The sequence below is a fragment of the Abyssisolibacter sp. ZYX002 genome (assembly GCF_056892235.1).
Genome location: NZ_JARMXH010000001.1, coordinates 519045 through 576715, shown reverse-complemented (window position 1 = coordinate 576715; position 57671 = coordinate 519045). Strand labels below are relative to the sequence as shown.

The following is a 57671-nucleotide window of genomic DNA, read 5'->3' as shown; positions in this document are numbered from 1 at the left end:
CTTCTATTTCCATAGCATACTTTAATCTATTTACTCCAATGTTTGTATTTTTCTGCTTTTCTCTTTCAAAGTGCCAAGTTTCCCAATTTACACTCATCCAATTGTCATTACTGTTTCTACATTTTAGCCTTGCAAAATAATCCATGTATATATTAGCAGCAGCATAAGCTACATCGCCAAGACCACCAATAATACAAGCTAATGATGATGTCGTAATAAATAAATCTAACTGTCTATTTTTAAACGCTTTTTCTAATGCTACAAGACCATATACTTTACTTTTAAACTGGATATTAAAGTCCTCATCAGTTATCTCTCTAATGGCTACTGCCCCTTTACCTACTACACCAGCAGTATGAATTACGCCATTTATCTTTCCATATTTATTCTCTATTTCATTAATTATTGCTGTTATTTTGGTTATATCAGAAATGTCTGCAGAATAATATATAACATTTCCACCCAAACTCTTTAATTGGTTATATTTTTCTAGTCTTTGGTTGCCTTCCTTATATGTGTCTATCTTCGATCTATTAACCAATATTACTGTAGCACAATATTTTTCTATAAGGTATTTTGACAAATTAAATCCAACATCTCCTAGACCACCTGTAATCATGTATATACCATTGCTTTTTAATTTGCTACTTTGCTTTATATCTGATTTCAAACATACTGATTCATAAACTTCTTTCCATCTGTTTCTACCTCTGTAAGCTATTATTCTTTCTGATATAGACGAATTAACTTCTTTTATTAGATTATTTATTGTAACCTCTTTTGACACTGGCTTTCTAACATAATCTTCTATGTCAATACACCTACAATGAATATTCAAATACTCTTGTGATATAATCTTGGCAGTTGATAACAATATACTATATTCTGGATGTGTCACTTCTTCTCCATTTATATCATGTAAATCACTAGTTATAATATTTATATCAATTGAGTGTTTAAAATTTCTTGCATCAATTGCTTTAACTATACTTATAAGGCTATCTAAGTATAATTTTCTTACATTATCAAAATCTAACTTTAAATCTTCGCTTGAGGTTATATTTGGTGAAATTAGACATGGATAAATTAGTCTGTTAGGTAAACACTTTCTGTCTTCCATAGTTTTAAATAAATAGGCCATTTGATCTTTGTCCAAAGTGTTTGTTTTATAAGTATAATCATCTAATTCTTCATATGTATCACCATGTATAACTATTGTAACATTATGCGTATTTTTTAATTTTTGAATTATAGAATCTGAGATATTATTATTTTCTGTTTTAAAAATAATATAATTAGCATCATTACTTGAAGCTGTTTTCTTTATCAATGGGGATAATTGCCATGACGGTATATAGAACCAATCGTCTATGTTCTTTCTTTTACTTTCATTTTTTGTACTATCACCTATAGAAGTTTTAACCTCCAAATCTGTATCCTCTAACCAGTAACTTTGGCCTTCAAATGGATACGTCGGTAACTCTATTCTATTTCTTTTTTCATTTTTATAAAGACTTAACCAGTTTATAGGCGCTCCATAAGACCACAAACGCCCTAATCGATTTAATAAGAATTCTTGGTCTAAAATATTCGTGTTTTCTGTACGAATTAAGTCACAGATAGTAGCTTTATTATTTATACTGTTTTGATTTGTAATCCATGAATGTACTAATAAAGAAAGATCTCTTCCTGGTCCAATTTCTATAAATATTGGCTGATCTTCCTTAAGTATTTCATTTATACCTTCTGCGAAATTTACGGTTTGTCGCATTTGTCGTACCCAATATTCTGGTTCTACAATTTCACTGTTAGCAATCTTTTGCCCTGTAATATTGGATATTAGTGGAATTTTAGGCTCATTTATTTCAATTTGGCTTAACAGAGTATAAAACTCCTCTAATATAGGTTCCATTAAGTGTGAATGTGCCCCATATGAACTTTTTAGAGGCATACACATAATCTTTTTACTTAGCATCTGCCTTTCAAATTCCTCAATATCTTCTTTTGACCCTGCTACAACACAAGAAAGCCCATTGTCTATTGCCAATGATATTTTGTCATTTAAAAATGTAATAATTTCTTCCTTCTTTAAAGGTACACTTAACATCATTCCTTTTTTTGTACTACTCATAAGCTTTCCTCTTTTAGTGATTAGCCTAATAGCATCTTCTAGAGAAAATACATCCGAAATACATGCTGCTACTATCTCTCCTAAACTGTAACCTATTAATGTATCAGGTAATATTCCTATTTCTTTAAGCAATCTTGTCATTGCATATTCAAAAACAAATAATATAGGCTGCATATATTCAAATTGCTTTATACAAGATTTTGCATATTCTATATTTTCGCTTGGATATAAGATTGATTTTAAATCGTAGTCGTTTTGCCTATAAAAAATATCAAAGCACTTGTCAATCTCACTTCTAAAATATTCATTTTCTTCATATAGTTCTCTCCCCATGTTTACATATTGTGCTCCTTGTCCTGAAAACATAAATACTATATGTCTTTTACTAAGAGTTCCTTTTGTTACATGAATACGGGAACTACCATTTACATCATCTTCTAATAAATCTATTGCATTCTTTATGTCTTTAGCCAAAAAATATTTTCTATATTGGAAAGCTCTTCTACCAATTTTCAATGTATATGCAATATCCGCTAAGCTTTCACTTTTATTTTCTTTCAAATGATTTAATATATTTTCCGTTTTAGCTTTAAGTGCACTTTCAGTTTTTGCAGATATTAAAATCAGCTGTGATGCATCATTTTTATCGCTTAAATCTCTTTTAGGTGGTTCCTCTAATACAATATGTGCATTTGTTCCTCCAACACCAAAAGAACTTACTCCAGCTCTTAGAGGATATGACTGCGAAGTCATATATTTATGTTCCGTATTAACATAAAACATCTCTGTATCAATTGCATAATTTGTTTCTATATGATTAATATTTGGGAATAATTCCTTGTTTTTAAGCATGAGAACCGTTTTAATAAACCCAGCAACTCCTGATGCACTATTTAAATGCCCTATATTAGTTTTAACAGAACCAATTGCTATAGGTTTTTCAAGGTTTACTCCTGCAAAGGCACTCTTCATAGCTTCAAGTTCTATAGAATCTCCGACCTTAGTTGCACTTCCATGACCTTCTATATATACAATACTTTCTGGCTCAATATCTGCAACTTGTTGTGCAAGTTTTATAACTTGAGATTGTCCCTCTATTCCTGGTGCTGTATATCCAATTCTATTGCTTCCATCGTTATTTATTGCAGTACCTTTTATTATTGAATATATTGTATCACCATCAGCTATAGCATCTTCTATTCGTTTAAGAGCTACCACTCCTATTCCATCTCCAAATACTGTTCCATTTGCATCTGAATCAAAAGAACGACAATGACCATCAGAAGAAAGAATCATCCCATCTTGATAAAGGTATCCACTCCTTCTAGGATAGTTTATTGATACTCCACCAGCTAATGCTATATCACACTCTCCTGATAGTATTGATTGAACCGCTAAGTGGATTGATACCAGTGATGTTGAACATGATGTAAATACAGTTAAAGCTGGTCCTGTCAGATCTAGTTTATAAGCTACTCTTGTGCTCATTAAGTCTTTATCATGTAATAACGTCTTTACATAAGCACCTATTGTATTACCTTCCTTATAGGTATTTAAAATTCCTTGATTCCCTGATAACATTGTTTTAGCTTCCCATATAGGGTTTGGTGTACCTCCAACAAACAATCCTATCGTACCTTTATATTGCTGAGTATCGTAGCCTGCATTTTCCAATGTCTCCCACGTACATTGATGAAGTAATCTCATTTGCGGATCCATTACAATCGCTTCTTCTTTTGTGTACCCAAAAAACGAAGCATCAAAATAATCTGGATTTTGAAGACATGTTATAACATTCACATAATTCTTATTCTTATAAAGCTTTTCGTCAACATTTAATTCTCTTAATTCCTCTTGAGTCAATACTTCAATAGATTCTACTCCATTTTGTAAATTGTGGTAGTATTCTTGTATGTTATTTGCACCGGGTAGTTTTACAGACATACCAATAACAGCTACATCTAACCCCGGCCTATATTGGTTAAATTGATTCATTTTACTGCTCCAATCTATATTTATTAGTTGATAACATTAATGGTTAGTGAGTTGCCACACTAACCATTAACATTTCTATGGTAAATCTTAATTTATAACCATTCTATTTATTACCTCTACGTAATTTACGTAACTCGTGAATGCTTTTTCTACCTTTTGCTAATTCTTTAGATCTATCTATAGTATTTTCTATATTTTTTTCTTCATTATTTTCCTTTAGGCTATCTGCTAATGTCCTTATAGTAGGATTTGTAAATAACTTTAGTACAGGTATGTTCATTTTTAGCACTTTTCTTAAATTGTTCGTAATCTGTATCATATCTAAAGAAGAAGCTCCTAAATCAAAAAAGTTATCATCAGCCCCTACTTCCTGGTATCCAAAAAATTCTTGGAACACCTTTGCGATAGTTTGTTGTATTTTTCCTACTGGTATTATATACTCGCTCTCTAAAAGTGGTCTTGATTTTTTAATATTGGAATTTTTTTCTCCCTTTGTACCTGCATGTTCAAGCTCTATCCATTGTTTTAATCTCCTATGAAGATCTCCGGAAGATACCACTAATTGTTCAAAACCTAAAGTATTTGTAATTCGTTCAAATACTTCAACACCTTCCTCAGGCTCCATTAATAATTCATTTAAAGAACCTTGATACTCAAATTGTTTAAGTTGTTCAGCGAAATTCCATCCTTCCCAATTTATAGCTATCCAGTCTTCTTGATGTGCATTGTTAATCTGCTGTATGAAATAATCCATAAATATATTTGCTGAGGAATAAGCGCTAAATCCCAATCCGCCTAATAACGCTGATGTAGATGATGTAACAGTTAAAAAATCTAGACCTTTATCCTTGAAAATTCTATATAATACTATTAGTCCATGTATCTTTGGTACAAACTGTCTTATGCTAATATCTCTAGTAAGATCTTCGATACTTGTATATAATGAATCTCTCATAGCTCCAGCTGCATGTATAACTCCGTTTATTTTCCCATATTCTTCTTCGCTTTGTTTTACTACATCTTTCATAAAGTTATAATCTGATATATCTCCACTATATATACTAACCTGAGACGCATTTTTTTCTATATTCATTAATGTCTTAATTTTAACTACGTTATTATTATTCGAATCTTCACCTGCTATAATATTTTCCCATTCTTCTCTTTTGGGGAATTCTGAACGTCTTATCAATATTAAATTTGCATTATACTTTAAAGCTAAATGCTTTGCTATATTCAATCCAATATTGCCTAAACCGCCAGTTATCAAATAAGCTCCATTGGTTTTAATTCTATGATATGATGTATCTAAAATTTTATTAATGACTCTCTTGTGATAACTTTGAACATATCGGTATCTATGTCTAAATGCAACAACAACATCATTATTATCACTAACTAATTCATTAATTATATTATTAATGATGTTTGTCTCTAAATTTTTCTTTTCAGGTATACTAACATCTATACATTTACATTCTATAAAAGATATTTCTTGTGGTATTACTTTACAAAGTCCAAAGACCACAGCTTTTGCTGCATTAATTTTTTCATAGCCTGATATCTTTTGAACATCATCTGTTAAAATATTGATTTGAAGTGACTCACTTAAATTTAAATATAAAATAGCCTTTGTTAAATAGAGCAAACTAAAATATCCTCTATTAAGGTAATTATCAATGTCATCAATATCTAAATTTTCATACTCTAACTCTCCTGTAATACCAAATAATGATATAATTTGCTTCGGAAAATCTCTATTGTCAAAATTCTTAAGAAGTTTAATATAATCTTGCTCATTTGTTAAATTAATTTTATATTTATCATCGCTTACTTTGCTATAAGTTGCTCCATTATACACCTTGATACATTTTTTATACTTCTGCTCTAGCTCTAATATAAGTTTTTGATTGAATGATAAGTCGTTTGTAAATATTAAACATATTTCATCCTTTTTGTTTTTTGAATTAACAATGGTATTTATAGGTGTTTGCGCAAATAATGGTTCATAAAACCATTGACTCATATCACTATTCTTTGTCATTGATGTTTGTTCCTTAATTTTTTTAGAATAAAAAGGATTACCCTCAATCCAGTATCTCTCTCGTTCAAAAGGATAAGTCGGTAGTGCTACTTTACTTCTTTTTTGTCCTTCATAAAATAATGACCAATTGATCTCATTTCCCATTTCCCACAATTTGCCTAATTCTTTTAATATCTGTGCTTCTATATCTGTTGTGTTATCTTCGTTAATTAGGTAAATTACTCTTTTTAAAGGTTCCCCGTTGTTTATAAAATTTAATGTAATATCACAATCATCTTGCTTTATGTTTAAGTATTCATTGTATTTATTATTTTCAATCCAAAAATCAACAGATTTTAAGTGCTTGAGTTTAATATTTGTTTTCATTCTATTTGAAAAGCAGATTGTTTCTCCCTGCCACCAGTTTGCTTTTCCAATGTACTGCCTTATTATGTCTACTGCTTGTTGCGAAGATACATAATTATTGCTTATTATTTTTAATCTTAGCCTTATTAAATTGAATAATTCTGCATCAATTGTATCCTGTGTTACTAATATTGCTACAAGTTCTCCAATATCATCTCCATACATTTTACTAGGTTTTATACCTAAAGCCATAAGAATTTTAACTACAGCATACTGAAGGCAAAACTTTATATAAATATCATCATTAATAGCTATGTATTCATTAATTTCATAACTATCACTATTATTGTCAAAATTTTTGATGAAATTAGGATTGATTTCTTTATTAAATTTACTAATTATATTTTTGAAAGTAGATCTAAACACTTTAAATCTTTTAAAAAACTTAAACAATTTAGCTAAGTTTTTTTCGTGAGTTGCATTTAAATTATATGCAATTTTCATATTTCTATTTTCTGCATAACTATTATTATCAGCCAACATTTCTAGCTTTTCTATTGAATCAGCAACATCTTTACAAAGGATTGCATTTCTATACTTCATATTATCTCGTCCAGTTTTAAGTGTATATGCAACATCTGCTAAATTGACATCTAAATTATTTTTTAGATATTCTAATAAATTCTTTTCTTGATTTTTTAGCGCACTCTTAGTCATTGCTGATAGTAAAATCAACTCATATGGAGCTACTTTTTTATCTTCTTTAATCATTGGTGGTTCTTCAAGTATTATGTGTACATTTGTTCCACCTAATCCTAAAGAACTAACTCCTGCCCTTAAAGGGTTGCTTTTATTATTCCATATAATAGGCTCTGTAACAATATAAAACGGACTATCTACAATTCCTAGTTTAGGGTTTGCAACATCTACATTTAACGTTGGTGGTATAAGTTTATGTTTTAAAGCTAAAGCTGTTTTAATAAATCCTGCTATTCCCGCAGTGCAGTCAAGATGTCCTATATTAGATTTTACTGAACCAATACCGCAATAATTTTTAGCTGATGTGTTAAAAGCTTGTTTAAGTGCTTCAATTTCAACCAAATCTCCAAGAGGAGTTGCTGTACCATGAGTTTCAATGTACCCTATTGATTCAGAACTCACCTTAGCTTTTTGAAGTGCATCATTAATTACATTTTTTTGCCCCTCGATACTTGGTGCTGTATACCCTGCTTTGTTACTTCCATCATTATTAATTGCTGACGCTTTTACTACTGCTATTATGTTGTCTCTATCATCTATTGCCTCTTCTAATCTCTTTAATACTACTGCTCCTGTTCCTGTACCTCCTACAAATCCACTTCCATTTACATCAAATGCTCTACAATGTCCATCGATAGACTTTACCATTCCTTCTTGGTATAAATATCCTGTCTTATCAGGTAACGGACTAATTGTTGAAGAACCAGCTATAGCAATTTTACATTCTTGCCTAATTAAAGATTCACAAGCATTATGTATAGCTACTAATGAAGATGAACATGCAGTATATACTGAAACTGCAGGGCCTGTCAAGTTCAATTTATAGGCTATCCTCGTACTTATATAATCTTTATTAAAAAGCTGTTCTGCCGCTAGAGTACCAAGTATTTTTGTTCTTGCAGACATAGCCACTAGAGCTTCCCAGAATAAATTAGGTGATGCACAAGAAAATATACCTATTGATTCCTGATAATCATAAGAACAATACCCACTAGATTCTAAAGCTTCCCATACTACCTCATGAAGAACTCTAACTTGGGGGTCCATCATTTCTGCTTCTCTAGGAGAATATCCAAAGAATTTTGCATCAAAGTATTCTGCATCTTTCATGACACCCTGTGCTTTAACATAGTTTGGATTACTAATTAAATCAGAGCTGATACCAGCATTTTCTAATTCATCATCGTCAAAAAAAGTTATACATTCTTTCCCATTTTTTATATTTGCCCAAAACTCATCTATGTTTGATGATTGAGGAAATCTAGCTGCCATTCCAATAATAGCAATCTCAGTTTCAGTTGTTTTATCTTTAATAATAGTAGCTTCTTTAATTTCTTTGGTTTCATCTACCAATATATCATCTTTTTTGTGTTGCGTAACATGGTTAGCTATAGCGCGAACAGTAGGATATTGGAATATAGTAGACATTGGAACATCCGTACCTAATACTTGGTTTATTCTTGTTGTGACACTAATTAGATTTAATGAATTTCCTCCAACATCAAAGAAATTTTGATTTAGTCTTACTGTTTTTAAGCCAAGTACCTCTTTCCAAATATCCGATATTTTTTGTTCAATATCTGTATAATCACTATCATTTTCTTCATCTATTTCGTTATTTAATGCCTCAATATCTAAAAGTGCTCTAACATCTATCTTACCATTTGATGTAAATGGCATTTCTTCTATTCTAATAAATTGTGCTGGAATCATGTAACTAGGTAATGTCAATGCTAATGACTTAATTACTTCTGATTTATCAATGTCTAAATCAGCTGTATAATAAGCAATTAACTCCATATTTCCTTCATTATCAAATTTAGTAGTGACAACTACGTTGTTTAATGATCCCATTTTCAGCAATTCATTTTCAATCTCACCTAACTCTATTCTAAATCCTCTTATCTTAACTTGGTTATCTTTTCTCCCTATATATTCAATGTCTCCATTAGGTAACCATCTTACTATATCGCCCGTTTTATACATAATCTCATTAGCTGAAACTAACTCTTTTTCTATTTGTGAAAAAAATGGATTTGCACAAAATACCTTATGATTCAAATCGTCTCTTTTCCTATATCCTCTTGCTACTCCAACTCCACTTATACATAACTCTCCTTGTAGTCCTATGGGCTGAAGTCTATTATGTTTATCTACAACATAATAGTTAATATTAGCCATTGGTCTACCAATAGGTATAGTTGCACCAATTTCCTTAACCTTTGGTGAAAAACAGCTTGCATAAATAGTTGCTTCTGTTGGCCCGTATATATTTTCAAGAATTACATTTGTACTTATGTGATTGAGTTTACGAACTAAGTCAGGCTTAAGTGCCTCTCCACAAGCTAAAATATATTTAAGGGTTCCTAGTTTTTTAGTCTCATCATCTTTATTTTTCAGACATTCTAAGAAGTATCTTAACATCGATGGTACTAGGTTCAAGTGAGTAATGTTAAATCTTTTTAAACTAGCTATTATAGCATTAGGGTCCTTTTCCAATCCTTTATCAAGAATTGCAAGACCTCCTTTTCCAAAAAACCACCCAAATATCTCTGTTACAGATATATCAAACGTATACGTAGTCTTTAATAAATACATATCACTTTCTTGTAGTGGATATCTTCTTTCTACATCAAGAAGAATGTTAACTACACTTTTATGCTCAACCATTACACCTTTTGGTTTTCCCGTAGACCCAGATGTATACATTATATATGCTAAATTTTCCGAATTTATATTTATTTCTAAATTGCTTGAGTCATAGTTTTTAACAGGCTCCTCATCTATAATTATAGTTGTTCCATCCCACTGAATCTTTGTAGAAAAATCTCGTGTTGTTAAAAGTAGTAGTATATCTGCATCTTCAGTAACAAACAAATTTCTATTTTTAGGATTTAAAGGGTCTAATGGAACATAAGCAGCCCCTGACTTCAAAATAGCTAATATACCCACTATCATTTCAACTGATGGGTATGTCATTATGCCAATTGTAGAATCACCACAAACAGACACAGTTTCACGAATATACCTTGCTAATTTATTTGCTCTTATATTAATATCATTGTATGTAAATCTTTCTTCACCACAAATGATAGCAGTTTTTTCTGGAGTTTCACAAACTCGTCTTTCAAATAACTCGTGAATTAATAAATTGCTTGGATATTCTATTTTAGTAGAATTAAAATCATATAGTAACTTTCTTCTTTCATTATTGGTTACTATGTTTATATCCTTTAATGCTAAATTAGATTTTTCTAACAATTCTTGTAATATACATATATAATGATTTTGTATCTCATTTACATCAATGTCTCCAATCAATTCCATGTTGTATAAAAAACTGATACTCATTGAGTTCTTATTGTTTTTAGCAATTACATTAAAATCATAATTTGTCTTCTCATAATTGGTATAATCATCAATTGATAATATACTGTCTTTGTTATGTAAAATATCATCTACAGGATAGTTTTCTACTACAAATATTGACTCAAAAAGCTGTTCATGTTTTTTCAACTCGCTACATTCTTTTATTTGAACTAAAGAAGCTGGAGCATATTCATTTCTCTTATTTATCTCCGAATTTATTCTTAGGATATAATCTCCAATGTTTTCTTCACACATAGCCATAATTCTAAGAGGTATTGTATTGATAAACAATCCAACTGAATTCTCAATGCCTGATATATCAGGTGGCCTAAGAGTTACAGTAGTACCAAAAGAAATATCCTCTTCATTGCAATAATGAAACAATAAAACTCCCCATGCACTATATAAAATACTTGCTATTGTTACATTAAGTGATTTTGCATATTCTGATATTTTTAAATAAAACTTTTCGTCTAAGTAAAACTCGTGCTTCTTTGTTTTGTTTTTATTTCTATTGCTATCAGTACAATTGTTATAAAACATAGTTTTATAACTATATCCCTTCAAATACTTTTTCCAATATTCTTTTAATTCGTCTTCTTCTTTACTTTTAAGCCATTGAACGTATCTATGATACTTTGCTTTCTTATTGCAACTTATATCATCATTTTCTACAAGACTGTTATACGCTTCAAAAAATTCTTTCAATAATATTCCTGTACTCCATCCATCATATATAATATGATGATGAGTAATTATCATTTTATACTTTATATCACTAAACTTACACAATGTAATTCTAAATGGAACAAAATTTAGATCAAAGCCCTTTTCTTTATCTTGTTCTACAATGTAATTAATTTCATCTTCCACATTTTTGTTAGCTGACAAATCAACAAAATTAGTTTTAAAATCACTATGTTTCAAAACTACTTGTATAGGATTTTTCAACCCTTTCCAGCGAAAAACAGTTCTTAGCATCTCGTTATTATCGACAATCTTTGTCCATGCTTGCTCAAATAAATCATGTTCTATATTTCCTGTCAAATTTATTCTCAACTGTTCTAAATAGTAATTCTCTTCCTCATCCAATAAACAATGATATAATATACCCTTTTGAATTGGAGTTAGAGAGTAAATATTATCAATGTTCTTTTTATCTAATGTAATAGACTTTTTTTCCATATCTACACCTTTTCATTATTATTACATACAGTATCCCATCTTTTATCAGTATACAAATTTACAAAGCTTTTATCATTTTTCAGCATCTCAAAATCATCCCATCCTTCATCAATAGCTTTGTATATATTAGAAAATGCTCCATCTATATTTTTCGCTAGTGACCAACAGCGCGCTGCCATATAGTAACACCATTTTCCTGCTTGTCCAAAAATATTTGAGGAAACTGCTTCTTGGTGTCCATCATCAAGCATTTTAAAAGCTTTTTCGTAAAATTGTGCTCCTAACTCAAAATCTTTAATCTCTGTTAAATAAAAATATCCATTAACCAAATTATTATCAAAAGAATTATACCATGCATGATGTACATTAAAACTCGGTCGTTTTATAAAACCTGCTTTTTCTGCAACCTTATACGAACCTACATTATCTTCACGACAATGCCATCCAACTTTATTTATTTGATTTTCTTTACAGTAACTTAATACTTGCCTAACTACATAAGTGCAAAGTCCTCGTTTTCTATAGTCTTCATCTGTTTCAACTCCAATTTCACATGCTTTTTCTATAACATAATCTGTTAAGCACCAGCTTACTGCATAATTACCTTTTAATATACACATCCCAAAACCACTATGCAAATACTCTTCTGTAGATATCCAAGCTTCTTTTATTTGTTTTCTGATTTCTTGTGTGTTCTCTAAATTTGGGTTTGTTAAAAAATCATTATCTATTTTACAAATAGTCAATCCTTGTTTTATCAAAAACTCTTTATCATTTTTTATTATATCTTTAGTATTTAAATCTATAGAATAATATCTTCGTGTATTTAACATAACTGAAAAATCTGAAAACAGTCTTTTAATATCAGCTTCCATTTCTTTTGAAAAGCAAACCATTTCATAATCTAAAATCTCATTACTAATTCTATTTTCTAATTTAAAAAGTTCTGATTTAAATAAATCTTTTATAGTATTTACAATATGCTCATTTATCTCGTTACCAAGTATAAAAAATTTATGTGCTCTATTCCAAATCAACGCAAATTTAGGTTTGTCCAATGAATCTACATAAATTATTCCTGGTGTTTTCTTACTAATTATTGATCTCAAAACTAAATTACGAGTAATCAATTCAAAATTTTGCTGAATTATTTCATAGTCTTTCTTATCTAATAAACATAATTTATTATTTTCCAAAACACTCCACCACCTTAAAAATTTAGGTTCTTATTTTTTTATTTACTGTAAAATTTTATTCTGTAGGATTTGGTCTAATTTAGTATTCATTATAACTTTAGGAACATTTTTCTCATTCATTAAAGTCACTACCATATTAATTGCTTCTAAAACTATATCTTTATCTGGTACTATATTCTTTTTTAACATATCCATATATATAGATTCAAACCTTTTGTATGGATTAATAACTTTTTCATAATAATTTGAGTACTTATCATTATAATTTTTAGTGCTAATAGCCACTCTTAAACATCTTCCTATAACCCCTAATCTTTCATCATCTTTTATTAAAAAATTATGCTTGATTGAGTCGGTGAGTTTGCAATTATTGTATGATATGACTTTTATATTTGGTGTTATCTTTTTAATTAAAAATTTTAAGACGTCCTTAGGGCCAATCTCTACAGCTCCTCTTGCCCCACGCATTAGCAAATATTCTATTGATTGTTGCCATTTTATTGGGGATATCAATTGTTTCGGCAATAATTCTTTAATTTCATTCCCGTTTTTATAAGGTTTAGCACTAAAATTTGAAATAATCTCGTATTCTGGATTTTTAAATTCATACTCCTTCAAGACACTATGCATATCTTTAGATGCTTTTTCCATCAAAGGTGAATGAAATGGTCCTGAAAATTTAAGTGGATATACAATAGCACCTTTTGATTCTAATACATTTATTGCTTTCTTCAATATTTCATTATGTCCAGAGATGGAACACTGCACTGGAGAATCATATGCTGATATATATACTTTTTTTTCTCCCAAAGATAATTCTCTACATACGTCTTCTACTTGCGACCAAGGTAAATTTACAACCCACATCATTGTACCTTTACACAAAGAAGAAGCTTCTCTAATTATACGCCCTCTTTCCTTTACAATTAAAAGAATATCACTAAAAGATATTGATTTACTAGCACAAAGTGCTACGTATTCACCAAGACTATGACCTAAGCAAAATGCAGGTTTTATACCGATTTCTTGTTGAAACACCTTGAATACTGCCATATTAGCTATAACAAGAGCCAATTGTGAAATATCAATCATTTGTAATAGCTCTGCACTATCATCAGAAAAACAAATCCTTTTAAAATCTTTTTTTAAAACATCACTAGCTTCTTCAAATGTTCTTTTAGCTATTGTAAAATTATCGTAAAAACTTCTGACCATCTGAGTATGTTGGGATCCGACTCCTGGAAATACTAAGGCGATTTTATTGAAAATATCACTCATATATTTCACCACTTTTCTTTATTATATTTACCGAATTTTGTATCACTTAGGTACATTTATATATAATCTAGTCCATCTATTCAATAATAACTAATATTTACGATACATGACCTATATCATTATAATGTCTATGTCAAATAAACATACAACAACTAAATATTATTTGTTTGCTAATTCTAACAATTTTTTACGGTCTACTTTACCATTTAAAGTAATCGGTAATTTATCTATCATTATGAATTTGCTAGGTATCATATATTTAGGTAAATTTTTATCTAAATGTTTTTTTATTTTATCTGTATCTATTTGTTTTGAATTAGGTACTACAAATGCTATAATTAACGTATTTATTTTTCCAAGATTTTTAATTACTGCTACACACTGTTCCACTTCGTTAACTTCCCGTACTTTAGATTCAATTTCTCCTAGCTCAATTCTTAACCCTCTAATTTTGACCTGATTATCAATTCTTCCATGATATAAAATAGCGCCATCAGGCATTAGACTTGCATAATCACCTGTCCTATAAATTCTTTCACCAGGTACCATTGGGTTGTCAATAAAATATTCGTGTGTTAATTTCGGTTGGTTAATATACCCTCTAGCAAGACCATCTCCTGCCAAACACAGCTCTCCTTTAGCACCTATTGGTTGAAGTTTTCCTTCACTTATAATATAAACTCTTGTATTGTCTATAGGGAAACCAATTGGCACTACATCTACGTTATTACTTTTACAATTGTAATATGTAACATCAATAGTTGCTTCAGTAGGACCGTATAAATTTATTAGGCTTGTCCCATTTGTCTTTCTTAAAGATTCATTGAATTTGTAAACATAACCAGGAAGTAAAGCTTCCCCGCTACAGAAAATTCTCTTAACACTAGCTATCTTTTGCTTATCTTCACTGTTTGAAACATAGTTTAAAAAAGAATTAAACATTGAAGGCACAAAATGGATAACAGTTACATTATCGTTGTATATATTCTCTATGATTGCCTGAGGAAATTTTTCGTGCTCTGGTTTTAATATACTTAGTTTAGAACCTGTAATAGCCCACCAAAAAAGCTCCCATACTGACACATCAAACACAAAAGGTGTCTTTTGGAGTAAGGTATCTTTATCTGTTATTGGATATGCTTTCTGCATCCAATTTAACCTATTCACTACAGAATAGTTGTTTACTAGAACTCCTTTAGGATTGCCTGTTGATCCAGATGTGTAGATAACATACATTATATCTTCTGGCTTGGCATTAATTTTATCTGTAATTGAATCTATACAATTATCTAAATTGTCTAAGTCTATTTTTTCTATATCTAAAAAGTCTAGATTTTTCATGAATCTTTTTTGAGTAAGCAATATATTTGCTCCGCTATCGTTTATCATATACTTGATTCTTTTCTTTGGATATCCTATTGATATTGGCATATACGCAGCTCCTGCTTTTAAAATCCCAAATATACCAATCATCATTTCAAATGATCGTTCAACCATAATCCCAACAATACAATTTCTTCCTATACCTTGCTTTTGTAACAAGCCTGCAACTAATTGTGCTTTTTTGTCTAATTCTTCGTATGATAAACTTTCTTTATCCATTATAAGTGCTTTTTTATTTGGATTCTTGATTACTTGTTCTTCAAAAAGATCACAAATTGTTTTGTTCTTTGGATAATTACTCTCTGTATTATTAATTTTTTCATATATTTCATAGTCCAAATTTAACTGAGTTTTATTCATAATCAATAAATCTCCTAACAACACTAATTAATAGGTATTTTGTACGCTGAATTGCTATATTTTCTAACAAAACTATTTCCTAAAAGCATCTCATGTATTTGATTACTTCCTTCTATGATTTCTAAGACTTTAGAATCTCTATAATATCTGGAAATAGGATGATTTTCATTACAACCCAATGCTCCTAAAATCTGTACAGCATTATTAGTATGAAAACTAGCTGCTCTTGTTATAAAATACTTAGCTATCATTACTTTTTCACTTGAATTTGGGTCTTGCATATCTTTAGCTTTAGTCGCATTCATACATAAATGAGTTGCTGCTTGAAGATCTACTCCCATCCGTGTAATCATTTCTTTTATAGTACTTCTTTCAACTAACCTTTTGCCAAAAGTTTTTCTTTTTAATACATATTCGCTACAATATTCTAAGCATCCTTTTAAAATCCCTAGAGCAGTAAATGCTACAGCAATTCTACCATATTCAAGAGCATATGGTGCGATATGTGAGAAAGCAAAACCTGGCCTAGCTACTATGTTATTTTTAGGAACAACACAATTTTCAAATTCTAGCACCGCTAAATGACCTGCTTTAAATCCAAGCATATTTGAAATTGAAATAGACTTAAACCCTGGTGTTTCTTTTTCAACTAAACAAGCAACTTCTCTACCTCCATCTAACTTTCCAAAGACAAGGACTATATCCGCTAAGCCCCCAAATGTAATCCATCGTTTTTTTCCATTTATTATTAACTTTTCCCCATCTGCTGATATTTTTGTGTTTATACCTTTAATATCACTTCCTGCCTCAGGCTCAGTTAAAGCAAATGCTGCTAGTGTTTCTCCTTTACTCATTTTAGGAAGCCACTTATCTTTCTGCTCCTCTGTACCCCATTTCAATAATGTCTGCATAACCATTGTATGAACATTAAAGAGTCCACTAAACGAAGTACTTGCCTTTGCTACAGCTTCTATAAATAGTCCATATGTAGAACTATCCCATTCATTTCCACCGTAAATTTTAGGTATGGTACAGCCAATAAAGCCTTGTTCAATACATTTTTTTATTATATCCTTAGGAACTGTTTCGTTTTTTTCCCATTGACTAGCAAATGGCTGTATATTTTTCTCCACGAAATCAGAAAATATTTTAGCCATACTTTTTTGTTCGCTAGATAATATACTATCCATTATTGCCCTCCTTTTTTCTTATTTTCAATAAAATCAAGAATACTATTAATAGAATTAAAATTAGTCATATCAAGGTCTTGAGTTGTAACTTTAATTTGAAAGTTCTTCTCTAAAAATGTCATAAGCTCGATAGCAAATAATGAACTAACTAATCCCTCTTCAAAAATATCAATATCATCTTCAATTTTCTCTAATCCTATATTGTCAAGTATATATCTTTTTATTATATCTTTTTCTTTCATGTTATTTCCTCCCTTTAATTAATACGTATAAAAACCTTTACCGCTTTTTTTGCCCAGCAGTCCTGCATCTACCATCTTTTTTAATAGTGGACAACATCTAAACTTTGAATCTTGGTAACTTTGATATAATATATCTAGCGAATTTACAACCGTATCTAATCCTATTAAATCAGCGGTTTCAAGAGGCCCCATCTTATGTCCATAACATTTTTTAAATATTTCATCAACTTGAGCAGGTGTAGCCACTCCATCTTGAACAACAAAGGCAGCTTCATTCATGAAAAGATGAGATACTCTATTAGTAACAAACCCTGGCATATCATTTACTACTATCCCCTTTTTCCCCATCTGATTCAATAAATCTTTTGTTTTTGATATACATTCCTCTGATGTATGATAGCCTTTTATTACTTCAACACTATTTTTTAAATATACAGGATTCATAAAGTGAACACCTATAATGTTTTCTGCTCTGTTTGTAACTCCTCCTAATTTAGTTATTGAAATACATGAAGTATTTGCAGCAAAGCAAACTTTTTTACTACAAATATTGTCTAGTTTTAAATATATTTCTTTCTTAATATCCCAATTTTCAGTGGCATTCTCAATTATATAATCACATGCTGATAAATCATCATAATCAGTTGTAAATTTAATTTTGCTCATAACCTCTTCTATATTCATCTTTGGGAGACTCTTATCTAGTAAAGGAGCAAAGCGAACCATTTTTGTGATTTCTAATTTAGCATTAATTAAAGCTTCATCTGCTACATCGATAAGCACACAATTTATATCATGAAATACTAAATCAATGGCAATACCAATACCCATAGTTCCTGCACCTATGACTCCAACATTCTTGTATCTCATTTAATCACACCTCTTTATTAAAATTAATATTTTTATAGAGTAGTTTTACTCTTAACAAATTCAACAATATTTTTAACACAATTAAAATTTGATATATCCATATCATCATTTCCTATTTCTATACTAAACTCTGTTTCAATATATGTTATTAACTTCATAGCAAATAGAGAGTTAACAAACCCTAATTTGAATATGTCATCTTCATCTGCAATATTTACTTCATTATCAAATATTATTAGATTTTGATTTATGTAGCCCCTTATATTTTCATTTATATCCATATCATCATTTCCTTTCAATTATATGTTAATATTCATGTATTTTGACTCACTTTATCCTAAGTTTATGGCGTTATTATTTCGATAAAATCAGGATAATCTGGAATAGAGCTAAGATTGTTTTCTAACTGAATAAAACCATTTTCCAAGCTATATATCTCTTTGAAATTTGCGAATTTATAGGTTATATACATTTGCCTATTTCTATCTGTCTTTTTAAAATCAGCAATTAATCTATTTCCATGCTTTTTCGCGTTCTTCATAATAAAGTTTAGAAATACTGTGCCTACACCTCTTGACATTACTCTACAAGACATTAACATAAGTTTTAGGTGCCAATCTTCTTTAATTTCAACTAAAGCTAGTCCTATTTTACCGTAAGATCCATATTTATCTGTCAATTCACATATATATAATTTATGATTGTCATCTTGTATAAAGTTTTTAAGTTCATCATATTTATAAGTTATCCCTGTTGCATTAAGCTGATTGGTACGTATAGTTAATTCTTCAGCCCTTTTTAGATCATTTTCTTTTGCTTCACATATTGAAAATTTCATATGTAATGTAGATAGAAATTTATCTGTTGCGCCCTGGTAGCTCTGTTCATCTTCTTTTCTTTTAATATCTTCTTTATACATTAATCTTCTTCTTTTTGAATCTTCTGTTATAAAACGTGGATTTGCTCTTGGCATACTAAGTATATCTAAATATTTGTCAGCATTTATACAACTAATATCTTGAAATTCACTTCTTACTTCATCAAGTTCAAACTCCTGATCATCAACAAACATTATGGTATCCAATCCTATATTCAACTTATTGCATATATTTTTAATTGATGATGATTTAGCATTCCAGTTTATCTCTAAATAAACAAAGTATTCTAAAATATTGAATTCTTCTAATTTAGCTATTGCATCTTCTAAATTATTCTTACTAGCAATTGAATTTATAATGCCTCTACTATCCAATTCTTTTATTATCGTTTCAATACTAGGTTTTAGCTTTACATTTTCATCTTCTAATAAAATACCATCCCAAATAGTGTTGTCCAAATCCCATATTACGCACTTAAATTCTTTATTCATCATATCCCTCTTTAAATTCAACTCTAATTTCTAGTTGTGATAATTTTTTGTCATCATTCTTATAAGTTTTAAAGTTTGGGTATACTCTCATTTCATTCCAAACTTCGCTATCATTGATTCCTTCTTCTATGGAAATAAACAAAATAACAGCTGATAATCTAGTTAAAAGATTTTCATAGGGTATTTCCCACTCTTTAATTAAGTGCCTTTTTTTAAAATCATTTAACAGATTTTTTAGCTCTATTATTTCTGAAACATTTCCTATTGTATTCACTTTTTTATACCTCCTTCTTTTATTAATTTATTTAAATATTATTTAAACAGCTATTTAAACATAAAAATAGCTATTCTACTTACAATATAGTAAATAGAATAGCGTAAAAGCTCATTATCAGATGTTTGTTGTAGTTGGATTTAGCACTCTTAATTAATTTTCTAATTAATATTTTCAATAATATTCAGTGCAACAGTTACCAATCTTACATCTCCCATTAACTCCATCTCAATCCATGCTAATCTCTTATGTCTATTTATTTTTTTAACTATGCTCTCATAACCTTTAAGTGGGCCATCTATTATATGTATTTTATCTCCTTTTTTAATTCCACTTGATATACCAATACAATATTCATTATTACATAGCTTCAGTAACATACCTTTTTCACTTTCTCTCATCGCTATCTCTGTATCTGAATATTTTAAAATTCGAATAATATCACTAGATGCATAAATAAATCTATTTATACTTTTTATAAACTCTACCCCTGTTATATTAGATTTTATAAACACATAACTAGGAAATAATGGCTTATTTTCTTTTTTTATAACACCACGAATCTTATAAATCTTTTCTTGTGATGGTATAAATGTAATAAAAACTTTAGTATCTAGCCATTTGTTTAGAAGATCCACAATTTTATATTCCTTTCCTGCTCTTACAAAAAGTATATACCAGTTCATTTTTAACCCCACTTTGCTCATGATTTTTTGCATAGCTTCGCCCTTTCACTTATCTTAATCGATAAGCTACGCTGTCTTTTTATATGATCCTTAATGGTAATTAACGTGACTAGGCAACGATTAACACTCAATAAGTGCTTATAAAAGCTAATACTTGTATGCTAAATATTTTTTATCTTATGATTATATTTAATGATCTTTAAGTAATTTAATATATTCTATATATTTACTTTATCTAAAACACTACAAATATTCCCCATACTCATCTTAATAAAATTATCAGCAGCATCAAAATACTGTTCATCATGTGTTATAGCTATAACACACTTGCCTTCTTTTGATAGTTTAGGAAGCAATGTATTGTAAAAAAACAATCTGAACTCTGGGTCTTGATCCGCTGCCCATTCATCAAATAAATATATAGGTTTATTTTCTAAATATGACACTAATAATGCTAGTCTCTTTTTTTGTCCCGTTGATAGTTTAGTAGTACTAAATTTCCCGTTTTCTATCTTAACCTTATTATCAAGCTGCAATATCTTTAGATATTTTTGTATATCTTGTTTTTTCTCTTCCCAATCTATCCCATAAAGCTTATCAAAAAGATAAAAGTCGGAAAAAATAGTGGTGTAATTTTCACTCAAACTTTTTTGCTCAATTTTCTGACCACCGATAGATATATAACCTCTAGTCGGGGTATATAATCCTGTTAACACTTTAGCTAAAGTGGATTTCCCACTTCCATTTCCCCCTGTTATAAATGTTATTTCTTGTGCTTTAAAGCTACAATTTATCGGCCCAACTTTAAAACCTTTACCATCTTCTTTTTCATACTCGTACTCTACGTCATGTAATTGCAAGACAAAGTCTTCTTGAGTACTTGTTTTTTTATTCTTAATTTCACTATCATCTAATACAGAAAGTTCGCTAATCATACTATTTATTCTTTTTATACTTATTCTTACTTGTATTACATTTGGAATAGTATTCAATATATTATGAACTGGACCTGTCATATACAGCAGTATAAAAACATAGCTGGTTACACTAACAGTTTCCAAATTTTTTAAAATAAGCGGAAAAATTAAGGCTATAGCCCCTATTGCAAGTGTAAATAGCAGTTCTCCTATAACGAACATATTTGCAAAAGCTAGTGATGCTTTGCCTCTTTTAACTCGATATTTATCGCAACTTATTTTCATATCATTTTCAAATTCTTGCTTTTTACAATCATTAAGACTTAACTCTTTAAAACCACCTACTAAATCATTAATAAACTTAAAAAACTCATTTTGCAGATCTCTTGCTTCTTCTCCTATTCTATTTGCATATCTACCTACTAAATAATATATACTGGTTATTATCAGTATTATCAATATGGCTAATGTCAGTGCATATATATTTATACAACCTAAATATATGAAACAACATAAAAGCGTAACTGCACTCGTTACTCCACTAATTAAGATATTTACAAATCTACTCATAGTTTCAGTATCATTATTTAAAGTAGATTGAATTCTACCTTTTTCAATTTTTTCATATTTATCATAAGATGACTTAAATATATGTTTAACGATTTCCATTCTTTTTGAATAAACTATCATATTTGTTATATTTATTAGTTTTTCTCTCATAATTTTTTGACCGTAAACATACAATATTATACCTAAAATAAAATATATCAAAAGTTTTAGCTTCATATTATTACTGCTGTTTATTGACATATTAATAGTAAAAATTATAAGAGCATTTCCAAAACCACTAGCAACACTCAATAGTGATAGAGTTAGTAAAGACTTATCATCTTTTTTTTTAAATAAATTTATAAACATTGCATATAAATATGCTATCCAAATACAAGCACTAAGGAAATAAAGAGCTGTTTTTATAGTATTAGGAAGCCATACAAATACAAAATTCCACGACACTCCATCATACAAGACGTACGGAATTAAATATATACAATATGTCACCCCTAGAACAAATATTAGTGAAATACACACCTTTATAAAACTTTTTATAGATATACGCTTAAACATTCTTTCTTTTTTTATTATTTCTTTAATTGATTTACCGAAAAAATACAATATACTTATTATAATCAAACTTGAAAAGCCAATAATAAATATAGACACTCTATCTGCTCTTTTATTAAGATCTTTTATATTTCTATTTTTATAATAACTATTGTCGTTAATTATTCCACTAACTCCTGTACATATGAATTCTACGTACTCAGAATTAGAATTAGCTAGTACTGCTATCCCCTCTTTCTGATCTAGTTTAAACGTTATAAACGAAGAGTAATTTGGATTAGCTCCTCCGTGAGAAATTCTACCACCTATAGCCTGAAATACTTGCCAACCTGCAGCATATGATGATCCATACGTTGTTGGTGGAATAGTTCTATTTGGCTTATGAGATATCTCAATCAGACTATTACTAAATTTAGACTCCTTTGTTGCTCCTATCTGAATTTTAAGCCATTTTGCCATATCTTCACCACTTGATAAAATATATCCTGCTGGTTTATTCCCTCTATACTCAGGTGCATCATATTTTCTTGGTTTCAAAAATCCTATTTTATAACCTATTGCCATATCTTTAATATTGCTATCCTCTTTAAACAAATAAGTATTACGTAAATCTAGTGGTTTTAGTATATTCGCTTCCATATATTTTTCATAACTCTGACCTGTAACCGTTTGTATTATTAATCCTAGTACATCATAATTTATCGTAGCATACCTAAATTTTTCACCCGGCTTACTATCAAGCTTTATCTTTACTAGTGTTTTTACTGTTTGCTCTAATGCGTTATCTTCTATCGAAGCTGGTATTTTATCTATAGTGTTAAATGGTATTCCACTTGAATGATGCAATAATTGCTCGATAGTTATTTCAGCATTTTCACCTTCATAATTCACCTCAAACCAAGGAATATATTTAGATACTTTATCATCAATATTAATAAGTCCATCTTGTTCCAATTGTAGAATTCCTAGTGCTGTAAACGCTTTACTTGTTGAACCAAGTTCAAATAGTGTTTTATTAGTAACTAATTTTTCTTTCTCAATATCTGAATATCCATAACATTTTTGATAAATAGTTTCAGGTCCTCTAACTATAGTTATAGAAAGTCCAGGTATCTTACCTTTGTCCATATTTTCTTGTATGAATTTGTCTATTTTTACTTTTTGCTCTTGTGTCAATTCATATGTAGTATTACTATCTCCATCAGCTAGTACTGTTGTTGATGGTAAAATTAAGTTTATTATAATACCAAATACTATTAGTCGTGTTATTATTCTTCTCATTCTATTAAATGCTCCTTACTTAAAATTTAATTACTAATAAATAATTTACATTACCATATATGTCATTAACATCAAAGGTTGATGGTACAAGTATTTGTAATCTTTGTCGGCACCATTCATATTACTTTTATTACCATCTAATAGCTTTAATATAATTCCTTAATCTTACTATACTTCAATGAGTTAATAAGTTTTCTTTTTTAATTATTAAAGCTAATAAATTTTCTTTTACGAAATAATAGCAACTAAATCTTACAATCCAATTTTAAGTAGATATATTTTACAAAAAACAAAGTATGCCATAATCAAACCCAGATTGATTAGGCATATCCAATACTTGTAATCAAATCAACGGTTCTCGATATTTAGCAAAATCGCTTGTATTTTCTGTTCTATTTCTTAATCATTAAAGTTTTCAATGTACTTTTAACCAATTTATTAGAACTGTCGATATTATTACTTCGTCTACTATGTAATTATTTCTTAGTGTATAAGTTAATTTAATCCCTTTTTATTCTCATTTGAATTTCAGTTATAACAAAGTCTCATTTATAATCATTGATATATTTTCAATATTATTGTTTATAAAAAAATGGTTTCCATCAAAATTATAAAGTTTAAAATTTTTTTTCCCATATTTCTGCCATCTAAGCATTTCTTCTTGAGTTGTATCGTCCTGTCTTCCATTAAAAATTGAAATATCACATTCAATTTTATCTCTTCCATCTTTATGTATATAGTTGTTAATTATTCTAAAATCGTTTCGAAGAATTGGTGTAACTAAGCTAAGCAATTCCTTATTATTAACAACTTCTTTAGGGGTCCCCCCTAAAGCTATTACTTTTTTTATAAACTCATCATCAGGTAATAAATGCATATCTTTATCTTTTATTTTAATACTTGGCGCTTTATACCCTGAAAAGAATATGTGTATAGGTCTTTTTATATCTTTATTAACTATTCTATAATATAACTCGTAAGCTAAAAGACTTCCCATGCTATGTCCATAAATCGCGTACTCATCATTTGATATTTTGTTTCTAATATTATTAAATATATCCTCAACAGCTTCCTCAAGCGTTTTATAATATTTCTCTTTATATCTCTTTCCTCTTGCTTTAAGTTCTACTGGTTCAAGCTGTATGGATGGATTCAAATATTTTTTCCATCCATTGTATACTATCCCAGATCCACCTGCATATGGAATGCAAAATAATTTGATTTTTTTCATAAGTATTACCTCATTATTATTAAGTTTAATATTATGAAGCACTAAATTTCGATAATAAAATATACATTTTATTATTTATGTATTTTTGTATATTAAATCTTTTAATTACTTTATTTTATATCTTTTGTTATTTTTTCTTTCTTAACTATTATACTACAATTTTTAAATTTTTTTCAACTTATTTTGATGATTTTAAACAGATAATACATGCAAAATTTTCATCTTTATAAGTTGTTTTGTTTAAAATATAAAACATATGGAATGATTATAACTAGCAATAATTTTTTTTCATTGTTGATACCTTAAGACATATCTAAATACATCTTTGTTGTAGACTTATTGTAAGCTATAATTGATTGGATAGATTTTGTCAGAAAATTCATGAGCAAAATCATAAATATGCATAAAATACTCGTTCATTCTTTTTTTACTTGTTACTGATTTTAAAAGGTATTCTAATCTTAATATGGCCATGCTAATTAAATAACTAAATAAAATGTCATAGTCAATTTTAAATAAACTTACTGAAGCATATCTTTTAATTAATAAATTGAATAAATTCCAATCAAAGTAAGTAGAATTCACATTACTATTATAAAAACATGCCTGAAATAAAAACTTACTAAGATCAAAGTAAAACGTATCAGCCGTTATACTATGAATATCTATTAATGAAATAGCTTCTCTGTTTTTAAACAATACATTGTTAAAGTGAACATCTCCATGTATATTAACTTTATCTAAGCTATATATTTTTTCAACCATTATAGTAAAGTAATTTTCATCAGATATCACTTTCTTCAAACAATCCGCGTTCCATAGTCTTTTTATTTTAAAGTATGAATTTTTGCTGTGGGCAAATAGCTTGTCACTATAAATACAATATCTATTATATTTTTTATAATCGTAAATGCTACTATTGATTATTAGATCATGATTTATCGAATTTTTGTGATATGAAGCCAACAATTTAATTAAGGAAACACAATTTTTAATATTCATGTCTCCAAATCCGTTATAAGTTTTCTCATACCTATCATTATAATCGTTCTCAATATAGTCATAAACTTCAATAAGCTTGTTATTGTATTCAAGGACTGTACTATTATTAAATATAATAGGTGATGATACAATTTTATTTTTTTTATTTAATGACAAAACATAATAATGAATCTTTTCTAGTAATGATTTTGATATGTTTTCTTTATTAAAAATTTTTACTATGTAATTTCCTTTTTTTGTCACTAATTTATATAATTCATTTTTAAGTCTTTTTTCGCTTTTATGATCTATTATGATTTTATTGATTTCAACAACGTCTTTAGTAACACTTAACGTATCAGCTATCATGTCTAGAACAATATTTTTTTCCATATATAATTTTCCTTTCAAACTACTAACATGTGATTACATAAAACTTCATGTTCTTAATCTACTATTTGGTACAAAATTTATTATCTAATAATCATACATTAATCTTTTCTTAAATTACTTTTTTTCCAATATATTAGAAATTTCTTGTTTTTTGTACAATACTTATTATATTATGATATATATTCATTGTAAAGAATATTATTATTTAATTATTATTTTTATTCATTTTATTAATATTATGTATTATTATGTCGAATGTTACCATTTAGGTATCATCTATTACATTCATTTTACTTTCTTTCGAATAGTTCAATAATTCTTCTCTATATCTGATATTGGTTTAATTTCATAAATAAAAAAGCACCCTTATGATGCTTTTAATCTATTCTTAACCATTTATTTTTACTCTATAATTCTTGCTCCAATATTATCTATTTTCACTTCTTTTATTATCCATTCATTTCCCATCTTCGACGATATTTCTTTAAGATTATTTATTACTTTTTGTCTATCTAAAGTTGATATTATTCCTAAAGTTGAACCTGCTCCACTTATAAAACAAGCTGTATTAGGTATATCATTAAGATGTCTATTTAATACTTCATATCCTGGTATAAGCTTACCTCTATATGGTTGATGTAACTTGTCTTTAAATGCTTCTTTCAACAACTTATCTTCACCACTACTTAAAGTACTAATTAACAATGCAACTCTGCTTACATTAAATACAGCATCTTTGTAGCTTATTTCTTTAGGTAATACTCCTCTAGACATTTTAGTTGAAAGCATAAAATTGGGAATCATAACATAGAACTTATAACACTTGTCTATTTTAACTTTACTATACAAGACTCTGTCATTTGCTTGTAGTGATGTAATCATTCCTCCAAAGATTGCTGGTGCTACATTATCAGGATGTCCCTCTATTTCAGTGGCTAATTTAAGCATTTCCTTCTTATCTAGTATATTACCGCAAAAATAGTTCGCTGCCATTATACCTGCCACACTACAACTAGCACTACTACCAAGTCCTCTAGATACTGGTATTTGTGTGTTAAATATTATCCTTATACCATTTATTCTTTTGCCCATTACCTCATAGTATATCTTCATTGACCTATATACTAAATTATTCTCATTTTTGTACTCTTGAGGACACCCCTTTAATATCACTCCTTTTTCTATTTGCTCAAAAAAGAAATTGTTCTGAATATCAAATGCTACTCCTAAGCTATCAAAGCCTGGGCCCATATTTGCACTTGTAGCTGGTACTGTAATTTTTATCATTTTTACATCTGTCCCTTTATTGTTTTAAGCACTGCTGATTTCATAGTTTTATTTGTGCAAGTCAAATTGTGAAGAATATCTTTTTTTTCTAAATCTCTTATTGGATATGGGACCTTGAGATTGTATTCTTTTGAAAGTTTATTTATTAGTTCAAATTCATTATATTCTGCTACTTCTTCTTTCTTCAATGCCCTGTATACACTTCCTGCAAATTTAAATGGGCTTGCAGTAGAAGCAATAATTATTTTCTTATTATCACCTGATTGTTCTTGATACTTTGCACATACATGATAAGCTACTGCTGTATGTGTGTCCATTACATATTTATGATCTCTATACACTTTATCAATAGCTTTTGTTACTTCCACCTCACTAGCAAAATCTCCATAGAAATCAATTAATTTATTTTTATGATTATCTTCTATCTTATACTCATTATTATCTTTCAGAGATTTCATATATCTAGATACCAACTTTGAATCCTTTGTGGTTTCATATAATAATCTTTCTAAATTACTAGACACCAGTATATCCATTGATGGTGAACTTGTCACTATAAACTCTCTCTTTGTATCATATATCCCTGTCCCTATAAAATCAGTCAAAACTTTGTTTTCATTTGAAGCACATATGAGTTTATCTATTGGCAACCCCATTTTTTTCGCATAATATCCAGCCAAAATATTACCAAAATTACCTGTAGGCACTCCTACATTGATACTATCTCCTATACTAATCTCCTTATCTCTTACTAACTTCATATAAGAATATATATAATATACAATTTGTGGCACTAATCTACCTATATTTATTGAATTAGCTGACGATAAGACAACCCCTTGTTCTACCAGCTTTTCTTTAAACTTTTTGTCTGTAAACATTTGCTTTACTCCATTTTGAGCATCATCAAAATTACCATCTATCATCACTACATTAGTATTTTCCCCTTCTTGAGATAACATCTGCATTTTTTGCACTTCGCTAACTCCATCTTTTGGAAAGAAAACTATAATCTTCATACCTTCAACATTCTTAAATCCCTCTAATGCTGCTTTTCCTGTATCTCCCGATGTAGCTGTAAGTATTACTATTTCATCATGTAAATCATTTTTTTTAGCTGATAATTTCATTAGATAAGGCAAAACTGACAAAGCTATATCTTTAAATGCCAAAGTTTGTCCATGAAATAATTCCAAGAAATACATATCTGAACACTTTTTTAAAGAAACTACCTCATGACTCCTAAATTTATCATCATATGCCTTATATACACACTCTTTTAATTCTTCATGTGTAAAATCTGTAAAATACATTTGTAGTATTTTCAAAGACAATTGTTTATAATCTAAACTTACTAATTCTTTAAGTTCATTTATTTTTGGTACTATATTTGGTATATATAAACCTCCATCATCTGCTAAACCATTTATTATAGCTTCAGATGGGGTTGCTTTTAACTCAGAATTTCTAGTGCTTATATATTGCATAATATCCCTCCAATTTATTAATTCAATACGTAACTTTTCATCTGATGTTCTCCGTAGAACAAAAAAATACCTAGTTTTGTTTAAGCATGTCTCAGAAAGCGAAGTCCGCAATTCAATTGCATTTGTTTTTTGTTCGCGTACTTTGAGATATTGTAACATTTATTTTATTAAAAAACAAGCTTTTATAGTTAATAATTAAATACCTGTAATTAAAATAAATTTCTTTACCAAAATTAATTATTATGTTATACTGTTTATCATTATAGTACATTTGTGTTTTGTAGGCGTACGCATCTTGGAAATTACATCATAATAAGAAAGGTTGATAGTATGAAAAAAATTGGTTTATTAGGCTTTGGAACCGTTGGCTGTGGAGTTTATGAAATAATTACTCAAAATAGTAATTATTTAAATGATAAAGTTGAAATTAGTAAAATACTCGTGAGAGATATTAATAAATCTAGAAATATTAATTTCCCCAAAGAAATATTAACAGACAATGCTGATGATATTATTGATGATCCTGATATTGATATTATTATAGCTGTAATTGGTGGTATTCATCCATCTTATACTTATATTATAAAAGCTTTAAATAATGGTAAACATGTTGTCACTGCAAACAAAGCTGTTGTATCCAAATATTATGACGTCTTATTAAAAACAGCCCATGAAAATAAAGTAGCATTTCTATTTGAAGCAAGTGTTGGTGGTGGTATCCCTGTCATAAAACCACTTAAACAAAATGTGAAAATAAATGATATTGGTAAAATAAAAGGTATACTTAATGGCACTAGTAATTTTATTTTAACTAAAATGTCTGAAGAAAGTTATACTTTTGCTGATGCTTTAGCGTTAGCTCAAAAACTAGGGTATGCTGAAGCTGATCCTACTGATGATATTGAAGGATATGATATTGCAAGAAAGCTATCTATATTATCAAATATTGCTTTTAAAACTACAACTAATTTACAAGATATTAAATGTAGAGGTATTAGCAATATTACAAAACTAGATATCGAAAAATTTAACCATTTTGGTAAAAAGGTTAAACTTATAGGCAGTGCTGTAAAAAGCGGTTCAAATTATTGTGCAAGTGTAGAACCTATTTTAGTAGATAAAGCTTCACCTCTTGGTGCTGTAAATGATGCCTTTAATATTGTATCGGTTTCATGCAGTACTGTAGGAGAACTTCAGTTTTACGGACAAGGTGCTGGCAAAAAACCTACTGCTAATGCTGTTGTATGCGATATTATAGATATTTTACATGATGACTTTGATAACCCAATATGCTTTGATGAAAACTTAATTAAATCTGAAGGCATGAAGCTATTTAGAGGCAGATACTATATAAGGATAAATACAGATAGTAATTTTGATATAGGTGATATAACACGATTATTTGAAGAATCAAATATAAAAATCAATGTTGAAAAAGAAAAAGATATATTATTTATATTGACTGATCTTGTGTCTGCTGAAAAGATAGATAATATTATGTCTTCAACAAAAGTTCAAAATTTTTGCTACGCTAGGCTAGATGACAGTAAAGTCATAGCATAATATTCACTTGGAGGATTATATTATGAACAATATTCTTGTACAAAAGTATGGTGGTACTTCTGTAGGATCATGCGAAAAAATAAAAAGAATTGCAGAAAATATAGCAACTTGTAAAAAAAATGGTTCTAGAATTGTCGTTGTAGTTTCTGCTATGGGTGATACTACAAATCAGTTAATAAACAAGGCTTTCCAAATTTCTGCTCAACCCCCTAGTAGAGAATTAGATATGTTACTTGCTACTGGCGAACAAGTCTCCATATCTCTTTTAGCAATGGCTATCAAATCTCTTGGAGAAGATGTAATCTCTCTTACTGGGGGGCAATGCGGTATCATAACTGATGATAACCATAAAAAAGCAAAAATCACTCAAATAAACACGGATAGAATCATATCTGAACTTGATAAAGATAAAATTGTTATTGTTGCTGGATTCCAAGGAATAAACAATAGTAACGATATTACTACATTAGGAAGAGGTGGCTCAGATACAACTGCAGTAGCATTAGCGGCTTCTCTAAAATCCAAAATCTGCGAAATATATACAGATGTTGATGGAGTATATACTACAGATCCAAGAAAAGTGAAATCAGCATCTTTGATTAAAACTATATCTTATGATGAAATGCTTGAACTAGCTAGTCTTGGAAGCACTGTACTTCATCCTAGAAGTGTTGAATTGGCTAGAAAATACAATGTTCCTGTTTTTGTAAAATCAAGCTACACTATGAATAAAGGTACTTTAGTTACGGAGGTAAATAGCATGGAAAAAGTTACTGTAAGAGGCTTGGCTCTAGACCAAGAGATATCTAAAATCTCTATTTTAGAAGTTCCTGATAAACCAGGAATAGCGTATAAATTATTTTCTGAATTGTCTAGTAATAATATAACTGTAGATACTATCATTCAAAATGTTAATAGAAATGCTATTAATGACATTTCTTTTACTGTTAATAGTACCGATTTAGAGGAATCAATAAGAATATGTGAAAATATTGTTACTGATATAGGTGCTAAAAACGTCATTTATGATAATAATGTTAGCAAACTTTCTGTTGTAGGTGCAGGTATATCGTCTAGCTGTGAGGTAGCTTCTTTATTCTTTAAATCTCTTTACGAATTAGGAATAAACATACAAATGATTAGCTCCTCACAAATTAAGATATCATGTATTATAGAAACAGAACATGCTCTTAAAGCAATTACTTATCTACATGATATGTTTCACCTAAACAAGTTAAATGAATAAGTTAAATTGTGTAATTTTATATAGTAAATTATTAAATTGTTTAACTATTCAATTTTACATATGTTCTTTCATAATGTATAATAAATCGTAGTAACTATTTATAAAACGGAGGAATTTAATGAAAGATTTGTTTTTGGTTGAACCTTGCAAAAAATATCAGGATAGTTTCAAAAAATATGCCTCTGCATATAGGAAAATAGATGATACCCATTATTTTAATAAATATAAAAAAGCATTAGAAAATTTTGATGATTATTTAAAAGACGTATACAATTGTTCAATGGGAATTAACCTACTTCATGGAGAGGTCATGACTTCAATTTTTTGGTTATTATTTAAGGAAGAGATTGTTGGAGTAGTTAGAGTTAGACATCAAAGTATTGACACCGCTGGTCACATAGGCTATGATATCTCTCCAAATCATAGGAACAAAGGTTACGGTAACCAAATTTTAAAACTAGCATTAAAGAAAGCTTTAAAATTGGGAATAAAAGAAGTAATTTTAACTTGCAACATAGATAATATAGCTTCAAAAAAAATCATAGAAAAAAATAATGGAAAATTTATATCAACCCTTTATGATAAAGAAGATCACGAGTACCTATCTAAGTATATAATTAAGCAAATAAATACCTAAAAGTAACATAGCTATTATTCTATAGGTATATAAATTTTACATGGAGAATCAGGTCCAATATTATTTCTATCTGAATAGACTTCAAAGTCTCCAGGTATAGCTTGGTTTAATTCTTTTCCAGAACTAGGTAGCCATATATTATATGCATAACCATTTGGTCCAGCAACTTCTCCACGTCTCTTTTCATCAAATACTACATAATTGCTTTCTGGTATTATCTTAGAAATTAACCCTTTGGGAATTTTATCTAAATTACTCACTTCAACCGATGCTAGATAATAACATACAGGCTCTACATTATCTTTACTTAATTTATAATACCAGTAAGCAATAAAAGAATTTGGATTAGCTAAATATGATATGCTTTTATAACTATCTAATAGTCTTTCATTTAAAAATGTTATTGTCTTAACAAAATTTCCGTTAAAATTCACCTCCCCTTCTACTCCTATTAATTTAAATCCTTTTTTAATAAACCTTGGGTCCATATCAAAATCTCCTTTCTTTAATATAATATCATGATTATCTAGAGTTATTTTTGTAAATAAATCATGTACATTATTTGTTTTACGATATCTTCCTGGAGTATTACCAAACATTTTTTTAAAAGACCTAATAAATGATTCTTCTGTATTGAACTGATAATCAAATGCAATATCTAAAATTCTCTTATCAGTTGTTAATAATTCATATGCTGCTTGATTTAATCTTCTCTTGCGTACATAGTCCATAACCGAATACCCTATTGCTATTTGAAATATTCTATAGAAATGTGGTACTGAGCAATAAGCTTGATTTGATATATCTTCTAAATTAATCTCTTTTTTCAAATTGTGTTCAATATAATCTATTGCCTTTTGTATTCTTAAAAAATAGTCCATGAGTTCAATCTCCTCCAATCTCTTAAAATAAAGTATACTAAATTAATTCTATAAAAACTTGACTTTTTTTATCATTATTATTTTCGGTTAATTTTTAGTTATACTACAACATATGTTCTCGTATTAAAACATACAAATAAAACTACTTGTCGTAATTTATATCTTTAGATTGAAATTATTAAGGCTTAATATTATGTATTATAGAAAAACAATCTGTCATTACCAACATCTAAGTAATCTAGTACTTTATTTCATTAAAAAAGCCCAAAAATAATTGTATTTCTGAGCTTATATGTATCCCTATAGATTATTCATTTATATCTATATTTTTTATAAGTTTCTACCAAACCGTATCCTGTGTTTCTCCCTCTATTACCTCGTATATATTTGATTTCTTAAAATCTCTGACTTTGTTTAATAATACCCCTTCTATGTAATATCTTTAGATATCAAATCAACATTCTCAAAGCATTACCACCCGCTGTAAATAAAGCACACAGACCAGCAAGACCAACCCATAAAGGCCATTTATATGATTTGCCCTGTTCTTTGGAAAGTATTAAACCAATTACACTAACGATAACTAGAATAGCCCCAAGTATAGTACCTAAAATAATTCCAATTTCCATAGCTAAACCTCCATTCTATTTATTATATGATTTGTTGAAATTACAAACCCTAATCCAATCACGAAGAGTATTATTACGGCAACAAATACATATATATTCGCACTAAGCCCAATAAGAACATTGCCAAATATAACAGATAGTATAATTGCAGTTACAATTGTTGTAGAAATCGACTTGTTTATAAAACCTATTCTCAAGGATATAAATCCTGTCGTTATGATGACTAAAATAAAGTTAATAATTCTTATTATTTGAGATTGTACTAACTGGATAGAAATACTTCCACTCAATATTGGTTTTATATTCTCAGTTATAAAAAATAAACTATTCGGAAGTAAAGTAGATATTAAAAAACCTACGGTAATAAAACTTACTACTAAAAATATTTTGGCACAAAATATTTTTGTCCTTGATACAGGATATGAAAATAACAACAATGCTTTTTGTCTACTATAGTCCTCTATAACGAATTTTGAAAATAAAACTACGGAAAATACAGAAAAGACAATGAAGGTAACTCCTGTATGCATCTTCAGGAGAGTTTCATATTTCTGAAATTCAAGATCATTTTCAACTTTTGCAATAATAGCAATCATATACAAAAAGCCAGTCATGACAATGGCAATAACCGCTAACGCAACATAGTATGATGTTAGTTTGTTGCGTTTGAGTTCTAGCTTGATTAATTTATACATTTTATTTTATCCCCCTGTTATATCAAAATAGCAATCTTCAAGACCACCTTTATACTCTTTTTTTATATCTATAGTTTTTGCCTGTTTTGCAACAATACCATTTGCTAAAATTCCAATTGTATCTGCGATGTGTTCTACTTCATTTAAAGTGTGACTTGACAGTAGAATGGTTTTACCATGTTCAATACAAAGCTTTTTAAATAATACTCTCATATCTCGAATCCCTTGTGGATCAAGACCATTTACAGGTTCGTCCAAAATTAAAATTTGAGGATTATGTATCATTGCTCTTGCAATTGCTAATCTCGCACGCATACCTAATGAAAACTTAGAAACAGGACGATTATCAATACCGTTAAGTCCTACCATATCTATTGTCTTTTTAATATCTGCTTCTTCAGACATATAGGCAAGGTGAATTTTCAAATTTTCTTCTGCACTTAGATGTTCATAAAAGACAGGTATTTCAATCAATATTCCAATATTTTTTAATATCTCATTTCGATTGGTATCAATATCTAATCCTAAAATACGAATTGTACCTTCATCTTTTTGTAGTAGGCCAGTCATCATTTTAAATACTGTCGTTTTCCCTGCTCCATTTGCTCCTAAAAATCCATAAATTTCGTTTTTCATTACTGTCAAATTGCAGCCTTTAATAACATCAAGGTTTCCAAAATTTTTCTTAAGTCTATTTATTTCTATAACATTAGTCATAAGTCTCACCTACTCAAAAATTTTATCAATTAAATTATCCACCATAAAATCAAATACCTCAAATTGATCATAGCACATTGCATCCTTTGACGAAACCAAAGCAAGCAACCCAGTTATTACAGAAATAGCTTTTTCTTTATTAATAGCAAATTTTAGATATGGCTTATCTGCTAAAAAAATTTGTCCTGCTTTCTGGCTATATTTAGCGATTGCTGCTTCTTGTTCTTTTGATAATTTGTTAATAAATGCTATAAAATCAACACTTCTTGTATCACAAATAAAACTGTTTTTGCAATACTCACGATATACTATTTTTAATACCTTTGCAAAACCATATTTATTAGGAGTTTTCTCCATGATTTCGTTTGCTAGAATATAAAGATTATCTTGAACTAAACATAATGTTTCACAAAAAAGTGATTCTTTAGAATCATAAAATAAATAAAATGCACCCTTTGAAATCCCAGATTTAGCACATAGTTCATTGACACTAGTTTTCTTATATCCATGTTTTGCCCAACTCTTGGCACATTCTTCTCGTAATCTTATACGTATGTTTTCTTTTTCATGTTCACTGAAACTTCTTGCCATAATATCTCTCTCCTTTTTTACGACCCAAAAAACTTTTTGAGTCATATGTGCTATTTATAGTATAAGATATACACTTTAGATTGTCAATAAAAAAGACGTAAACAGCTATTATAAAAGCCATTTATCGTCTTGTATTGCTATAAATCCAACACTAACTTTTCCATCGTGACTACAATCTCTCTTGTAATGATACACTCAATTCAGTTGAATTATTCTAAGTTTCTTAATCCTTCAAAAAGTTCGTTATATGATTTTTGTTTTTTACATCTCCCATATGATAGCTCTTTATTCTCTCCAAACTCAAGCAGGAAACACTTTGTCAATTCTTCTACTGTTTGTTCTAATGATACAAAGAATTGGTTATACGCAAATTTATATGCAGAAGTTCCTTCTTCAAAATTAGCAATAATTAGTGATTCTGTTACTTGATCAAGTGGGTACATTTTCAAATGAAATAATTCATGAACAATTACTTCTTCTAAATTTTCTTGTTTTGGATTAGCTTTGTTAAGAAGTAGAACTGCTTTTCTATCATCACAATCAACCTTGAAATCTCCTGTTTTTCTCCAGTTAACATCATCAACAAATTCAAGTTTAATATCCCAATATGGAGATATACGCAATTTTTTGCACCAGAATTCAAATAACTCGAATATTTTATTTTTGTCAATTTTCATTTTTATCACCTCATAAAGTCTATAAATTAAAAAATAATTAGTGTACAACAAAATAAAGACAAATATAATTAAATCAAATCCTTTTAATAGATTGTAACTAGCATTAAAACTTAACGGTCATACTTATCAAAATATATGTCTTTAGCTTAATTTCTATGCTGATATTATTTCAACCTTACATCTTTTTATTAACCCTTTCTTTGTGCCACTATAAAATAATTAGTTGGATTTTTATGTAATTTACATGTCTCTAGAATAGTAAAATTACTCTTTTTGATTATACTCTCTAATTCTTTAGTTTTCAACTTAGATATATACGGTAAAATACCAATTTTACTAAGGAATATTTGTAGATGCACATTTATATTCTTTTTTTCTCCAAAACAATTTGTTGTTGAAATAAATATTCCTCCTGGTTTTATTAGTTTTTTAATCCTTTCTATAGTAATATCTATATCTTTAATAAGATATAAGACATTATATGCTACTAAAACATCGAATTGATTTGTATTAATACTCTCATCAAATATTGATTTGTTCTCAAATTTTATATTTGTTATATTTTTATCTATTATTTTGCTATTACTTATACCAATCATATTCTCTGATATATCAATACCATATATATAATTTGCGGATTTAGATAATTCTATTGCAACTTCTCCTGTACCACATGCAAAATCTAATATACGATCTGTCTCTTTAATATATTTTTTAGTTCTATCTGTGGCTTTCTTATATCCATCAATATTCTTTTCATATATTTGCTTGTCATATTTTCCTGAAATCTTATTCCAAAACTTTTCAATGTTATCCATTAATTATCTCCTCAATATATTTTTTCGTATCATATTATTAAAATTTACCACCATATACAAATTATACTCTGCCTGATTTGTTATTGTCTACCAATATATTAAATTAAAAATAAATTTTTGCTGACTTCTTATCAATTTTCAAACAAACTAATCTTTCTATAAAAAAGACTATCTCAAATTACTTCTGAGATAGTCTCTTAAATCATCCTAAATTCAAAATACTCTTTAGTATAACAACAATATTTAACTTAGTATACAATGTAACTTTATTATTCCCTACTTTTAAAATATCTTTAATCTTATCCATCCTATACCTTACAGTATTTTCATGAAGATACAGCTCTTTAGATATTCTCTTATAGTTACCTTCATATTTTACAAATGCTTTAATTATCTTATATAAATCTATATTATTTTCCTTTTCATATTTAATTATTGGCTCAAGCACTTCATTAACATAGCTCAAAAGGTCTTTATCATCCTTAATTTTATTTAACCATGTTTCAATGCCTAAATCATTGTGATTGACTATTAATGCTTTATTTCTTCTAGCAAATTTAAATGAAAATATCGCTTCATTTATGCTTTCTTTAAAGCGCTCTAGGCTTCTATAATAATCACTAACGCCAATAATTATATTATTAAATTGCTTAATAAGTAATTCTTTTATTTTTTTTATTTCTTCATCTATAGTGCTAAAGTCATCATCTGTACTTATGACTACTAATGTACCTTTATTTAATCTATGGACAAAAATTTCTCTATTGTTAGTAAAAATTCTATTTCTTATCATATTTGTGATATTATTATTAGGAACCTCAATGTATAGTGCAACATAATTATTTTTTAGATTAGGGTTCATCTCATTGATATATTCAAGTATCTGAGTACAGCTACATTCAGTATGCATAATCTTATATAGGAGATTGTCTATACGTTTATCAGATTTATCACGCACTATTGCATTCATTACAATATCTATAAGATTGGAATATGCAGTAGTATAGTCTAATGCAATAATAGGATAACCATTATCATTAACAAGTTTAATTATACTATCGTCAATAGTACCTTCTTTATATCCTACAATACAGATACCACAACTTCTTTGCCTTATTAGTGATAAGAATTCTTCATAAAAATCAACACCTACTTTGTCAAAAAAGTTAGAGCTTGTTAAATATAAATCACCTATACTTATAAATTTGTCAACATCTACACATATTTTTTCACGAAACTCTCTTAAGGTTAACTCTAGAAAATTGATTCGTAACACTTCGTTTAGTAGACCTTTATGACCAGCTATAACCCTAGCAGATTCAAATTCTTTAAAACTTAGTAAATCTCTAATCAAAACACCCATATTCTTAAATCCCCTAATTAATTATTTATTATATTAATTATAGACCATTTAAAAAGTTAAAACTACAGGTTATTTATAATTTCCTCATATTGTCTATATGGATATGCTTTTTTACTATGTCTTATCCCAAGTTTAACTAATTGCTCTAACTCTAAAATCGCTACTTTGCTAGGCTCTATAACTATAAAATCAATACCTCTTTTTTGCAATCTCTCTAAAATATCTTTATAAGAACAATAAAAGCTTGTGCATCCTAAAACTACTCCTTGATATTCCCCTTCTTGATATAATAGTTCTATTAAATTATATAGTTTATTCGTAATATCTCCTGTGATTATATCCTCTATGGATGTTTCTATACTTCGTATTCCTTTTACATATTTCTTGTAAATACTAGAATCTACTTTCCTCTCTGTAGAAGGTACACATATCTCTGATGGTGATACAATACATATTTTCTCCAATAAATGCACACATACACTCATAGATGAGTTGAATGCTCCGATAATTGGAATATTGATTATTTCTCTTATAGCTTCTAATCCAGGATCATCAAAACATGATATAAGTATACCATCATAACCCTCTTCCTCTGCTTCAACTGCTACTTTAGCTATATATGGTATCGCATATGCTGTATCTATATCTGATTCTAGTGCCTTTGGTCCATCCTTTAATGAACTAACACTTATTTCTGTATTTTTATCTACCCATTTTTTTAAATAACTCTGGCTAGACGCTATTTCTGTATCAGGTATACCAGCTACTGGTATAATTACTTTAAGCTTCATAACAATCCACCTTTATAATAATTCTTTAAATCCATCAGTAGAATAATCATCTCCCGCTCTCCTATCGTTGATTGCTTTAGTTAACGCGGCATGTCTCTCTCTATTAATAGGATTAAAGTATGCTATTAATATACTTATTACTAAAAATACCGCTCCTCCTATTGCTATAAGCACTTTCATACCATTTAACGTCTCAACTGACTGCTCTGCATTTGGCACATACCCAATTTTAGTAAGAATGGTACCTGATACCAGCATGGTAAGAGCTGTCAAGCCTTTTTGTATAAATGCTATTATTCCATAGTAACCGCCTTCTCTTCTTTTTCCAGTCTTAAACTCATCAACCTCTATAATATCAGGAATCATAGACCATACTATTTGATATTGTGAAACAATACCGACTCCTGAACATAACTGTAAAATACCTACTAAATAAAACTTTGAATCTGGTTTTAATATAAACATCGGAATTACAAATACACCTATTGCCCATATACTCATACATGTAATCCATGCAACTTTCTTTGACCATTTCTGACTGATAGCATTAATTATCGGTACCCATAAAAGTCCTGGCACCCATGCAATTAGCAAAGCTGTACTTACCTGGTTTGATGTAAAGCCCATGTAGTATATTAGATAATATAACATCGCTGAATTCTGAATTGTCAGTGAGATTAATGAAAAGGCAAATAAACCTGCTGTATATAAGAATACTTTATTCTTTAATACATCTTTTAAAAACTCAATACTACTTGCTTTATCTTCATTATCTACTTTTGTCAATTCATATCCTTCTGTAGACTTATATCCAATATAAATTGTAATAGTAGCTATAATTGCATAACCTGCCGCAGTTGCAGACCATCCCGCACTTGCGCTGCCAAATTTATCAGAAAAAAACGCAACAAAAGTCATAGTAAAAGCGCTAATAACACCAGATATAGTAGCAAAAAAGTTTCTGTTACCATTTAAACTACTACGTTCATCGTAATCTAGTGTCATCTCTGCCCCCAATGCAGTATATGGCACATCTAATATAGTCTGAACTGTATAGAAAGCTATAGCAACTAATATAAAGTATATCTTATTTGCTGTTTGAGAAAGTCCTGGGTTTGTAAACAATAACCAAGCTACAACACCAAAAGGAATAGCCACCCATTTCAAAAATGGACGTCTTCTACCCTTTTTAGGATCTCTCTTATCTGATAGACTACCTATTAACGGATCTGTTATAGCATCCCATAATGTACCAATTGATAGAATGATTCCAGCAAATGCTGGATCAAGACCTACTACATCTGTTAAAAAAAACATTCCATACATAATAAAAATTGATAAAGTCATAATAGCTGCAAATCCTGTAGAACCATATCCTAGCTTTACCCCTGTGGGAAGCTTTCTGTTTCTCATTACTTTTTCAACCATACTTTGTACCTCCATTTTTATTATTCTAAGAATACTAATTACTTAACATGCTTATCTTGTTGATAAATATCATCATGCAATTTCTCAATTTACCATTAACTAATTCATAGATAAATCATAAATTGCTTTAGCATAAATCTTTGCCATAAGTAAGAGACTATCACTAGTTATATATTCATCATTTTGATGAGGAACTACTTCATCACTCTGTAGTTGTCCTCCATATGCTATAGCATTCTTTAATGCCCTTGCATATGTACCTGCACCAATAGATATGGGTTTACTTTCATCATCATTAGTTATATCTCTATAAGCGTTAAGAAGTATCTTTGCTTCTTTACTATCTAAAGGCTGATATATAGGTTTTAAGTGATCGTACTTTAAGTAATGAAACCCACTGACTCTACATAAATTACCTAATTTAGTATTCAACATTTCATAATTCATAGTAACTGGATACCTAATATTACTACCAATCTCAACTATTCCATCTTTAATGTCAATCGTTCCTAAATTATAAGTTAACATGCCACTTGGTTCATCCTCAAAGAATATACCTGCTAACTTACCATTATAGTCTTGATAATGAAATTTGGAGTCTATAAAGCTAGAAATATTACATAAGTTAGTATCACATGGCAAAACTTTAGTCAATATATTTGATAAATAACATATCGCATTAGCGCCATCCTGAGGAACAGAGGCATGAGCTGGAGTCCCTTTAACTGATACACTAATAGTATTTTTACTTACATTACTTTGTACTACAAATTTTTCTTGATAATTAAGTACATCAAGTTTATTTTTTATAGCATCAATAGTTTCTTTATTGGATTTAATCTTTATAGTAGCAAAATCTGGTACTGAATTCAAAGCATTTCCTCCTTTGAACTCTGCGACCTCTAATATATCATCATCTAGCTTTTTGCAATACTTAATATCAAGTATTCCTTTCTCTGCATATATCATAGGAAACACAGCATCAGGCACAATTGTAAATTGTGGTGAATCAAATTTCTTTAAATAGTAATTAATACCTTCCCATCGAGTTTCTTCATTAGTTCCAAATATTACTCTTATTTTCTTCTTGGGTTTTATACCACTATCCATAAGCGCTTTTATAGCATATAATACAGCTATTAGAGGTCCTTTATTATCTGTAGTTCCTCTACCGTATATTTTGCCATCTTCTCTTTTGTATGGAGAGTATGGATCTACACTCCAGTTATCGCCAGCTGGTACTACATCCAAATGAAGAATAGCTCCTAGTATATCGTCTCCCTCACCATAATCTGCATGTCCAGCATAGTTATCAACGTTACAGGTTTTAAACCCTAACTCCTCACACAAATTGAGAGTATATTTTAATGCTCTATCTACTTCTTTACCAAAAGGCATATTTTCTTCAGGAGTACCCTCAACGCTTGGTATACTAACTATTTCACATAATTTATCTACCATCTTATCTTCGTATGAATTTATCAGTTTGTTAAAGTCCATAATACCATCTCCTATTCAAATAGAACATTACAATATTCTTTAAGTTTATCTAATACAAATTTTCCTTCTTCCATTATCTGAATATCATCAATCCAAATGGATGCTTTCTCTGTAACCGCATCAAAATGAGTTTTACTCTCTTGTCCTTTTGGCGGTGCATCTACTGGACTCACATGTCCAAATCCAAAGTTCATACATCCAAATAGTCTTTCATCATAAAATATATCCCCTTTTAGTTCCAATATATTAGGAGAAAGTCCTATACTCATATGTGCTACCTTGTAGGAATTTTCATCTCCATTTTTTTCTAACCATTTTTCAAGGTTACTAACATCCACAGGATTTCCATTAAACCCAGTTATTTTTCCATTTTTTATAAATATCTCAAAGGGCCTTTCTATCACTTTCCACTCTTCATTAATCATGACAGCATCACTGACTAATTTTCCATTACTACTATTGAAATCAGGTACTATATTAACTAAAGCAGGTGGAGTATGAAATCCGGGTATTGATGCATTACCATTATCAAGAGCTACTATATTATCGTGATTAATAGTAAATGTTAAATCAGAACCATTTTGGCTTTTAAATCTCATGATTTTGGCATTTGATACCATATCCTTTATTTCACAAGTTAAATTTTTAAGAGCATCAACATCTATTCCTTCAAAAAGTGTGACCAGTGCGTTTGTGTCTATTCCGCCAACTATCATATATCTTAATTTTTTATTATTAGTGAAAGCGTTTTCGAATGGACGTGAATAAATCCATACTTTACTCCCAGCATCTAACCAACAATCTGTTTTATTTAATGCATACTCAACAAGTTCAGGAACATAATCATTTACACCAGAACACTCTGTTTCTGGCTGAGCAATTTCAATAGCTATTCCTTTTCCACCACTCTTTTTTGTCTCTTCTAAAATGGATGTTATAACCTCTTTGTTTGATCCTTTATCAAAAGTTACAGTCAAGTTTTCTCCTTCTTTAATACAAAATATTTTATTTACTATTGTCTTAGCTACCTTGCTACTAGCCTCCATATACTCATCTCCTTATACTTTTATTGTATATATATATGATATATCATTATTTGTCGGAATTTTTCCAATATTGACGCTATATTTTTGTGTTTTTTTGAATCTATATCAATACACTAAAAGATGCACTCTAAAAGCTAGAGAATTAATTTTTATCTCTTTGTGCCTTTATTTATATACTAAAAAAAAGCATAGCACCTAACTTAAAATTAGATACTATGCCTTTAATTATTGGTAGTTTATAATAGTCCATACCTGAACCCATCTATTCAAACTTTTTTATTATGATTTTTTTCTTATTTCTTGTAATAATTTATTATCTCTTTTGGCTTCACTAAATACATGAATATAGTAAATTGCTCCTCCTATAACATATAATAATGTAAAGCTTACAAAACCTTCTATATATCCTTCCAGATTAACCCCACTAATTTTCCCTTCTATATATATACTTGTCATTATAATTGATATAGCTATAACATACTGTAATACCATTGTAGTCAATGGTGAAAATCTACTTAATAGATTATGAGAATATAGAGTTCCAATAGCAACACAACACCATACTAGTATCCTTATTTCATTTAATGCTGAAATGCTTTCTCTACCATTAATCAAGCACAAAGTCGCATTAATAAGTGATACTATTGAATAACTCACACATAACACTAGTAACAATTCTGGTATTTTCTTCTTCATAGTATATTTCTCCTTTCCTTAAGGTATTCTCTAAACTGCTTTTTATAAGTTCGGTTTATAATAAGATTCTCATCATTCTCCATAATAGCTAAAAGTCTCATATTAGCCTCAGGTTTAATTGCCTTAATATGATATATATTAGCTACTATTGATTTATTTATCCTAACAAATCCTTCATTAGCTAAGTCCATCTCTAATTTATTAAGATTCTCCTGAACTTGATAGATTTTATGTTCCAAACAAGCAAACGTCTTCTTATCTACATACTCAAAGTAGTATATTTCATTAGTACTTAGTAGTACTTCTTCATTCTTTTCTGATTTTCCAACTATATGCACTTGAATTGCAGTAGATTGTACTACTCCTATTACTTGCTCTATCATAGGCGTCATGTCTTTATAGTGTATATCAATATGTTCTTCTCTAATATTCTTATCTGGAAATAATCTTAATCTCATTATAATAACCACCTTGTCCTAATCCTAAATAACTTCGTACTCAAACAATTTCAAGTACGAAGTTTAATATTACCTGCCTATAAAATTAAATACCTTATTCGCATATTCCTTAGGAAAGTCAATATATCCCATAATATGTTTTGAATTTACTTCCCAATATTCTTTCTTTTTTGTTTTGATATTCTTGAATATACTTTCTCCCATATTTACTGTCGATCCAGTATCTTTCTTACTCTGTATGAATAGTGTAGGTACTTCACAATCCTTAACTGCTATTTTAACATTAGCATCGTTAAATGTAAATCCATATTTTAGTTTTAAAGCTATATTAGTACAAAATACTGCATATTCTCCTGGTAACCCTGTATTCATTTGATTCCAAACATCTAAGTACATGCTCTCCATACAGTCAAACGGTCCATCCAGTACAACTGTATCTATGTTTTCTTTTGCATGTTGTGTTGAAGCATATAATCCAGATGTATGTGCCCCCATTGAAAAACCATGGACAACTATTTTTCCTTTACTATTATTCTTAACATAGTCAACTACTGCTTTTATATCTAGTTTCTCATAGTAACCAAAACTTAGTTTATCATTAGTTGAAGCTCCACTAGCTCTTTGATCTATTGCAATTACGTTAAAGCCTTCTTTAATGTACATTTCTACTTGAGGATAAACACATATGTAATTTCCACCAAACCCATGCACTAGTATTGCTGTACCTTTAATATCTGGTTTTAACGATTTATATTTATACATTGGTACAATATTATCATCTTCAGCTTTAGTAGTCAATTTTTCTACTGTATAGTTTTCTTCAAATTTCTTTGTGTCATATCCCCATGTTTCGAGTTGCTTTCTACTGTTACCTGCTGTGTCATTACCTTTGTTATAGTTTATCAAACCATCTGCTGAACTAATTCCTATAAAACCACTAAAACCTATAACCCCTATTAATATTAAAATTCCTAAGACACTTGTCGAAATTTTGATAATCTTCTTAACCTTACTTTTCTTATTGATTTCATTCTTAGCATTTGTTTTCATAAATATCTCCTTTTTCTCTTTGTTTTTATGTGTTGCTTAACTTGTTTAAACTATAACAAAACGAAAAAAGGAAATAAAGCGATTTTTCCTATGTTGCATTTTATGCAGTTTAAGTTGCAATAAAATGCAATATAGTTAATCTAAGTTGCACTTATTATCTATTTATAATATATCTAATTATATACTTTTGTTTCTTTTAAATGCTTAGGTACTCTATCTTTCTATTTGCAAAACATTCTACTTATCTTTATTATTTAAAAAAATAGGCTTAACTCCTTGAGATAAGCCTATATACTGTATTTATAATAATCTATTTCATTTTTTACGCCCTATATGCAAAAGTTTGTTGTTATTACACATATGTTGTTTAGACCATACCTACAAAACTTCGAGTATAACGAGTAATCGTAATACTCCCATTTACTTTATGATTATCAAATAGATGTGAGAGTTCATAAAAATATTTTTCATCTGTTAACTTATCAAACGTGGATAAAGCCCGTCCAATAAAAGAATCTTTGGTATATGAAGATGCTTGTTGAAATATTCTATGCTCAAAATTGCCTTTTTTAAAAAAAGGTGAAATTAATTCAGGGCTTTCTTCTTTTCCACCACTTAATCCATTAAAGTTAATTTCAAAAACTTTGTTTCTATTTACTGGTCTACTTATCCAGACCAAAATTACCTTTCCATTTGGTCTTAATATCCTTTGGCATTCTTTTTTAAATTGTTCCATGTCAAACCAGTGGAAAGCAGTTCCAACTGTTATGAAATCTACACTTGAGTCTTGTAAAGTTGTGTTTTCAGCTTTCCCGTTTATAGACATAAAATTCGAAAACTTTGACAATCCTTTTTCTGCAACTCTTCTCATATCATCATTAGGTTCAACCGAATATACATTACTACCTTTTAATAATAGTTGTTTACTCAGTTTCCCTGTACCTGAACCGATATCAGCAATGATAGAATTATTACTTAATCCAACATCTTCGTAAAGATAATCTATAAACTTTGTTGGATATTCACTACGATACTTTGAATATTTTTCAGCATTAGATGTATATTTTGCATAATCCATAATACTACCTCCTTTGATTACTGCATAGAAATCCCTTAGCAATAAACTGTAAAATACTCTTCTTATGTACCTGTCAAGACTACTTGTACCTTACTGCCCACAGTGCTATCTAAAATAACTATTACGTCAAAAACATCCCATATATAACTGCCATTGATGTTTAAAACATATTATATATCAATTTGGGAGTTGTGCCAAATCAATATTTTCCAACCATAGTTTTATCAAATTAATCTAAGCAGTATAACATTAAGCAAAATATCCAAGTTTCGTTTACAATAAAAAAAGACCCTCTATAAATTTATAAAGGATCATTTTAATCATATATTTTGCGAATTATTACTTGTTTATTAAATTCATTAATACCTATACGTTTAGTTGTTTTTTTGTTTTCATAACATTTCTCTATAAAGTTAGAACAATAATCTATTTAGCCTTTCTAGTGTATTTATCCAAACCAGCCATTTTTTTATTCTTCTTATAAGGAATTAACTCTTCTTTGCTCATTAGTTCTTTTACATCTTTCTTTAACATTATTTCTCTATCAACTATGCAAAGTTGATAATCTTCATTGGCTTTTATAAAATCATCTTCTCCCTTATGATGTTCATTTTCTAATTTTATATATGTTTTATCAAGACCATTATCCTTAATGAACTTTTCCATAAGCTGTTTACCTAAATCTATACCTGATGTATATGCAATCACTTTTCCTTCTTCATTATATGCTACTACATAGTTTGTCCCTTTTACGATAGCCTCAAATCCTTTTAATATACTTTCATGATTAACCAATAGCATGTCTAAAATTCCCATAATATCTCCTACCTTTCTATTCTATTTAATTTTCTATTTACCTCTGATATTAACTGTGGTATCAAAGTAACTACAATAATAATTATTAACTGAAACATAGTTGGCTTAAACAATTTTATATTATAAAATGTCACAAATAGTACTGCCGAAAGTATTACTAATAATAAACCCAATAAGCCTAATTTATTAATATTGTTATCTTTATCTAATGATCTTTTCTTTAAATAATATAGTAATAATTTAAAAACTATAGTATTAATAATAATAAATACTAAATGTCCTAATGTAAAAACAGTTATATTGTTAATATCTATAATAGCATTTAATAATATACCTATTATAATAAAAATGTCTATAGCTAAAAGTATATTTAATATGGTATCTTTTATTTTAGTCGCTGTAGATTTCTTTTTACTTTCAGCTACTATTCTTTCACAAAATCTTTTTGGGTCATTTTCTATGACCTCTGACAATGATTCACCTCTTTGCTGTGCATTCAATGCTATAGAAAGTATATCCATCTTAATATCAATCAGCTCATCTTCTTGAAGTTTATAGGTACTAATATAATTTATTATTTTATTGTATATTTCCTTATTTGTATAAAGTAGATGTTTTTCGCTTTCTCTTATCTCTTCATACTTATTCATATCATTCACTCCCTTCTAATAAGCTGTTAACATTAGATGAAACACTTCTCCATAAAACTTTAAAGTCATTAAGTTGTTTCTTGCCATCATCAGTAATACTATAGTACTTTCTCTTAGGTCCAAGAGAAGACTTCTTGAATTCTGATGTTATATAACCTTTGTTTTGAAGACGTTTTAATATTGGGTACATCGTTCCTTCACTCAAATTCCCAAAACCATATCTTTCTAAGATATTTATAATCTCATAACCATAGGTTTCTTGCCTTGATATTATTTTTAGAACACACCCATCTAATATTCCTCTCTTTAGTTGAATATCATCATACATTTTATCTACCTCGCTTCGTTAGGTACAGGTACATTGTACTGCGATGTAGTAATTTTGTCAACTATTTATTATTTATAAATAAAGCATTATTTTTCTCTTAAAACGTAGTAATATCAACATTTTCAGCCTATGATGCAATTATTACTTTAGTTATATCCAATATTTACATATTTTTTACTTGCTCAATTAAGTATTTTATTCTTTTTGAAATTGAAGATTTTAATAATATTGTGGCTTTTGAGCAAGTATATAATAAATATATTTACATAAAAATAAAATGTTTAGATTAATACATATAGGGCCATGGCTTAAACTAAACTTATTTAGTATTAAGCCATGGCCCTATAGTTATTGGTAGAATTGAATGTCTTAGTGTAGTAGAAATGTAATTTTTTTAAATCTAATTAGTAACGGATTTTTATAGGAAAAGTTAACGGTAACCGTATTTTAGTCTCTTTTCCTAATGCATTCTTTTAACTTCTTCTTCTAGTTTCCTTATTTGATCAGCAAGTTTACTTACTTCTCTGCTCATTTCTTTATTAGATTTTTTGCCTCGTAATTTTTCACCAATCCAATCTGGTAGATCTAGTAGTTCTACTAAAACCATTACAATAATAATACTCCCTACTAACTTTATAATTTCAAACATTTTTTACCCCCCTCGTATAATTAGAAATTAAAGTTATTACTTTCCGAACATTCTTTTAAAGACTTTGATAAACATTCATATCCTTTTGTCAAAACCTCATCAATTCTTTTACTCTTTATTTCTCTAATTGTTAGCAAGTACAATTAAAATAGTAGCTCAACTAATTCATAATATCTCATGATAGAGATTAGACATTACTATCCCCGTAAAAGGAGTGTCATTCCATCAATGAGATTCTATATTTTAGCTGATTGTGTTTCCTATTTCATAGGAACTACCCGTATCACTATAAAAAATTACTCATGCTTTTTTGCTTTCACTCTTTCAGTTTTAACTAAAATTGCTAGGAAATGAAAATTTAATATCAATTTATGCTTTATGACAACATATATATGGAATCCAAAATGAATATCAGTAATAATAGTAATCTATGAGCTACTTCAAGGAAGATACCGATTATTTCCTATAAACTAATAAAACAATTCTCCAGATAAAATTAACTTTTTACCATTTTACAATATAATTCAATTATACAATATTTATCATTATTTGTGAATGATATAGATTTTTATACAATTATAATGTCCTTACAAAGATAAATTTTCTATACTAATATGAAAAAAGTATACTAAAAGCAATTCAAATACTTAATAGTATACAATATTGTTTAAATCTACAAACTCTTATCTGTATGGTAACCCATATACTCTTCTCTAATTAAAATTAAGCTTTAAGTAAGGAATATATCATATTTTTTATCTCCTTAATATCTAATAAATTGCTTACCTCATCATTAGTACATTTATTATATATAATTTCAACAAAATAAGAACCAAATTCATGCATTAAGGTACCAATAAATAATTTCTCTACCAATGTATCATATTCTAAATCTTTGAAATACTCATGGATCATTTGGGTATCAAAATTAAACAAATCAAAAGCTATAGGTGGATATTCATATTCAACAGGTGCAATGATGCTATCAGCATAATCTATTATAAATATATTATCTTTTGAATCTATTATAATATTATCTCCAGTGAGATCACCATGAACATAAACATATTCTGACAATTTATAATTCATCACTATATCACTAATCTGCTCTTTAATGCTGTCATTAAACTTTGTCCATCTTTTATTTTTTATTATTCTTTCTTGTATTAAATTACCATTCACTTGGTCTCTAGGTTTTATATTTAATTTGTGTAGGTTATTCCTTAGCTTATTGACAAAAGCTTTCTTCTTATTATTAGAATAATTTTTTAGTACTTTATTTGCCTCTTGACCATCTATGTAGTCCATTATTAAATACCTAAATAAGTATTTATCTTGAATGCTTGATGCTGCAACTATAGTTGGAGCATTTAACCCCATATTTATCGCTTTTTGCATAGACTTAAGTTCTGCTCTATAATCACTATCTGTATTCGCTCCTGACTCTTTTGGTGCAAATATTTTTATTGCATATTTACCAGCTTTAAATACAGCATTTGTACCAGGTGTTAAATTGGATATATCATCATACCCTAAAAGTCCCTCTTTTATATATATCTTTTTAATAAGTTCTCTAAAATCACTAATAGATTGAAAAACTGCTCCCCAATCATACCAATTATTAATGCTCTTTTTAAATAAATAATTCATTTCTGCCTCCTAGTCTTCTTACGTATAATTGATATTTTTTTCTTTTAATTTTCAGATGCTAACATAAAATCAGTTTTTATTCAATCAAGTTAGATTCTTTAAAAAACTTATTTTTATTGTCTATTCTTCCGATTCCAATATGTCTACCATCAATATCTTCTATTACAAATTCATAGCTTCCATAATCGGTCAAATGTGGTCTAGATATAATTTTAATATTCTTTGATAAATATTCTTCATATATCAAATCAACTCCGCCAACTGTATCAGGATCAATATACGCATCATAACCTACTCCATATCTTTTAATGTTAGATTCAACTTTTCCATATTTTGATTGCACTATTACAAGTTCTATCGAATCTCTATAAATTGTTGCAAAAGCAGTATCCTTATCATAGTGACAAGCATATTTGAATCCTAGTTTTTCAACATAATATTTAACAGTTCTCTCAACATCTTCAGAAATAAAAACGGAACATAGATTCACTAATTTTACTCTCGACTCACTCATTCTAACTCATCCTTTATCTGTAATATAAACTCAAAATTTTTAATATTCTAAGATATATAGTTATTCAATAACTATTTTTTCAATTTATACTTTAATGCAATTTGTATAAGTTGATCTTGTGTAGGTGGTTTTATTGCTTGTTCTTTTTCAGGTGATTCAATATGAAACCTTACTTTCTCCATTTTCTTAAATGTGTTCACTGAACTCTCTAAGATAATTTGATCAAAGAACCAAAATCTTTTCTCACACTCCAAATTTTCTTCATTTTCATTGGTTAATTTTTGAAACCACTCTTCTTGTAATAATTTAGGATGAAAGGCAGACTCACGCCAGAGTATCATTCCTAAGTCTTTAAAATAGTAAGTGCTACTGAGGTACTCATCTTCACAATCACAATCATACTCACTAATTTTTTTTAAGCAATTGAAAATATCTTCTGCTTTTGTACGAAACAAATCAATCCCATTATATATAACTTTATAGTCATCAATATTATCAATAGTAATTTCAAAAACCCTATCATCTTTATATGTAATACAGTAGTCCTCATATTGAACAAAAACATGCTCTCCGTTAATTTCTTCATCATAGCAAGTTAGATGAAAAGATTGTTCAGTCTCTTTTCTTGTCATCCCAAATTTGATATTTCCTATTCCTTCATGCGGGTAAATAGCTATTTTTTTCATTTTATTCTCCTGTTATATTATAGGATTATTTCTTATTGCTTACATCTTCAACATATACGAATACTGCACCATCATACATTTCATTCGATGCAAAATTAAGCAATGCTGTTGATTGATTTTGGTTAAAAATAAGCTTCTTTCCTTCAATCTTAAAGACATAGGTTGTTGTTACTTTATCATTTTCTGCATCATCAACCAAAATTAATTTGCTATCTTTGATTTGATAACTTCCCGAAGATATATAGCTTGATAGTACCGAATAGTAGAAGGTAAATCTATTGTCATCCAGTAATACTAAATTTGGCATTATACCGATCTCATCTGTCTTTTGTATTATGTATGTTCCTAATTTTATATCTTCGTTACACTGGTTATTGTTATTAGTACAAGCACACAAACCACATATCATAAACATATAAAACATACCTATAAACAGTCTTTTCATACCTACTACCCCTTCTAATCTATATTCAATCTCTTATTTTCAAATTACTTTACTTGATATTTTAACATTAGATCCCATAATGGATTATCCACTTATTTAACCTTATAGCTTCTTTGATTTTATTAATTAATCTCTCTAATTCTTTAGAATTGTATAATTTATTCTCTTGATTAATAACTTCTAAGAAATATTTATGTGAACTAGGAGGTATTAATGTTATACCATACCACGCAAGGTTTTTACTATGCCTATCTAAGTACTTATATTTAGCAGGTGTATATCCCTCAGTATAATCATTTATATCTAATAATCCAAACTCATGAACATATGGCACTATATCATCTCCTTAAATATAGTAGCTATTAAAACTATTTAAACACTTTAAATTATATATTGCAATTCAATCTCGTCTCTTATAGGTATACCGTAATTGCCTATTAAAGGAATAGACTGTTTAATTAAGCGTGATTTCTCAATAGCATTTCTATAAATTCTTACTAATTCAAATCCACGTTTTTGATAAAACTTTAGAGCATTCAAGTTATCGTTTGTTGTTATTAACTTCACATTATGACAACTCTCTCCTTTTGCTTTCCTAATTATTATATTTACTAATGCTGTACCGATACCCTGCTGTTCTTTAAAGCTATCCAATGATATTATTTCAATCTCACGCTCTAATAAAATATAAGTAATCAATCCAATTATACAATCTTCTTCATAAGCAACGTAGCCATCAAGCTTTGTCATATCAATTATTTTACCCCTTATAACCATCTCAGTAGAATGCCAGTTATCAATAATTAGTCTATTTACTTGTTCCCGATTTTTAGAAGTTATTTTAACTATCTCCATAATTTCTCCTTTCTCTAGGCTATAATTACTCAATTTAATTTATTACTTTTCTATTGCTAGAGTCATACTAATACTTAGCTTACAACAATTATATACCCCTATACCATAATTTTCAATTCCATTACTCTAAAACTATAAAAATAACCACAAATCTATAAATTTGTGGTTATTTTACTGATTATTATTGTATGTAGATACCTAATTCTACAATGTACTTATATTAATCACTAATCATAATTTCTACATATTTATCCCTCTACAACATTTTAATAAATCTAATTCTAACCATTGCATAATTCAAGTAATTTTTCACAAATATAGTCTTGAATTAATTTATCATCTATAGTCACTTTATTATCTTCATAAAGGTCAGGTTTCACTCTAAAGAAATTAATTATAAGCTTATTATCTATTAGATAGTACTCATCTAAATGTCCTGGTACAAATATAATCTCAATGTCTTCATATTTACAATTTGTATCATTAAGCTTTTTTGCAATAGCATCAATATTGAGTGTCTTTAGTGGTGCTACCATCATCTTAGTATATTCTAAATCCTCTAGCATCCACATATTATTGTTCCAAAATCTCATTGTTTTTTTGTTACCCGTCATCATCTCTCTATTGGATATAGCGCTTAAAACCTTTCTAACTGATTCAGATGTAAATTCATCGTCATATATTAATTTCATCCCATCCATCTCAGCCATATTTACAATGTATTGCTCTCCAACTTTTTCTTTTTCGCTTGTAGCTTGCCAATAATAATCCATACCTTCTATAATATCCATATTTTTTATTAATCTCATTATAATCTCCTCCTATGCAAACAGTTATATCCTTTAATATTATATAACAAAAACTATATTATTAAAATAAAATGTCTAAGTACTTTCATAAATTTGTTTGATATAAACATATTTACGTTAACCACTAAATTAGGTCTAAACTTATTTATTTAAGGTTTTAAGTATTATTTTCACATATTAGTTTCTCGTCTTTATTTCATTTCCTATCATGTATGCTTTTCACATACTTTATATAGCTTTAGCATCTCTTTATCATAAGCTAAATATTCTAATACTACTCGCTTCTTTTATGATAAGTGTTCAACCATCTGTTTATTTTTTCTGTTACAACAGCAAATGTTTCTTCTTTAAAAGGTGAGGAAATATTTGTATCTTTAATTAAATCAAAAAACGACAAACTTCCTCCTTTCTTTAATATTTCTAAATACACACTCCATGCTTCATCTTTATCTACTTGAGATATTGATAACAATTGTAAAACACAGATTTGAGCCAATGCATAATCTATATAATAAAATGGGTTTGTGAATATATGAGACTGTTGCTGCCAAAAGTTACCTTCAATCAGATATCTGTTATCATCATAGTCTACAAAAGGCATGTATTTTTGCTCTAGTTGTCTCCACATTATTTTTCTATCTTTTTTTGATATTGTAGGATTGTCATAAATATATTCTTGAAACTCATCTATACATGCTCTATATGGTATCCATTGAACTATCTCTACAAGATGATTGAACTTATACATTTGTGCATCTTCAATAATTTCATCTAAATACGGCCAAATTAACAACTCCATACCTATGGAACTCAATTCACACGCTTCTTTTGTAGGCAATATGTATTCAGGCACTTCATTCATTCTATTAAAAACATACATTTGCAATGCATGTCCAAATTCATGCGATAAAGTTTTAAAATCCTTTTTTATTCCAGTTAAACTTGCAATTATATATGGTAATTTATAGTCACATAAAAAAGTTGTCATTGATACTTTTGCCTTTCCTTCTCTAGCATCTAAATCTATAAGATTATTTTGCTTCATCATTTCAAACAATTCTTTTGCTTCGATAGATAACTCCTTACATATTGTTTCAAACTTTTCAATAATCCACTTTGTATTTTTTTCCTTTAAACTCTCATCTTCTTTTATGTTTGCTTCTTCATCGTAATATTTTAGACAATCTATATTTAATAGTTTTTTTCGTTTTTCTTTAAGTTTTTCACAAAGAGGTACAATATATATAGTTACTAGATTCCTAAACTTTTTTATATCTTTTTTTGTATAACCAGTTCTGTTTAGTCTTTTATAGCCAAGTTCAACAAAGGATTTATAACCTAATTTTTTAGCTATCTGAGTCCTTATTTTAATTAAATCATCTAATATATCATCAATATGAAAAGATTTTTCTCCTATTAATTCATATCTTTTTTCATTTGCTAATTTTCTGATTTTTCTATTTGCTGATGCGCAATAAGGTTTAAGCTGAGCTAAGGTTTTATTCTGTCCCATAAAATCAATTTTCATGGTTGAAATAGTCTTAGTATATTTTTTTGCTATACTATTTTCTAATTCTAAATCTCCAATTATATCTTCTGTTACAGTATTAATAGTTTCCTTTGCAATATTCATTAATTGAGCACCAAATGTTTCAACAATCTCTTTATGATATTTGGAATTAATTAATTCTTTATAATATTTTGCAACCACTAACTCATATTTAGGCCAAATTTTATTTATATATTTTGCCTCTTTATTAGATTTCTTATTATCAATATTTATTAGATTTCTACACTCCCCTATCATAACCATTGTTAATACGTTATTTCTTAAAGCATTTATCTCTTCAATTATTTTTTTTTGCTGTTCAAATGATTGTGATGATTGAAACTTTCCTAACAATACTGATACTTTCATCTCAAAGTTATCAATATTAGGTCTTAAATAATTCATATCTTCAAACTTCATAAATACACTCCTCGTAGATATCTTAGATTTATTGATATGGTATCAATTCCGCACCTATATATTTTATATAATTACTCCCTTCAAATATAGAATACTATCATTATATCTAATTATCATGCGTAGTATAAGTCTATTTTTTTGTCAAAATTCATGATACAATATTGTTATAGAATGAATCCCTAAAATACTCTAAACCACATATATTAATACATTAATGCTTCGTATATTTCTTTACCAAAAATTTCTCTGTTATTTAATTATTTATAATAACTTCTTACTGAGACTGTACGTTATATTCACATGTAACAAAATCTTTAAATTCAAAAGTTGTTTTTTTCCTATATTCTTTTTTATAGTTTTGATTTTTCCATCATCATACTTTTCGCCTATATAATCACCTGTAATTAGATTATAGTCATCTTTAAAACAATCCATCGAATCAACTATAGATTCGTATGAACCTTGAGTAAACCCAATTAAATACCAACCATTTTCTTGGTAACGGAATCTAAAATATCTATACCATCTACTTGAACTACCTCCGAAAAAATTCAGTAGAACAGAACCTCTATCTATAGATATACCTTCAAAAGGATCTCCAAAAGTCCCTCCTTCATCCGCCAGAAGAATTGCTTTTTCTGCCTTTATTGATAACTTATATGTATTGTCTTTATTCCCAAAAGCTATTATTAAGTTTCTTGGAGAAGCTTCTTTCGATTGATTACTTTGCTCAATTATAAAGGCTTTATCCATTATTCCATCATTATTTAAATCTCCTTTTGCTAGGGCTAACTTATTATGTTTCTTTAAAACTTTCCTCCCTTTGGGTATAAATGACTTTATATCCTAAACATCGTTTTCCATTCTGTCCTTATCTCCGCTTTGAAGAAGCCCCATGTTACTATCATTTAATAAATCAGTCTTTTGTTTCTCTTCATTTATAACTTTGTCTGTAGTTGAAACTGATTTTTCAACTTGCGATATATTTACTTCATTTTTTTCATACAACCTACCGTCAAAAATAAATTAATTAATACTACTAATTTTTTCATGAACAATCA

General features: G+C 28.7%; 50 protein-coding genes (1 of these 50 only partly in view). 3 read left to right on the top strand and 47 right to left on the bottom strand.

Annotated features, from left to right (window positions below; all coding sequences use genetic code 11):
* The 17 genes from P3X86_RS02685 to thrC form a co-directional block, all read right to left on the bottom strand.
* Positions 1-4126, bottom strand: partial view of an amino acid adenylation domain-containing protein gene (locus P3X86_RS02685; protein WP_483291083.1) — the 5' portion only. 3629 nt of this gene lie to the left of the window's left edge; 4126 of the gene's 7755 nt are visible here — the first part of the coding sequence; its start codon is at positions 4124-4126; its stop codon lies beyond the left edge, outside the window.
* A 103-nt stretch (positions 4127-4229) separates the two neighbouring features.
* Positions 4230-11828: a type I polyketide synthase gene (locus P3X86_RS02680; protein WP_483291082.1), complete on the bottom strand. Its 7599-nt coding sequence runs from the start codon at positions 11826-11828 to the stop codon at positions 4230-4232.
* Positions 11829-11830: 2 nt separating this feature from the next.
* Positions 11831-13024: a GNAT family N-acetyltransferase gene (locus P3X86_RS02675; RefSeq protein ID WP_483291081.1), complete on the bottom strand. Its 1194-nt coding sequence runs from the start codon at positions 13022-13024 to the stop codon at positions 11831-11833.
* A 42-nt stretch (positions 13025-13066) separates the two neighbouring features.
* Positions 13067-14302, bottom strand: a complete 1236-nt coding sequence (locus P3X86_RS02670) for an ACP S-malonyltransferase (RefSeq protein ID WP_483291080.1) — start codon at positions 14300-14302, stop codon at positions 13067-13069.
* Positions 14303-14461: 159 nt separating this feature from the next.
* Positions 14462-16045 carry an amino acid adenylation domain-containing protein gene (locus P3X86_RS02665; RefSeq protein WP_483291079.1) on the bottom strand — a complete coding sequence of 528 codons (1584 nt, stop codon included), beginning with the start codon at positions 16043-16045 and terminating at the stop codon, positions 14462-14464.
* 23 nt (positions 16046-16068) lie between these two features.
* Positions 16069-17235, bottom strand: a complete 1167-nt coding sequence (locus P3X86_RS02660; RefSeq protein ID WP_483291078.1) for an acyl-CoA dehydrogenase family protein — start codon at positions 17233-17235, stop codon at positions 16069-16071.
* A complete protein-coding gene (locus tag P3X86_RS02655) occupies positions 17235-17477 on the bottom strand; it encodes an acyl carrier protein (protein WP_483291077.1) in 243 nt (80 codons plus the stop codon). The genes P3X86_RS02660 and P3X86_RS02655 overlap by 1 nt, the downstream gene beginning before the upstream one ends.
* A gap of 18 nt (positions 17478-17495) precedes the next feature.
* Positions 17496-18347, bottom strand: a complete 852-nt coding sequence (locus tag P3X86_RS02650; protein ID WP_483291076.1) for a 3-hydroxyacyl-CoA dehydrogenase family protein — start codon at positions 18345-18347, stop codon at positions 17496-17498.
* Between the two features lie 32 nt (positions 18348-18379).
* Complete coding sequence (locus tag P3X86_RS02645) at positions 18380-18628, bottom strand: phosphopantetheine-binding protein (protein WP_483291075.1); 249 nt, start codon at positions 18626-18628, stop codon at positions 18380-18382.
* Positions 18629-18690: 62 nt separating this feature from the next.
* Positions 18691-19716, bottom strand: a complete 1026-nt coding sequence (locus P3X86_RS02640) for an HAD-IIIC family phosphatase (RefSeq protein WP_483291074.1) — start codon at positions 19714-19716, stop codon at positions 18691-18693.
* A complete protein-coding gene (locus P3X86_RS02635; RefSeq protein WP_483291073.1) occupies positions 19709-19990 on the bottom strand; it encodes a hypothetical protein in 282 nt (93 codons plus the stop codon). The genes P3X86_RS02640 and P3X86_RS02635 overlap by 8 nt, the downstream gene beginning before the upstream one ends.
* Positions 19991-20151: 161 nt before the next feature.
* Entirely contained in the window at positions 20152-20709 is a 558-nt protein-coding gene (loaP, locus tag P3X86_RS02630; protein WP_483291072.1) for an antiterminator LoaP, read from the bottom strand.
* Between the two features lie 185 nt (positions 20710-20894).
* Positions 20895-23996: a cyclic peptide export ABC transporter gene (locus tag P3X86_RS02625; protein ID WP_483291071.1), complete on the bottom strand. Its 3102-nt coding sequence runs from the start codon at positions 23994-23996 to the stop codon at positions 20895-20897.
* A gap of 532 nt (positions 23997-24528) precedes the next feature.
* Positions 24529-25227, bottom strand: a complete 699-nt coding sequence (locus P3X86_RS02620) for a thioesterase II family protein (RefSeq protein ID WP_483291070.1) — start codon at positions 25225-25227, stop codon at positions 24529-24531.
* 336 nt (positions 25228-25563) lie between these two features.
* The gene (locus P3X86_RS02615) at positions 25564-26601 is read right to left on the bottom strand and encodes a phosphotransferase (RefSeq protein WP_483291069.1); all 1038 of its coding nucleotides are present in this window, start codon (positions 26599-26601) and stop codon (positions 25564-25566) included.
* Positions 26602-27003: 402 nt separating this feature from the next.
* Entirely contained in the window at positions 27004-27888 is an 885-nt protein-coding gene (thrB, locus tag P3X86_RS02610) for a homoserine kinase (protein ID WP_483291068.1), read from the bottom strand.
* Between the two features lie 2 nt (positions 27889-27890).
* Positions 27891-29375 carry a threonine synthase gene (gene thrC / locus P3X86_RS02605; RefSeq protein ID WP_483291067.1) on the bottom strand — a complete coding sequence of 495 codons (1485 nt, stop codon included), beginning with the start codon at positions 29373-29375 and terminating at the stop codon, positions 27891-27893.
* 330 nt (positions 29376-29705) lie between these two features.
* Here thrC and P3X86_RS02600 point away from each other — a divergent pair, with 330 nt between their 5' ends.
* From P3X86_RS02600 to P3X86_RS02590, 3 genes are all read left to right on the top strand, one after another.
* The gene (locus P3X86_RS02600) at positions 29706-30938 is read left to right on the top strand and encodes a homoserine dehydrogenase (protein WP_483291066.1); all 1233 of its coding nucleotides are present in this window, start codon (positions 29706-29708) and stop codon (positions 30936-30938) included.
* Positions 30939-30960: 22 nt separating this feature from the next.
* Positions 30961-32184, top strand: coding sequence for an aspartate kinase (locus P3X86_RS02595; protein ID WP_483291065.1), 1224 nt, complete (start codon positions 30961-30963; stop codon positions 32182-32184).
* 118 nt (positions 32185-32302) lie between these two features.
* Positions 32303-32821 carry a GNAT family N-acetyltransferase gene (locus P3X86_RS02590; protein WP_483291064.1) on the top strand — a complete coding sequence of 173 codons (519 nt, stop codon included), beginning with the start codon at positions 32303-32305 and terminating at the stop codon, positions 32819-32821.
* 14 nt (positions 32822-32835) lie between these two features.
* On the opposite strand, the gene P3X86_RS02585 is transcribed toward P3X86_RS02590, so the two are convergent.
* The 30 genes from P3X86_RS02585 to P3X86_RS02440 form a co-directional block, all read right to left on the bottom strand.
* Positions 32836-33702 carry an AraC family transcriptional regulator gene (locus tag P3X86_RS02585; protein WP_483291063.1) on the bottom strand — a complete coding sequence of 289 codons (867 nt, stop codon included), beginning with the start codon at positions 33700-33702 and terminating at the stop codon, positions 32836-32838.
* A 449-nt stretch (positions 33703-34151) separates the two neighbouring features.
* The gene (locus tag P3X86_RS02580) at positions 34152-34331 is read right to left on the bottom strand and encodes a hypothetical protein (protein ID WP_483291062.1); all 180 of its coding nucleotides are present in this window, start codon (positions 34329-34331) and stop codon (positions 34152-34154) included.
* A 2-nt stretch (positions 34332-34333) separates the two neighbouring features.
* Positions 34334-35026 carry a hypothetical protein gene (locus P3X86_RS02575; RefSeq protein ID WP_483291061.1) on the bottom strand — a complete coding sequence of 231 codons (693 nt, stop codon included), beginning with the start codon at positions 35024-35026 and terminating at the stop codon, positions 34334-34336.
* 6 nt (positions 35027-35032) lie between these two features.
* Positions 35033-35743 (bottom strand): ABC transporter ATP-binding protein, encoded by a 711-nt coding sequence (locus P3X86_RS02570; protein ID WP_483291060.1) that lies wholly within the window; start codon positions 35741-35743, stop codon positions 35033-35035.
* Between the two features lie 9 nt (positions 35744-35752).
* Positions 35753-36334, bottom strand: a complete 582-nt coding sequence (locus tag P3X86_RS02565; protein ID WP_483291059.1) for a TetR/AcrR family transcriptional regulator — start codon at positions 36332-36334, stop codon at positions 35753-35755.
* A gap of 209 nt (positions 36335-36543) precedes the next feature.
* Positions 36544-37011 carry a hypothetical protein gene (locus tag P3X86_RS02560; RefSeq protein WP_483291058.1) on the bottom strand — a complete coding sequence of 156 codons (468 nt, stop codon included), beginning with the start codon at positions 37009-37011 and terminating at the stop codon, positions 36544-36546.
* A gap of 188 nt (positions 37012-37199) precedes the next feature.
* Positions 37200-37829, bottom strand: a complete 630-nt coding sequence (locus P3X86_RS02555; protein ID WP_483291057.1) for a class I SAM-dependent methyltransferase — start codon at positions 37827-37829, stop codon at positions 37200-37202.
* Between the two features lie 202 nt (positions 37830-38031).
* A complete protein-coding gene (locus tag P3X86_RS02550) occupies positions 38032-39192 on the bottom strand; it encodes a PucR family transcriptional regulator (protein ID WP_483291056.1) in 1161 nt (386 codons plus the stop codon).
* A 62-nt stretch (positions 39193-39254) separates the two neighbouring features.
* Complete coding sequence (locus P3X86_RS02545; RefSeq protein ID WP_483291055.1) at positions 39255-39983, bottom strand: aspartate/glutamate racemase family protein; 729 nt, start codon at positions 39981-39983, stop codon at positions 39255-39257.
* Between the two features lie 12 nt (positions 39984-39995).
* Complete coding sequence (locus P3X86_RS02540) at positions 39996-41411, bottom strand: MFS transporter (RefSeq protein ID WP_483291054.1); 1416 nt, start codon at positions 41409-41411, stop codon at positions 39996-39998.
* A 99-nt stretch (positions 41412-41510) separates the two neighbouring features.
* Positions 41511-42911, bottom strand: coding sequence for a dipeptidase PepV (gene pepV, locus P3X86_RS02535; protein ID WP_483291053.1), 1401 nt, complete (start codon positions 42909-42911; stop codon positions 41511-41513).
* A gap of 11 nt (positions 42912-42922) precedes the next feature.
* On the bottom strand, positions 42923-43957 hold the full coding sequence (locus P3X86_RS02530; RefSeq protein ID WP_483291052.1) for a 2,5-dihydroxypyridine 5,6-dioxygenase NicX family protein: 1035 nt from the start codon (positions 43955-43957) through the stop codon (positions 42923-42925).
* 279 nt (positions 43958-44236) lie between these two features.
* Complete coding sequence (locus P3X86_RS02525; RefSeq protein ID WP_483291051.1) at positions 44237-44653, bottom strand: DUF6608 family protein; 417 nt, start codon at positions 44651-44653, stop codon at positions 44237-44239.
* The gene (locus tag P3X86_RS02520) at positions 44650-45111 is read right to left on the bottom strand and encodes a LytTR family DNA-binding domain-containing protein (RefSeq protein ID WP_483291050.1); all 462 of its coding nucleotides are present in this window, start codon (positions 45109-45111) and stop codon (positions 44650-44652) included. The genes P3X86_RS02525 and P3X86_RS02520 overlap by 4 nt, the downstream gene beginning before the upstream one ends.
* 69 nt (positions 45112-45180) lie before the next feature.
* On the bottom strand, positions 45181-46161 hold the full coding sequence (locus tag P3X86_RS02515) for an alpha/beta hydrolase (protein WP_483291049.1): 981 nt from the start codon (positions 46159-46161) through the stop codon (positions 45181-45183).
* A 367-nt stretch (positions 46162-46528) separates the two neighbouring features.
* Positions 46529-47239 (bottom strand): class I SAM-dependent methyltransferase, encoded by a 711-nt coding sequence (locus P3X86_RS02510; protein WP_483291048.1) that lies wholly within the window; start codon positions 47237-47239, stop codon positions 46529-46531.
* Between the two features lie 426 nt (positions 47240-47665).
* Positions 47666-48055: a hypothetical protein gene (locus P3X86_RS02505; RefSeq protein WP_483291047.1), complete on the bottom strand. Its 390-nt coding sequence runs from the start codon at positions 48053-48055 to the stop codon at positions 47666-47668.
* A gap of 8 nt (positions 48056-48063) precedes the next feature.
* A complete protein-coding gene (locus P3X86_RS02500; RefSeq protein WP_483291046.1) occupies positions 48064-48705 on the bottom strand; it encodes a hypothetical protein in 642 nt (213 codons plus the stop codon).
* Position 48706: 1 nt separating this feature from the next.
* Positions 48707-49033 (bottom strand): PadR family transcriptional regulator, encoded by a 327-nt coding sequence (locus tag P3X86_RS02495; RefSeq protein ID WP_483291045.1) that lies wholly within the window; start codon positions 49031-49033, stop codon positions 48707-48709.
* Between the two features lie 460 nt (positions 49034-49493).
* Positions 49494-49682, bottom strand: a complete 189-nt coding sequence (locus tag P3X86_RS02490) for a hypothetical protein (RefSeq protein WP_483291044.1) — start codon at positions 49680-49682, stop codon at positions 49494-49496.
* Positions 49683-50405: 723 nt separating this feature from the next.
* On the bottom strand, positions 50406-51332 hold the full coding sequence (locus P3X86_RS02485) for a phosphotransferase (RefSeq protein WP_483291043.1): 927 nt from the start codon (positions 51330-51332) through the stop codon (positions 50406-50408).
* 76 nt (positions 51333-51408) lie between these two features.
* Positions 51409-51846 (bottom strand): VOC family protein, encoded by a 438-nt coding sequence (locus P3X86_RS02480; RefSeq protein WP_483291042.1) that lies wholly within the window; start codon positions 51844-51846, stop codon positions 51409-51411.
* A gap of 71 nt (positions 51847-51917) precedes the next feature.
* Positions 51918-52532 (bottom strand): hypothetical protein, encoded by a 615-nt coding sequence (locus P3X86_RS02475; protein WP_483291041.1) that lies wholly within the window; start codon positions 52530-52532, stop codon positions 51918-51920.
* 25 nt (positions 52533-52557) lie between these two features.
* Positions 52558-52977 (bottom strand): hypothetical protein, encoded by a 420-nt coding sequence (locus P3X86_RS02470; protein ID WP_483291040.1) that lies wholly within the window; start codon positions 52975-52977, stop codon positions 52558-52560.
* A 67-nt stretch (positions 52978-53044) separates the two neighbouring features.
* Complete coding sequence (locus P3X86_RS02465; protein WP_483291039.1) at positions 53045-53311, bottom strand: hypothetical protein; 267 nt, start codon at positions 53309-53311, stop codon at positions 53045-53047.
* 47 nt (positions 53312-53358) lie between these two features.
* Entirely contained in the window at positions 53359-53832 is a 474-nt protein-coding gene (locus P3X86_RS02460; RefSeq protein ID WP_483291038.1) for a GNAT family N-acetyltransferase, read from the bottom strand.
* Between the two features lie 281 nt (positions 53833-54113).
* Entirely contained in the window at positions 54114-54641 is a 528-nt protein-coding gene (locus P3X86_RS02455; RefSeq protein ID WP_483291037.1) for a TDE2712 family protein, read from the bottom strand.
* 274 nt (positions 54642-54915) lie between these two features.
* Positions 54916-56610 carry a M3 family oligoendopeptidase gene (locus P3X86_RS02450; protein WP_483291036.1) on the bottom strand — a complete coding sequence of 565 codons (1695 nt, stop codon included), beginning with the start codon at positions 56608-56610 and terminating at the stop codon, positions 54916-54918.
* A gap of 261 nt (positions 56611-56871) precedes the next feature.
* Complete coding sequence (locus P3X86_RS02445; RefSeq protein WP_483291035.1) at positions 56872-57363, bottom strand: hypothetical protein; 492 nt, start codon at positions 57361-57363, stop codon at positions 56872-56874.
* A 93-nt stretch (positions 57364-57456) separates the two neighbouring features.
* Positions 57457-57618, bottom strand: coding sequence for a hypothetical protein (locus tag P3X86_RS02440; protein WP_483291034.1), 162 nt, complete (start codon positions 57616-57618; stop codon positions 57457-57459).
* Positions 57619-57671: the final 53 nt, after the last annotated feature.

Excerpts from the sequence above, each read along its gene's own strand:
- thrB (WP_483291068.1), bottom strand. The coding sequence starts at position 27,888 with ATGATAAAAATTACAGTACCAGCTACAAGTGCAAATATGGGCCCAGGC.
- P3X86_RS02665 (WP_483291079.1), bottom strand. The coding sequence starts at position 16,045 with ATGAATAAAACTCAGTTAAATTTGGACTATGAAATATATGAAAAAATT.
- P3X86_RS02480 (WP_483291042.1), bottom strand. The coding sequence starts at position 51,846 with ATGAGTGAGTCGAGAGTAAAATTAGTGAATCTATGTTCCGTTTTTATT.
- P3X86_RS02490 (WP_483291044.1), bottom strand. The coding sequence starts at position 49,682 with ATGTTTGAAATTATAAAGTTAGTAGGGAGTATTATTATTGTAATGGTT.
- P3X86_RS02485 (WP_483291043.1), bottom strand. The coding sequence starts at position 51,332 with ATGAATTATTTATTTAAAAAGAGCATTAATAATTGGTATGATTGGGGA.
- P3X86_RS02550 (WP_483291056.1), bottom strand. The coding sequence starts at position 39,192 with ATGGGTGTTTTGATTAGAGATTTACTAAGTTTTAAAGAATTTGAATCT.
- P3X86_RS02445 (WP_483291035.1), bottom strand. The coding sequence starts at position 57,363 with ATGGATAAAGCCTTTATAATTGAGCAAAGTAATCAATCGAAAGAAGCT.
- P3X86_RS02565 (WP_483291059.1), bottom strand. The coding sequence starts at position 36,334 with ATGGCAAGAAGTTTCAGTGAACATGAAAAAGAAAACATACGTATAAGA.
- pepV (WP_483291053.1), bottom strand. The coding sequence starts at position 42,911 with ATGGACTTTAACAAACTGATAAATTCATACGAAGATAAGATGGTAGAT.
- P3X86_RS02555 (WP_483291057.1), bottom strand. The coding sequence starts at position 37,829 with ATGGATAACATTGAAAAGTTTTGGAATAAGATTTCAGGAAAATATGAC.
- P3X86_RS02570 (WP_483291060.1), bottom strand. The coding sequence starts at position 35,743 with ATGACTAATGTTATAGAAATAAATAGACTTAAGAAAAATTTTGGAAAC.
- P3X86_RS02500 (WP_483291046.1), bottom strand. The coding sequence starts at position 48,705 with ATGAATAAGTATGAAGAGATAAGAGAAAGCGAAAAACATCTACTTTAT.
- P3X86_RS02655 (WP_483291077.1), bottom strand. The coding sequence starts at position 17,477 with ATGAAAGAAAAAGATATAATAAAAAGATATATACTTGACAATATAGGA.
- P3X86_RS02455 (WP_483291037.1), bottom strand. The coding sequence starts at position 54,641 with ATGAGATTAATAAAAAATATGGATATTATAGAAGGTATGGATTATTAT.
- thrC (WP_483291067.1), bottom strand. The coding sequence starts at position 29,375 with ATGCAATATATAAGCACTAGAAATTCTGAGTTAAAAGCAACCCCATCT.
- P3X86_RS02560 (WP_483291058.1), bottom strand. The coding sequence starts at position 37,011 with ATGAAAATTGACAAAAATAAAATATTCGAGTTATTTGAATTCTGGTGC.
- P3X86_RS02580 (WP_483291062.1), bottom strand. The coding sequence starts at position 34,331 with ATGGAAATTGGAATTATTTTAGGTACTATACTTGGGGCTATTCTAGTT.
- P3X86_RS02495 (WP_483291045.1), bottom strand. The coding sequence starts at position 49,033 with ATGTATGATGATATTCAACTAAAGAGAGGAATATTAGATGGGTGTGTT.
- P3X86_RS02510 (WP_483291048.1), bottom strand. The coding sequence starts at position 47,239 with ATGGATTATGCAAAATATACATCTAATGCTGAAAAATATTCAAAGTAT.
- loaP (WP_483291072.1), bottom strand. The coding sequence starts at position 20,709 with ATGCAAAAAATCATGAGCAAAGTGGGGTTAAAAATGAACTGGTATATA.
- P3X86_RS02600 (WP_483291066.1), top strand. The coding sequence starts at position 29,706 with ATGAAAAAAATTGGTTTATTAGGCTTTGGAACCGTTGGCTGTGGAGTT.
- P3X86_RS02450 (WP_483291036.1), bottom strand. The coding sequence starts at position 56,610 with ATGAAGTTTGAAGATATGAATTATTTAAGACCTAATATTGATAACTTT.
- P3X86_RS02615 (WP_483291069.1), bottom strand. The coding sequence starts at position 26,601 with ATGGAAAAAAATATTGTTCTAGACATGATAGCTGATACGTTAAGTGTT.
- P3X86_RS02680 (WP_483291082.1), bottom strand. The coding sequence starts at position 11,828 with ATGGAAAAAAAGTCTATTACATTAGATAAAAAGAACATTGATAATATT.
- P3X86_RS02470 (WP_483291040.1), bottom strand. The coding sequence starts at position 52,977 with ATGAAAAGACTGTTTATAGGTATGTTTTATATGTTTATGATATGTGGT.
- P3X86_RS02585 (WP_483291063.1), bottom strand. The coding sequence starts at position 33,702 with ATGGACTATTTTTTAAGAATACAAAAGGCAATAGATTATATTGAACAC.
- P3X86_RS02475 (WP_483291041.1), bottom strand. The coding sequence starts at position 52,532 with ATGAAAAAAATAGCTATTTACCCGCATGAAGGAATAGGAAATATCAAA.
- P3X86_RS02520 (WP_483291050.1), bottom strand. The coding sequence starts at position 45,111 with ATGAGATTAAGATTATTTCCAGATAAGAATATTAGAGAAGAACATATT.
- P3X86_RS02540 (WP_483291054.1), bottom strand. The coding sequence starts at position 41,411 with ATGGTTGAAAAAGTAATGAGAAACAGAAAGCTTCCCACAGGGGTAAAG.
- P3X86_RS02505 (WP_483291047.1), bottom strand. The coding sequence starts at position 48,055 with ATGGGAATTTTAGACATGCTATTGGTTAATCATGAAAGTATATTAAAA.
- P3X86_RS02640 (WP_483291074.1), bottom strand. The coding sequence starts at position 19,716 with ATGAATAAAGAATTTAAGTGCGTAATATGGGATTTGGACAACACTATT.
- P3X86_RS02670 (WP_483291080.1), bottom strand. The coding sequence starts at position 14,302 with ATGAGTGATATTTTCAATAAAATCGCCTTAGTATTTCCAGGAGTCGGA.
- P3X86_RS02530 (WP_483291052.1), bottom strand. The coding sequence starts at position 43,957 with ATGGAGGCTAGTAGCAAGGTAGCTAAGACAATAGTAAATAAAATATTT.
- P3X86_RS02545 (WP_483291055.1), bottom strand. The coding sequence starts at position 39,983 with ATGAAGCTTAAAGTAATTATACCAGTAGCTGGTATACCTGATACAGAA.
- P3X86_RS02525 (WP_483291051.1), bottom strand. The coding sequence starts at position 44,653 with ATGAAGAAGAAAATACCAGAATTGTTACTAGTGTTATGTGTGAGTTAT.
- P3X86_RS02515 (WP_483291049.1), bottom strand. The coding sequence starts at position 46,161 with ATGAAAACAAATGCTAAGAATGAAATCAATAAGAAAAGTAAGGTTAAG.
- P3X86_RS02575 (WP_483291061.1), bottom strand. The coding sequence starts at position 35,026 with ATGTATAAATTAATCAAGCTAGAACTCAAACGCAACAAACTAACATCA.
- P3X86_RS02620 (WP_483291070.1), bottom strand. The coding sequence starts at position 25,227 with ATGAAAAAAATCAAATTATTTTGCATTCCATATGCAGGTGGATCTGGG.
- P3X86_RS02590 (WP_483291064.1), top strand. The coding sequence starts at position 32,303 with ATGAAAGATTTGTTTTTGGTTGAACCTTGCAAAAAATATCAGGATAGT.
- P3X86_RS02625 (WP_483291071.1), bottom strand. The coding sequence starts at position 23,996 with ATGAGAAGAATAATAACACGACTAATAGTATTTGGTATTATAATAAAC.
- P3X86_RS02660 (WP_483291078.1), bottom strand. The coding sequence starts at position 17,235 with ATGGATAGTATATTATCTAGCGAACAAAAAAGTATGGCTAAAATATTT.
- P3X86_RS02460 (WP_483291038.1), bottom strand. The coding sequence starts at position 53,832 with ATGGAGATAGTTAAAATAACTTCTAAAAATCGGGAACAAGTAAATAGA.
- P3X86_RS02595 (WP_483291065.1), top strand. The coding sequence starts at position 30,961 with ATGAACAATATTCTTGTACAAAAGTATGGTGGTACTTCTGTAGGATCA.
- P3X86_RS02650 (WP_483291076.1), bottom strand. The coding sequence starts at position 18,347 with ATGAGATACAAGAATGTTGGAGTCATAGGTGCAGGAACTATGGGTATT.
- P3X86_RS02645 (WP_483291075.1), bottom strand. The coding sequence starts at position 18,628 with ATGGATATAAATGAAAATATAAGGGGCTACATAAATCAAAATCTAATA.